At 37.9% G+C, this 57671-nt stretch carries 49 protein-coding genes, 1 other RNA gene and 3 pseudogenes (1 of these 53 running past the window's edge); 33 read left to right on the forward strand and 20 right to left on the reverse strand.

Features of this window, described 5'->3' with window-relative positions:
- Positions 1-942: pseudogene (locus ACFILA_RS06645) on the reverse strand (hemagglutinin repeat-containing protein); the annotation flags it as partial.
- Between the two features lie 30 nt (positions 943-972).
- Here ACFILA_RS06645 and ACFILA_RS06650 point away from each other — a divergent pair.
- The gene (locus tag ACFILA_RS06650) at positions 973-1107 is read left to right on the forward strand and encodes a hypothetical protein (RefSeq protein WP_375660863.1); all 135 of its coding nucleotides are present in this window, start codon (positions 973-975) and stop codon (positions 1105-1107) included.
- 410 nt (positions 1108-1517) lie between these two features.
- Here ACFILA_RS06650 and ACFILA_RS06655 read toward each other — a convergent pair whose 3' ends face one another.
- The 3 genes from ACFILA_RS06655 to ACFILA_RS06665 form a co-directional block, all read right to left on the reverse strand.
- Positions 1518-2399, reverse strand: coding sequence for an outer membrane protein (locus ACFILA_RS06655; RefSeq protein ID WP_375657905.1), 882 nt, complete (start codon positions 2397-2399; stop codon positions 1518-1520).
- A 182-nt stretch (positions 2400-2581) separates the two neighbouring features.
- A complete protein-coding gene (locus tag ACFILA_RS06660) occupies positions 2582-2806 on the reverse strand; it encodes an outer membrane protein (RefSeq protein ID WP_375660864.1) in 225 nt (74 codons plus the stop codon).
- Positions 2758-2958: a hypothetical protein gene (locus ACFILA_RS06665; RefSeq protein ID WP_375660865.1), complete on the reverse strand. Its 201-nt coding sequence runs from the start codon at positions 2956-2958 to the stop codon at positions 2758-2760. Before ACFILA_RS06665 ends, ACFILA_RS06660 begins: the two co-directional genes overlap by 49 nt.
- A 348-nt stretch (positions 2959-3306) precedes the next feature.
- Between ACFILA_RS06665 and ACFILA_RS06670 the strand changes: the two genes are divergently transcribed.
- Positions 3307-3477 (forward strand): hypothetical protein, encoded by a 171-nt coding sequence (locus tag ACFILA_RS06670; protein WP_375660866.1) that lies wholly within the window; start codon positions 3307-3309, stop codon positions 3475-3477.
- 292 nt (positions 3478-3769) lie between these two features.
- Here ACFILA_RS06670 and ACFILA_RS06675 read toward each other — a convergent pair whose 3' ends face one another.
- The 3 genes from ACFILA_RS06675 to ACFILA_RS06685 form a co-directional block, all read right to left on the reverse strand.
- A complete protein-coding gene (locus ACFILA_RS06675) occupies positions 3770-4606 on the reverse strand; it encodes a porin (RefSeq protein WP_375652515.1) in 837 nt (278 codons plus the stop codon).
- Positions 4607-4942: 336 nt separating this feature from the next.
- Positions 4943-5776, reverse strand: coding sequence for an outer membrane protein (locus ACFILA_RS06680; RefSeq protein WP_375660867.1), 834 nt, complete (start codon positions 5774-5776; stop codon positions 4943-4945).
- A 1017-nt stretch (positions 5777-6793) separates the two neighbouring features.
- Complete coding sequence (locus ACFILA_RS06685; RefSeq protein ID WP_375660868.1) at positions 6794-7123, reverse strand: hypothetical protein; 330 nt, start codon at positions 7121-7123, stop codon at positions 6794-6796.
- 411 nt (positions 7124-7534) lie between these two features.
- On the opposite strand from ACFILA_RS06685, the pseudogene ACFILA_RS06690 reads away from it, so the two are divergent.
- Positions 7535-7969 (forward strand): annotated as a pseudogene (locus ACFILA_RS06690) (integrase); the annotation flags it as partial.
- A 250-nt stretch (positions 7970-8219) separates the two neighbouring features.
- On the opposite strand, the gene ACFILA_RS06695 reads toward ACFILA_RS06690, so the two are convergent.
- From ACFILA_RS06695 to gshB, 11 genes are all read right to left on the reverse strand, one after another.
- Entirely contained in the window at positions 8220-8840 is a 621-nt protein-coding gene (locus ACFILA_RS06695; RefSeq protein ID WP_273790559.1) for a ribonuclease D, read from the reverse strand.
- Positions 8833-10227, reverse strand: coding sequence for a M20/M25/M40 family metallo-hydrolase (locus ACFILA_RS06700; protein WP_273790560.1), 1395 nt, complete (start codon positions 10225-10227; stop codon positions 8833-8835). The genes ACFILA_RS06695 and ACFILA_RS06700 overlap by 8 nt, the downstream gene beginning before the upstream one ends.
- Before the next feature lie 84 nt (positions 10228-10311).
- On the reverse strand, positions 10312-11187 hold the full coding sequence (mutM, locus tag ACFILA_RS06705; protein WP_375660869.1) for a bifunctional DNA-formamidopyrimidine glycosylase/DNA-(apurinic or apyrimidinic site) lyase: 876 nt from the start codon (positions 11185-11187) through the stop codon (positions 10312-10314).
- 275 nt (positions 11188-11462) lie between these two features.
- On the reverse strand, positions 11463-12710 hold the full coding sequence (locus ACFILA_RS06710) for an aminopeptidase (protein ID WP_375660870.1): 1248 nt from the start codon (positions 12708-12710) through the stop codon (positions 11463-11465).
- Between the two features lie 177 nt (positions 12711-12887).
- Entirely contained in the window at positions 12888-13721 is an 834-nt protein-coding gene (locus tag ACFILA_RS06715; RefSeq protein WP_375660871.1) for a cell wall hydrolase, read from the reverse strand.
- 549 nt (positions 13722-14270) lie between these two features.
- Complete coding sequence (gene phoU, locus ACFILA_RS06720; RefSeq protein ID WP_273790564.1) at positions 14271-14993, reverse strand: phosphate signaling complex protein PhoU; 723 nt, start codon at positions 14991-14993, stop codon at positions 14271-14273.
- 21 nt (positions 14994-15014) lie between these two features.
- The gene (pstB, locus tag ACFILA_RS06725; protein WP_273790565.1) at positions 15015-15773 is read right to left on the reverse strand and encodes a phosphate ABC transporter ATP-binding protein PstB; all 759 of its coding nucleotides are present in this window, start codon (positions 15771-15773) and stop codon (positions 15015-15017) included.
- Positions 15774-15824: 51 nt separating this feature from the next.
- Complete coding sequence (gene pstA, locus ACFILA_RS06730; protein WP_375631059.1) at positions 15825-17114, reverse strand: phosphate ABC transporter permease PstA; 1290 nt, start codon at positions 17112-17114, stop codon at positions 15825-15827.
- The gene (gene pstC / locus ACFILA_RS06735) at positions 17111-18571 is read right to left on the reverse strand and encodes a phosphate ABC transporter permease subunit PstC (protein ID WP_375637606.1); all 1461 of its coding nucleotides are present in this window, start codon (positions 18569-18571) and stop codon (positions 17111-17113) included. The genes pstA and pstC overlap by 4 nt, the downstream gene beginning before the upstream one ends.
- Before the next feature lie 75 nt (positions 18572-18646).
- Entirely contained in the window at positions 18647-19693 is a 1047-nt protein-coding gene (locus ACFILA_RS06740) for a substrate-binding domain-containing protein (protein WP_375631060.1), read from the reverse strand.
- A gap of 132 nt (positions 19694-19825) precedes the next feature.
- Entirely contained in the window at positions 19826-20773 is a 948-nt protein-coding gene (gene gshB, locus ACFILA_RS06745; RefSeq protein ID WP_273790569.1) for a glutathione synthase, read from the reverse strand.
- A gap of 87 nt (positions 20774-20860) precedes the next feature.
- Here gshB and ACFILA_RS06750 point away from each other — a divergent pair, with 87 nt between their 5' ends.
- Positions 20861-21655 carry a molybdopterin-synthase adenylyltransferase MoeB gene (locus ACFILA_RS06750; RefSeq protein WP_375660872.1) on the forward strand — a complete coding sequence of 265 codons (795 nt, stop codon included), beginning with the start codon at positions 20861-20863 and terminating at the stop codon, positions 21653-21655.
- Between the two features lie 494 nt (positions 21656-22149).
- Here ACFILA_RS06750 and ACFILA_RS06755 read toward each other — a convergent pair whose 3' ends face one another.
- Both ACFILA_RS06755 and ACFILA_RS06760 read right to left on the reverse strand, forming a co-directional pair.
- A complete protein-coding gene (locus ACFILA_RS06755) occupies positions 22150-22389 on the reverse strand; it encodes a hypothetical protein (protein WP_375660873.1) in 240 nt (79 codons plus the stop codon).
- An 88-nt stretch (positions 22390-22477) separates the two neighbouring features.
- Positions 22478-23041 (reverse strand): c-type cytochrome, encoded by a 564-nt coding sequence (locus ACFILA_RS06760; protein WP_375632302.1) that lies wholly within the window; start codon positions 23039-23041, stop codon positions 22478-22480.
- Between the two features lie 104 nt (positions 23042-23145).
- Between ACFILA_RS06760 and ACFILA_RS06765 the strand changes: the two genes are divergently transcribed.
- From ACFILA_RS06765 to ACFILA_RS06905, 29 genes and pseudogenes are all read left to right on the forward strand, one after another.
- Positions 23146-23877: a 3-deoxy-manno-octulosonate cytidylyltransferase gene (locus ACFILA_RS06765; RefSeq protein ID WP_375657910.1), complete on the forward strand. Its 732-nt coding sequence runs from the start codon at positions 23146-23148 to the stop codon at positions 23875-23877.
- Entirely contained in the window at positions 23874-24737 is an 864-nt protein-coding gene (locus tag ACFILA_RS06770; protein ID WP_273790573.1) for a prephenate dehydratase, read from the forward strand. The genes ACFILA_RS06765 and ACFILA_RS06770 overlap by 4 nt, the downstream gene beginning before the upstream one ends.
- Before the next feature lie 538 nt (positions 24738-25275).
- Entirely contained in the window at positions 25276-25683 is a 408-nt protein-coding gene (locus ACFILA_RS06775) for a hypothetical protein (protein ID WP_273790574.1), read from the forward strand.
- Positions 25684-27237: 1554 nt separating this feature from the next.
- Positions 27238-27335, forward strand: an RNA gene (gene ffs / locus ACFILA_RS06780) — signal recognition particle sRNA small type.
- A gap of 223 nt (positions 27336-27558) precedes the next feature.
- Positions 27559-29499: a DNA polymerase III subunit gamma/tau gene (locus tag ACFILA_RS06785; RefSeq protein WP_375643397.1), complete on the forward strand. Its 1941-nt coding sequence runs from the start codon at positions 27559-27561 to the stop codon at positions 29497-29499.
- A 14-nt stretch (positions 29500-29513) separates the two neighbouring features.
- Complete coding sequence (locus ACFILA_RS06790) at positions 29514-29837, forward strand: YbaB/EbfC family nucleoid-associated protein (RefSeq protein WP_273790576.1); 324 nt, start codon at positions 29514-29516, stop codon at positions 29835-29837.
- Positions 29838-29867: 30 nt separating this feature from the next.
- A complete protein-coding gene (gene recR / locus ACFILA_RS06795) occupies positions 29868-30473 on the forward strand; it encodes a recombination mediator RecR (RefSeq protein WP_273790577.1) in 606 nt (201 codons plus the stop codon).
- 49 nt (positions 30474-30522) lie between these two features.
- Positions 30523-31551, forward strand: a complete 1029-nt coding sequence (locus ACFILA_RS06800) for a YeiH family protein (RefSeq protein WP_273790578.1) — start codon at positions 30523-30525, stop codon at positions 31549-31551.
- A gap of 713 nt (positions 31552-32264) precedes the next feature.
- Complete coding sequence (gene tsaB / locus ACFILA_RS06805; RefSeq protein ID WP_375660874.1) at positions 32265-32951, forward strand: tRNA (adenosine(37)-N6)-threonylcarbamoyltransferase complex dimerization subunit type 1 TsaB; 687 nt, start codon at positions 32265-32267, stop codon at positions 32949-32951.
- Positions 32951-33442 carry a ribosomal protein S18-alanine N-acetyltransferase gene (gene rimI / locus ACFILA_RS06810; protein ID WP_273790580.1) on the forward strand — a complete coding sequence of 164 codons (492 nt, stop codon included), beginning with the start codon at positions 32951-32953 and terminating at the stop codon, positions 33440-33442. Before tsaB ends, rimI begins: the two co-directional genes overlap by 1 nt.
- Before the next feature lie 31 nt (positions 33443-33473).
- Positions 33474-34850 (forward strand): tRNA (N6-isopentenyl adenosine(37)-C2)-methylthiotransferase MiaB, encoded by a 1377-nt coding sequence (gene miaB / locus ACFILA_RS06815; RefSeq protein WP_375631070.1) that lies wholly within the window; start codon positions 33474-33476, stop codon positions 34848-34850.
- A gap of 159 nt (positions 34851-35009) precedes the next feature.
- Positions 35010-36134, forward strand: coding sequence for a PhoH family protein (locus tag ACFILA_RS06820; protein ID WP_375660880.1), 1125 nt, complete (start codon positions 35010-35012; stop codon positions 36132-36134).
- A complete protein-coding gene (ybeY, locus tag ACFILA_RS06825) occupies positions 36131-36598 on the forward strand; it encodes an rRNA maturation RNase YbeY (RefSeq protein WP_375631071.1) in 468 nt (155 codons plus the stop codon). The genes ACFILA_RS06820 and ybeY overlap by 4 nt, the downstream gene beginning before the upstream one ends.
- A 108-nt stretch (positions 36599-36706) precedes the next feature.
- A complete protein-coding gene (locus ACFILA_RS06830) occupies positions 36707-37732 on the forward strand; it encodes a hemolysin family protein (RefSeq protein WP_273790583.1) in 1026 nt (341 codons plus the stop codon).
- Entirely contained in the window at positions 37695-39329 is a 1635-nt protein-coding gene (gene lnt, locus ACFILA_RS06835) for an apolipoprotein N-acyltransferase (RefSeq protein WP_273790584.1), read from the forward strand. The genes ACFILA_RS06830 and lnt overlap by 38 nt, the downstream gene beginning before the upstream one ends.
- Before the next feature lie 148 nt (positions 39330-39477).
- Positions 39478-39891, forward strand: coding sequence for a helix-turn-helix domain-containing protein (locus tag ACFILA_RS06840; protein WP_273790585.1), 414 nt, complete (start codon positions 39478-39480; stop codon positions 39889-39891).
- Positions 39892-40021: 130 nt separating this feature from the next.
- Complete coding sequence (metK, locus tag ACFILA_RS06845; RefSeq protein WP_273790586.1) at positions 40022-41290, forward strand: methionine adenosyltransferase; 1269 nt, start codon at positions 40022-40024, stop codon at positions 41288-41290.
- Positions 41287-41988 carry a tRNA (guanine(46)-N(7))-methyltransferase TrmB gene (locus tag ACFILA_RS06850; protein WP_375631073.1) on the forward strand — a complete coding sequence of 234 codons (702 nt, stop codon included), beginning with the start codon at positions 41287-41289 and terminating at the stop codon, positions 41986-41988. The genes metK and ACFILA_RS06850 overlap by 4 nt, the downstream gene beginning before the upstream one ends.
- A gap of 127 nt (positions 41989-42115) precedes the next feature.
- Positions 42116-42766, forward strand: a complete 651-nt coding sequence (gene rimP, locus ACFILA_RS06855; protein WP_273790647.1) for a ribosome maturation factor RimP — start codon at positions 42116-42118, stop codon at positions 42764-42766.
- A 47-nt stretch (positions 42767-42813) separates the two neighbouring features.
- The gene (gene nusA, locus ACFILA_RS06860) at positions 42814-44445 is read left to right on the forward strand and encodes a transcription termination factor NusA (protein ID WP_375631074.1); all 1632 of its coding nucleotides are present in this window, start codon (positions 42814-42816) and stop codon (positions 44443-44445) included.
- A complete protein-coding gene (locus ACFILA_RS06865) occupies positions 44446-45081 on the forward strand; it encodes an RNA-binding protein (protein ID WP_273790589.1) in 636 nt (211 codons plus the stop codon).
- On the forward strand, positions 45078-47597 hold the full coding sequence (gene infB / locus ACFILA_RS06870) for a translation initiation factor IF-2 (RefSeq protein WP_273790590.1): 2520 nt from the start codon (positions 45078-45080) through the stop codon (positions 47595-47597). The genes ACFILA_RS06865 and infB overlap by 4 nt, the downstream gene beginning before the upstream one ends.
- Positions 47598-47720: 123 nt before the next feature.
- The gene (rbfA, locus tag ACFILA_RS06875) at positions 47721-48128 is read left to right on the forward strand and encodes a 30S ribosome-binding factor RbfA (RefSeq protein ID WP_273790591.1); all 408 of its coding nucleotides are present in this window, start codon (positions 47721-47723) and stop codon (positions 48126-48128) included.
- 4 nt (positions 48129-48132) lie between these two features.
- Positions 48133-49095 (forward strand): tRNA pseudouridine(55) synthase TruB, encoded by a 963-nt coding sequence (truB, locus tag ACFILA_RS06880; RefSeq protein WP_375660875.1) that lies wholly within the window; start codon positions 48133-48135, stop codon positions 49093-49095.
- 302 nt (positions 49096-49397) lie between these two features.
- Positions 49398-50565: pseudogene (locus ACFILA_RS06885) on the forward strand (tyrosine-type recombinase/integrase).
- A gap of 207 nt (positions 50566-50772) precedes the next feature.
- Complete coding sequence (locus tag ACFILA_RS06890; protein ID WP_375660876.1) at positions 50773-50973, forward strand: helix-turn-helix transcriptional regulator; 201 nt, start codon at positions 50773-50775, stop codon at positions 50971-50973.
- Positions 50974-51072: 99 nt separating this feature from the next.
- Entirely contained in the window at positions 51073-51963 is an 891-nt protein-coding gene (locus ACFILA_RS06895) for a toprim domain-containing protein (protein WP_375660877.1), read from the forward strand.
- 5 nt (positions 51964-51968) lie between these two features.
- Positions 51969-53549 (forward strand): YfjI family protein, encoded by a 1581-nt coding sequence (locus tag ACFILA_RS06900; RefSeq protein ID WP_375660878.1) that lies wholly within the window; start codon positions 51969-51971, stop codon positions 53547-53549.
- A 578-nt stretch (positions 53550-54127) separates the two neighbouring features.
- Positions 54128-57671: the 5' portion of a DEAD/DEAH box helicase gene (locus tag ACFILA_RS06905; RefSeq protein ID WP_375660879.1), read on the forward strand. It continues 1433 nt past the right edge of the window; only the first 3544 of its 4977 coding nucleotides appear in the window; the start codon lies at positions 54128-54130; the stop codon falls past the right edge of the window.

Consider the following 57671-nt stretch of genomic DNA (forward strand, 5'->3'; position numbering starts at 1 on the left):
CTTGGCTTCTCCTTGTGCGTCTAACACGATGTTGCCCGTCGCCCCAAGGATAGAGGAGACCGTTGTGGTATGCGATTGAGATGTATCGGACGATTTCTCATGCAAAAAGCCACTTGATGACGATTGTGCTTGCTGATCCAAGTGTTCTTGGGCGCCTTTGATAGTAATCTTTCCCCCAGAGTGAATGGTAATATCCGCTTGTTTCTGTTCTCCTGGTGCTTTCTCTCCTGACGTTTCCTCTGCCTTACCGGCTACGAGCATCGAGGCTACAACTTCCGTGTTGTTTCCGGAATCAATGGCAATGCCTTCACCCCCTGTTATGCTTGACCCCACAACTTGGCGCACATCCATCTTGTTATGCTCAGATTTGCTGCTACTAAACACCCCACCCTCTTTGTGATACGACATCTCATAATGTAAGCTATCCTCTGCATTATTGATGAGAATATCGTTGCTGGCTTTCAGCCCCACCTTGCCATCAGCCGAAATGGAACTGCCTGTGATGCTAAGATCATGCGGTTTGCCATCCTGCCCTGCAATGACCGTGGTATCACCTCCCGATTTTATCGAAGAGCCAACCGCATGAGAGGCTTGCATATCCACTTTCGTGTTTTTGGCGCGAAGATGATACTCCATCTCATCGTTTCTCACCCCTATTGTTATCTCCCCTTGGGCACCAAGACCAACATTGCCCTTGGCATCTATATCGGAAGCAGCAATATGGATATCTTTTCCAGAGAGAACAGTGGTCTCTTTTCCAGAACTTAAATGAGAGCCATTGTGTAAAGCAACATGAGATGTTTCACTCCCATTCTGATTGTCCATGCTGTTGCGTGTAGCATCAATCGAAACATTCCTCTCAGCTTGTAAGGAAAGATTATCCGTTGCTTGAACATCAGAGCCTAGAATATTCAAATCTTTTCCAGAGAGAAGTGGGCTTGATGTACTTTGAAAAATATTTATTTAAAACAAATGTGTGAATACACAACAACAAGTGTATTCCGTTTAGGGCGTTCTGTTTTGCATGAGGAGTATGATCCCATTAAGAAATGCAATAAACAAAAACGTAAAGCTAAATTAAAAGAAGATGATAAAGTTGGAAACTAGTTTTTCTCTTTGTAAATTTATATTCTTCCCCAATGAGGCTGTATTCCCGTTTCAGAACTTACTCTAACAGATATATGTAGTATGCTCGCTCTAATCTAGTATATAAAAGTAGACTAAAGTTCGTCACTGGTTATGATATTGTCTTATTTCTGAGATTAATTAAATACTTTTCACTTAAGTGTAAAATGATAGCCGTAATATAAGATTTTATGTAATAAGTAGTTATAAAATCACTGCATACTACTAATTCGCCTTTTATAATATAAAACTTTTTTAAGCCTTATAATACAAAATGATACCAATAAAAAATAAAAGAGATTAAGAGAAATAAAATAGAGAGCTAATAAAATAAAGGCCCCGTTAAACGAGGCCTTAGTATTTTTTGTGCTAATAATTTCATTTTTACGAAATTAGAATTTGTAAGCGACACCTACACGGAAGTCATTGGTTTTGTAGTTGAATTCACGTGTATCGTTGGCGAATTTCTTTTTACCAAAATCGGAGTAACGGTATTCTGCACGTAAAAGAACGTTGTCGGTCATTGCAAAGTCAACACCGCCGCCAATAGTGAAACCAACCATTGTCTTCGTGTCATCAGCCCAAGTACCACCAGTCAAATCTACATTTTTCTTAATTGATGGGTTTTCAACCACATCAGCTTTCTGTTCAACTTTAACTCTCTCTCCTTTTCCTGTAACTGATTGAATACCCTGTACCTGCGCATAGGCAATACCACCAGCAACATAAGGCATAATACGGTCAACAGCAGCAAAACCGATACGAACGCGTGTAGCACCAGACCATTTTTCTTTGTAACTGTGCTTTTCCGTTACCTTGTCACCTATTTCAAACCGTTGCTGATCTTTTAATTCAACCTTAGCTTTTTCAAGGGCATTATTAAAAAATGCCACATCTTCTTTAGTAAGAGTCAATTCACGGGCTGTTTTTGATTCTTCACGGTCTGCCCAAACTGCATCGGTTTCAACACCGAGAATGAGACCATTTCCAAGGTCTACGTTAGATCCGGCATAAATCCCACCCATGAAACCAGAAGGACTAGGTGTGTTATCTTTTTTGACAAGTTCTTTATCTTCTCCTGGAATAGTTACTTTAGTTTTACTCGAAAAGTTACCAACTTGACCACCAAGATAAAAGCCTGTCCAAGAAAACGAAGGGGCTGCTGCGATAACTGCTGGGGCTGTTTCACGAGGGATCACCACGTCAGCAGCTTGTGCTGCAGAAGCTGAAATTAAAGCGGCAATAGAAGTTGCTATTAAAGATTTTGTATTCATAATTTTGCTCCTAAATTAACTACAAAACGACCTTACAAGATTATAAATAGAAAAGCTGTAGTAAAAATGTCACAGTCGTACAAATAAAAGCCCAGAAAACAGCGCTTTTGTAAAAGTCAATATCTTTTGGAAATTTAATTTTTTATTAATACTTTTTATTCATAATTGCACTTTTGATGAAATTAGAACTTGTAAGCGATACCTACGTGAAAGTCATTGGTTGTGTAACCTAGTTTAAGGTAATACTTTTTATATTCCTTCTTACCAAAGTCTGAGTAACGGTACTCCGCACGAAGCAGAACATGATCTGTCATCGCGAAATCTATACCACCACCAAGGGTGAAACCCTCCATCGTTTTTATTTTATCAAATACTGTAGCAGAAACTTCTTTACTTGGCTTACCCATTTGCCAATTTTGTTTGTTCCTGAAACTTTACCAACACCCTGTATTTGCGCATAAGCAATACCATCAGCCACATAAGGCATAATACTGTCAGCGACGGAAAAACCAACACGAACCCGTGTTGCACCAGACCATTTTCTTTGAAACCAATGCAATACACTGCTGTGTCAACCTTTTGAAACTTTTCATTTTCATCCAATGTGACACCAGCATCTTTAAATTCATCATTAAAATCATCAAATTCATCAATCGCAAGAATCCCTGAGACCGTCTTCGTCTCTCCTCAGTCTGCCCAGACTGCATCGGTTTCAACACCTAGGACATTTCAAAGATATACGTTGGAACCTAAAATAAATACCACCTATGAAACCTGAAGGCTTAGGTAGTGCATCTTTATCTGAAGTTTTTTTCTTTTGTCTCTAAATCAAATACATAAACTTTGACTTGAAAAGTTGCCAACTTGACCACCAAGATAAAAACCTGTCTAAGAAAACGAAAGAGCTATGATAACTGTTGGAGCTTTTTTACGAGGAATGACAATATCAGCAGCTTGTGCCGCAGAAGCTGTAGTCATAGCGATAATAAAAGTTGTTACTGAAGATTTTATATTCGTAAACTTTGCTCCTCATTTATTTACGAGCACAGTATTATACGACTACAAAAAAACGCTGTAGTAAAATGATACAATCATAGGAAACGAAAGCTGACGCAAGATAAAGTCATTTCATAACTTCACGTTTCACAAGAAATTGTAAGTTATGAATACGTATAATTCATTGATTTTACCGCGTAATTATTGCCTGTCGTTTATAAAAATCTTTTTAAGGAAATCTGAATAATATCTTTTACACCGCCAATAAATATGGAGTGTGTAATAATATAACAATAGAAAAATAACAGAGGCTCCGTCTTTAACAGAGCCTCATGACAATTTATTTTATCTTCATCATTTCGTTGTTGACGAAATTAGAATTTGTATGCAACACCTACACGGAAATCATTGGTTTTGTAAGCTATTTTATCCCCGTCCTTTACAAATGCTTTTTTACCAAAGTCTGAGTAACGGTATTCTGCACGCAACAGAACATTGTCTGTCATTGCAAAGTCAATACCACCACCTACAGTGAAACCAACCATCGTTTTCGTTTCATCAAACACTTTAGCAGAAGCGATTTCGGCACCATCAGCTCCTTCCGCCTTAAGAGAATCGACTATCTGGAGCTGCGTATAAGCAATACCACCAGCAACATAAGGCATAATGCGATCAACGGCTGCAAAACCAACACGAACGCGTGTTGCACCAGACCATTTTTCTTTTATAGAGGTGCTATCTACACGTTTGTCAGTCGCCGCGATACCAGTAATAGTTTTTCCTGTAGCAGGTGTAGCTTTCGCTGCTATAAGCTCATCTTTGAAAGCATCAAGGCCAATTGCTCCAATGACTGCTGAATGCGCTTTTGAATCTTCGCGGTCAGCCCAGACGGCATCAGTTTCAACACCTAGAATGAGGCCATTTCCAAGATCCACGTTAGAACCTACATAAATACCCCCCATGAAACCGGAAGGCTTAGGTGTCCAGTCTTTATCTGTAATTTTCTTTTTTGTTTCTGAATCATATTCATCAACTTTACCTGAAAAGTTACCAACTTGACCACCGATATAAAAGCCTGTCCAAGAAAATGAAGGGGCTGCTGCGATGACTGCTGGGGCTGTTTCATGAGGGATGACAACATCAGCAGCTTGTGCTGCAGAAGCTGCCGCTATAGCGATAACAGAAGTTGTTACTAAAGATTTTATATTCATAAACTTTGCTCCTAATTTATTTATGAGCACAGTGCTACAAGATTACAGAAAGAAAAGCTGTAGTAAAAATGATACAGTCACAGAAAATGGAGGGCACATCCCAGACAAAATTGCTTCATAGCTTGATTTTGTACGAGAAGCCTAAAGATTATATATAAATAACTTATTGATTTTTAAATGTAATTTTTGTTTGTTGTCTATGAATTTTTTTAAGAAAATCTGAATAATATCTTTTCACATCCACAATAAATTATGTATTGTGTGATAATATAGCAACAAAGAATAACAGAGGCTCGGTCAAAGACAGAGCCTCTTCGTTATTTAACTTACCATCTATTAAAATTTGTAAGCAACACCAACTCGGAAATCATTGGTTTTGTAAGATGTCTCATATTTATCATTTGAGAATTTCTTTTTACCAAAATCTGAGTAACGATATTCCGCACGGACAATAACGTTATTGGTCATTGCTAAATCAACACCAGCACCAAGCGTGTAACCAACAAGGGTCTTTGTTTCATCAGACAGAGTACCAGAAGCTATTACTTTATCTGAATCTTTCCCTGTTATTGAAATCAATGCACTATCTTGAAGCTGTGTATAGGCGATACCACCAGCAACATAAGGCATAATGCGTTCAGCTGCAAAACCAATACGTACACGTGTCGCACCAGCCCACTTTTCTTTAAAAGTGAAACTGTGGGTTCGTTTATCACCAGGTACAAGCGCATCTTTACCAATATTAATTCCAGATTCTGTTAATATCTTCTTAATATAATTTATGTGATCTGGAAGAATAACATATGTTTTTCCTGTCTTCGTGTCATCTTTATTAGACCACATGATATCTGTATCAACACCTAAAATAAGGCCATTGCCGAGATCAACGTTGGAACCTGCGTAAAGACCACCCATGAAACCAGATAGTTTAGGCAAAAGATCATCAGGTGCTGGAATCTTTTTTCCGTTACTGAGAATATCCATTTTCGTCTTACCCGAAAAACCACCAATCTGCCCCCCAACATAAAAACCTGTCCAAGAAAAAGTTGGAGCAACAATAACGGGAGCAACAGGTGTTGGACTGGGGGGAACAATAACATCTGCTGCTTGAGCTGCTGAAGCTGAAACAAAAGCGAAAGCAGAAGCTGTTATTAACCATTTCATATTCATATTTTCTCTCCATAGCTGAATATTTATTTGAACACATCATTTCATATAGAGCCCCATCTTCAGATATCTGTAGCAAAAATGATACACTTATAAAAAAAACAAAAAGCCAATCAAAGTACCCTTAATTGCTTGATCTGTAATAAATGAGAATTAAACTATGCCCATGCACAAATGATCTCTTTTCCTCACGTTTTCTCTCCTTTATCATTTTGATAAAAAAACTGCGCCACAGTACCCTCCGTGTAAAGCGTGTGCTATTGGAATGAAAATATAATATATTGATTTATAATGAAAAAATATCTTTTATATTAATTCGTCTGCAATATTGAAGATGTTCTTATCTTAAGCCTTTTTATATTAAAGCCCCCCCAGCACCTCACAAACGAGCAAGTGTGTGAATCAATAAAACTATTTAAAAGCTAAAATGCTTCCTATTAATACTCTCAATATTGTAATAGTGAAGACCGTTACAATATTGAGAGCAGCTAAATGTAACTGTTCCATTTAAATTCATACAAACAACGTTTTTAGCTTCATCCTTCGTATAACCAAATGTGAATAGCTCTTTGATTATTTTTTCATCACTGTAAAGAATGCTTGTACCCGACAGAACAAGATCTCCACTACCCTATGAACTGCAACAAGATTACATGCAATTTCATTACATTTGCTCTTTGTTTTTAATTTAGGCATTTATTCCTTTTTGACATACTTACCATTTTTTTCTTCTCTCAACCTTATAGTAAAGTCTTTTTCAGAGCTTCAGCCTTATTTGTAGGCTATCATTTCATACTCCTTTACAAGACGAAATTGAAAAAAATACCTAAAGACAGACAACCGGTATGATAAACATTAAAACTTATATAGAAATCTCCTTAAAGCTGAAAAAATGAGAAATCTTTCTTAAAGTTTTCAAACCACCCCTTGCTTTAAAAATCATGAATTTGACAGAAAAAATATCCCTCTTTTTCAACTTCAAAGCATATATTATACTTCTTGATGTTGTTTTTTCACTTTTTAAAAACTCATTGGACCTCGTGCAAATGGGTTTGGCCGTCCTCTTTTCCCTGGTCTTCTTTTAGGATAATGATCTCTTTTTTTACCAGAATGTAACACAGGTACTAACTTAGCTGCTGTTATGCATTCGCTGTTATTTGTGCAAGAAAGTTCTATCTGAAAAACTTCAGATAATAACTTGCGAAGCTGTTCAGCAGAAAAAAGACCTATTGGAGGAACAGCCGAAGATGCTCTCTGTATAAGGTTTTGAGACGCTAAAAAACTTGCACCTTGAGCCATAGAGATTGAAGCAAAAGTAGCAAAAGCTGTAATAAAATATTTTATATTCATAAATTTAACCTCATCAAATATTCATAATGGATTTTATCTAGTACCTTCATTGCAAATTTCTAGAGAAAAATAATATGTTTATAGATAAAAAGTGAAAATCCTTAAAAATAAAGCTTTGGAGCATTTTGCTTTTAAAATAAAAGCAAATTGCCCTGCTCTGCCAACATAGAAATTACTTATTGAGTAATAAATAAAGGCACGAAGTATCGTCTGAAAATAATAAACTATACGAACTTCATATAATATACTGATTTATAATGATAATTTAGCGTTATTCATATTGACTGAGAACCCTAAACATCATAAGATTCTCTCATTCAAAATCTTTTTCATGTTGAATCAATTAAAACCATTTGTTTGCACGTTATAAGTTGGAAGAGCTGTGTGGATAAAAAACACTAAAAAACTAAAATGTCTCTTATGAACCGTGCCAAGGGCTACACAACATTGGGAATTGGCAAAGTGGTGTGATGGTAGCAGCTTGTTACTCCGTAAGCGTAAAAATGGGAGTGCTCAATGAATTTTATATCATATTTTTGGGGGCTTTATCGTTATACCATTCATAAGCGCCGCCGTAAAATGGATTTGGGTGCCGGTTTCTTTAAAAAAGCACATGAATTAGCAACACAAATATATTCCGTTTAGGGCGTTCTGTTTTACACGAAGAACGTAAATCCATTAAAAACATGAGGCAATGCGTAATCTCTATTATTTAACAGACATTGCTTTAAATACTTGTGAAAGTCGTAAAGCCGAATTAAAAATGATGGTAAAGATGAGATTTGGTTTTTACATTTACACATTCATATTCTCCCCCAATTAGGCTGTATACCGGTTGCAGAGATTTAAGTCTTCCAACCTACCGTATGTTTTCAGCCTCTCCTCAAAATTGCTTTGTTTCAAATAAAAGCTGTTACAAAAATAAAAAATATGAATTCGCAAAAGTACTTTTATTACCTAAACTTCAAATGAAATAGCACTTAAGAATTTATTATAATTCTTATCAGAAAAGATGAGAGGATAAAATGTCCATAATGTACAAGCATTTTGTCCTCTCACATCAATAATTAACTCCATTAAAAAGCTAATTTTAAAGTTAGCTATGCGCAAAAATATCAACTTCCGCCCATCCTAAAAGATCAAGCCTAGCTCTCATAGGCAAAAATTGAAAGCATGCCTTGGCAACATTTTCTCGCTCTTCACGTCTTAAACGTTCTTCAAATATAACCTTTAAACGATGCAAATATAACACATCCGACGCAGCATATTCAATTTGCGCCTGTGATAACGTTTCTGCCGCCCAATCCGAAGATTGTTGCTGTTTAGAAATATTCACATTCAGCAATTCATTACAAATTTCTTTCAAGCCATGACGATCCGTGTAAGTACGCGTGAGTTTCGAAGCAATCTTTGTACAAAAAATAGCCTCTGGCATAACACCAAATGTATGTGCTAAAATAGCAAGATCAAAACGCCCAAAATGGAATATTTTTACGACTGCTTTATCTTTAAGAAGCTTGACCAAATTAGGTGCATTCTTTTGTCCTTTAGCAATCTGTATAATATCAGCAGTACCATCTCCAGAAGAAAGCTGAACAACGCATAAACGATCACGATGGGGTTGTAATCCTAAAGTTTCGGTATCAATCGCAACAGCATCAGTTTGATAATTATCTAAGTTTGGTAAATCACCTTGATGAACACGAATCTCAGCCATTTACCCTCCTATTTGCTAAAGCTGCAAGAATACGCGCCCAAGACCGCTGCCCCTTATGAAATGATTTTAAATTATACTTTTCATTAGGCGAATGAATACGGTCATCAGCCAGTCCAAAACCAACCAAAAGAGTTTCCATGCCAAGAATTGACCGAAAATCTGCTACAATTGGGATCGAGCCCCCCATGGCTGTCAAGACAGCAGGCACTTCCCACTCTTGTGATAAGGCATCCTTCGCCTCCTTGATAAAAGATGAATCATCAGAAATCTGAAGTGCCGGAGAAGAACCGTGATTCTTAAACTCAACCTTACAATCAGCAGGAATTGAGCTACGTACATAATCACGCAACGCTTGGCGTATTTTCTCTGGATCTTGCTTATGCACCAAACGACACGATACTTTTGCACTCGCTTGAGAAGCAATAACCGTTTTCATCCCTTCCCCTTCATAGCCGCCACTAATACCATTAATTTCCATGGTAGGACGTGCCCATACAAGCTCTAAAATGCTCCGCCCTTTTTCACCAGCTGGAACGGAAAGTCCTATAGGACCAAGAAAATTTTCAGCAGTACAATTAAGCGCATTCCATGATTGTAAAATATGTGGAGGTGTTTCTTCTACTCCATCATAAAAGCCAGGAAGTGTTGCCCTATTATTTTCATCGTGAAGTCCTGCTAAGATTTTCGTTAAAATACGAATGGGGTTAGCTGCTACTCCTCCAAAATAACCAGAATGCAAATCACGATTAGCTGCTGTGATAATAATCTCTTCTGCCATAATTCCCCGAAGAGAAAGAGCAATAGATGGAGTATTCGCATCCCACATTGACGTGTCACAAACCAATGCATAATCTGCCTTAAGTTCATCTGTATTTGCTTTTAAAAAAGGAATAAGGGAAGGAGAAGCACTCTCTTCCTCGCCTTCACATAAAATAGTAACTTTAATAGGAAGCTGCCCTGTTTCTTTCTTAAATGCACGACATGCTTCAATAAAAGTCATCAACTGACCTTTGTCATCTGAAGCTCCACGAGCACAAATAACTTTCTCTCCATCTCTCTCTTTTAAAGAAGGTGTAAATGGATCATCCTCCCATAAACTCAATGGATCAACAGGTTGAACATCATAATGTCCGTAAAACAACACATGCAAACAATCATCTGAAGGTCCAGGATGATGCCCAACAACCATTGGATGCCCCGGTGTATCACGGCGTGAAGCCTCAAAACCGATGCTTTTTAAATCCTCTACTAACCAATCAGCTGCTTTACGACATGCATCCTTGTAAGCCGAGTCTGTAGAAATCGATTGAAAACGTAAAAGAGAAAAAAGGCGTTCAAGGCTCTTCTCTATATTTCCATCAAGATGTGTTAGTACTTTATTCAGCATAAAAAAAACCTTTCAAGCCTTGTGTAATTATATTATAGATACGATGACTTTAAGCCTCTTGTAAGATTTTGCAAGACGCCTTATTCATTTTTGACATTGTGAGCAGTAAAAACTTGAACGTCCAGCCTGTAAAATGCGCATAATAGGCGCTCCACATTCCAAACATTGCTTGCCTTCTCGTCCATAAACTGAAAAAGCATGCTGAAAATAACCAAGTGAACCATCTATATGCATATAATCACGTAAAGAAGAACCACCAGACAAAATGGCTTCAGAAATCACATTGCGTATATTTTGTGCTAAAGAATCTGCAAATTCACGTGCCCGTGCCGTTTGTGATGCCAATGTAAATGCACCACGTTGTGGAGACAAACGACTCCGCCAAAGTGCTTCGCAAACATAAATATTCCCAAGACCTGCAACAATAGACTGATCAAGTAAAACACCCTTGAGAGACATTTTTTTATTAACAAAAGCCTTTTGTAAATAACGACCAGAAAACGAATTACTCATAGGTTCAAGACCTAGCTTATTTAAAAGTGGATGTTCATAAAGCTTATCCGTATCGACTAAAAGCATAAACCCAAAGCGACGCACATCATTATAAATAAGACGATAAACGTCACCATCCCTTGTTTGAATATCCATGACAAAATGATCATGCTTAACCAATTTACTTGTCGTTGAAAAAACTGTTCTTAAAAGATCATTCTCTATACGCCATGAACCAGACATTCCTAAATGGCTTAAAATCGTTTCATTCTGAGAAAGATGAAATAATAAATATTTTGCACGCCGACCAAGTTCTATAATTGTTCTGCCAATAAGGCGCTCAGAAAAAGCCTCAGGAAAAGGAAAGCGCAAATCTCTACGATTAAGTTTGACAGATACTATCTTTGCATCAGTTACAACGGACTCAAGTCCACGACGAACTGTCTCTACTTCAGGAAGCTCAGGCATTACTCTTCTTTAATAATTATACACTTTCCAATCGTATCTCTGATAAATTGACTTCTTCCCACCCCCCTCAAAGAACGAAGACTTCCTCTACATCTACTAAACAAATTCTTGATGAGTGGATTTTACTTGGATTCCTACTCATGTGAATCATTTAACTAAAGGCTTTATGGACAAACCCTGCCTTGAATATATACCACACACTCTAAAATACTTAACGTATCAATGAGGCTTACATCCCACCCCACCTCAAATGACCGTGTTTTATGGTAACAAAATTAAGCCCATTCACCCTTACGAAATACAGGAACTCTTACACCATCTTGGGTAATGCCATCTATGTCAATTTCGCCAGAACCAATCATCCAGTCAATATGAATGACACTTTTATTCCCACCACGTGCTGCAATCTCTTCTGACGTCAATGATGCCCCATCTAAAAAGCATTTGGAATAACACTGACCTAAAGCAATATGACATGCAGCATTTTCATCAAATAAGGTATTATAAAAAAGGAGGCCACTCTTAGAAATTGGTGAAGAATGGGGCACAAGGGCAACTTCGCCCAACCGGCTTGCACCCTCATCACTTTGCAAAACCTGCTGTAAAACTTCTTGGCCTGTTGATGCACGAGCCTCAACAATACGCCCTGCGTCAAAACGTACTTCAATATTATCAACCAGAGTTCCTTGATAGGAAAGGGGCTTTGTTGAGCGAACGAAACCTTCAACCTTATGAGCATGAGGAGTCGTGAAAACTTCTTCTGTCGGAATATTCGGATTGCAAATAACACCATTTTGAGCAACAGATGCACCGCCATGCCATTCATGATCATCTGCCAAACCAACCGTCAAATCAGTCCCTGGCCCTGTAAAGTGTAAGGCAGAAAAACGCTGCTCATTAAGCCAAGATGACCGTTTTTTCAAATGTGCATTATGGACAGTCCATGCCTGTACCGGATCTTCTTCTGTAACACGTGAAGCAGAAAAAATTGCATCAGCTAATTTTTTAATCGCCTCATTAAGTGGTAAAGAAGGAAACATTGCCTCAGCCCATCCTGCTGTTGGATAAGCAACAATCGACCAATTCATAGCAAAATTTGATATTTGCTTGAGTGCCGGCTGATAAGCTATTGAAGTGGCTTTATTTAAACGTGAAACCTTATCAAAATCCTGATTAGAAAGGAGCAAAGGATTATCCCCAACAATCGCTAAACGCGCTGCCCCATTTTCAAAAGCCTTCGCCATTCCCTCATAAAGCCAAGAAGGAGCACAATCAAAACTAGCTGTATGGGCATTTTCAAACCGTGTAAGCGATAATATATCATCACTAAAAATTGGTGTAATGACACCAGCACCAACCTTATAAGCATGATATGCAATACGCCGAACAAAAGGTAACGCTGAAACTGGAGCAGTTAAAACAAGATCCTGCCCCTCTTGTAAATTCAACCCCACTTTCACTGTAATTTCTGCAAGACGATTAAGCATTTCAGGCAAAATTGTCTCATGAATATCAAAGTACATTACCAATACCCTTCTTTAAATAGAATGCGTTCTTTATGTCGTCATATTATAAATTGTTTTTCAGATCCTTTGAGTTCGCTTTCTCTATGTATATTTATGCGTATCATTATCGCTAAAATTCACTTAATTCATAAACCGCAATGGGTATATCATCCTTCTTTGGTCATGAAAAACTTACTAGTTCCTGTGTCGTTTTTCTAACATTGCAACAATTGCATTTAACTGATCGGATGAAGGTAAAGCCATAATCGTTTTATTTTCCTCTTTCCTAGCTAGATGTTGAGGTGCATAGGCAGGGATAGGAACTTTATCAAGCTGTACCATAGCAAAAGGCGCTGGATGTGACGTCTTGGATTGTGCTACTTCTGTCGAATGAGATGTACTTTTCTCTGCCTTTACTCCCCTACTCTCTAAGCCTTCATCTATAAAGCTTGGCGCATGACCAGAACGTTCTTGAGCAAAAGCATAAGCAACATCATAAGGGCGATTATTTGTAGGAACTTGAAGTGCCCCATCACGTGATCGTTTTTCATAAAAAGCATTTCCCCCTGCAACCTGAACATAATGCATGTTTTTATACGGAAAAGACAAACCAGCGGTATGAAAAAACTTAGCGTGTTTAACTTTCTTATCTCGTTCACCCCGTAAAACGGCATCAGCTGCCTCTCTTACACGAGCAACAGATGCTTTCTCCGTCATAGGACGCGTTAAAACACCAGGAGCAAATTGCCTATATTGACCAACAACACCACAAATCGTCTTAGGATAGGCGGTTGAATTAACACGATTCATAACAACCGTCCCAACGGCAATCATTCCTTCACGGCTTGTGCGATTTGATTCAAAATACATCGCTCGCATAAGACATTGACGCTCTGTCAATGGATACGTAACCGTTTTTGTCTTATTATTATTTATTTTTCCAGTATCTAAATGATTTGAAGCACACCCCACAACAACTAACGGCGCTACACAACAGGTAACAAATACATTCCAACGATTTTTTTTCATCTTATGCAACACATTCCTATAATCTCTGAGCTATTCAAGTCTTGAAATGAGCTTTAAATGTATCTCTCAATAAAGTACATAGCTAATTGTTACCACTCAGCAAAATTTTAATACAAGAGGTAATCAATAAAGTATCTATGCAAAATAAAAAATAAAAAACTCTTAATTTACAGATCAATATTGTTATTATTCATGGTTCAATATAGGCTATAATAACCCATACGTTTCAATTATAGTAAAATAACGCTATCCATTTCTTCTACATACGAAAAATAATACAGATACCCCCTTTAATATAAAATTTTAACAAAATGATCTGAAAGGAAATTCCCCTAGAAAACTCCCCTCCGGCCACAATACGAGTGATGATATCATCTAATATACAAATATGTCAAACCAAGAGTTAGCAATCTGCCACGCTTCTCAGAAAAAACTCTTTGTTGCTTCTTTGTGCTTTTCCATAAGACGGTTATCTTATTCTTTCTATAGCTGCACTGTAAGAAAATACTCACATATCTACAAACTTATTTTATACATATAAGAAAAATTTTAATCTATTTTCTTCTCACCTACTCCAACTTTATAAGTAAGGTCATCGCGAGGACGATCAGAGGACATATGGTAACCCGTTATGATATAATGCAGCATTTCAGCAATATTAGTAACATGATCACCAATTCGTTCAATATTCTTTAAACAAAACAGTAAGTGCGTACAAACCGTAATATTGCGCATATCTTCCATCATATACGTCAAAAGTTCACGAAAAAGAGAAGTATACAAAGCATCAATCTTCTCATCACGCTCACGCACCGCGTCAACACGCTCTAATAGGCGACTCGTATAAGCATTTAAGACTTCTTTTAATTGATTGAGTGCTAAAGCTGTAATTGTTTCAAGCCCATGATAAACAGAAGCAGATTGTCGTATTTCTGAAAGTGCAACCGTCCTTTTAGCAATGTTTTTGGCCATATCCCCAATCCGCTCAAGATCAGAAGAAATACGAATGGCTCCAATAATTTCACGCAAATCGACAGCCATCGGTTGGCGTTTGCAAATAATAGCAACCGCTTTTTCATCAATGTCACGTTCTGCTTCATCTAAAAATACATCATCGGCAATCACTGTCGTTGCAAGTTGAAGATCACTACACACAACCGATGCGACAGAACGTTCAATCATCCTTTCTGCATGGCTCCCCATTTCTATAATCCTTGCTCTTAAATATTTTAGTTCTGCATCATAAGAACGGACAGTATGGTTCATAGACATATCTTACACTCCTCAATTCACCTATCCAAAACGCCCCGTAATATAATCTTGTGTCCGTTGCTCTTTTGGTGAGGTAAAGATCATTTCAGTCGCACCAACTTCTACCAAATGCCCTAAATGAAACATAGCCGTATATTGAGAAACACGTGCAGCCTGTTGCATAGAATGCGTTACGATAACAATTGTATAATTTTGCCGTAATGCATCGATAAGCTCTTCAATCCGTGCTGTCGCAATAGGATCAAGAGCTGAACAAGGCTCATCCATCAAAATAACTTCAGGACTAACCGCAATAGCACGTGCAATACACAAACGCTGTTGTTGTCCCCCTGATAAACTTGTTCCAAGATCATGAAGACGGTCTTTTACTTCTTCAAACAAACCTGCCTGCCTCAAACTCTTTTCAACTACATCATGCAATTCAGAGCGCGTTTTTACTAAACCATGAATGCGTGGACCATACGCAACATTCTCAAATATAGATTTTGGAAAAGGACTGGGCTTTTGAAAAACCATTCCAACACGAGCGCGCAATTCTACAACATCAATCCGTGTGTCATAAATATTCTCCCCATCTAAGGTAATAAGACCGGTTGTTTTAGCGCCTTCAATCGTATCATTCATACGGTTAAAACAACGCAAAAAAGTCGACTTTCCGCATCCTGATGGACCAATCAAAGCAGTTACTTGATGTTCAGGAATATCAAGTGTAATACCGTGGAGTGCTTCTTTGTCTCCATAAGAAACCTTCACATCCTCACCACGCATTTTAATCTTCATTACAAAAATTCACCTTACAAAAATCTTATCAAAGTTGTTATTTTATTAAAATTACTGGCGGCGTTCAAATCGTCGTCGTAAAAAAACCGCAGAAATATTCATGATCGCAAGAAAAATCATCAATACAATAATAGCACCTGATGTCTTTTCAACAAAAGCACGCTCTGCTTCCCCCGCCCACATAAAAATTTGAACAGGCAAAGCCGTTGCTGGATCCATGGGGGTCGTAGGAATATTAACAACAAAAGCAACCATTCCAATCAAAAGCAAAGGAGCTGTTTCACCCAAAGCCTGAGCAATTCCAATAATTGTGCCTGTCAAAATGCCAGGCGCTGCTAAAGGAACAACATGATGAAAAATCATTTGTGTTTTTGATGCTCCCAGTCCTAAAGCTGCTGCACGAATAGAGAGAGGAACAGCACGCAGAGCAGAACGTGTTGCAATAATGATCGTGGGAAGAGTCATGAGCGCTAAAACAAGACCACCAACAAAGGAGGCTGAACGTGGTAATCCTAAAAAATTAACAAAAAAAGAGAGTCCTAAAAGACCAAACACAATCGAAGGAACAGCTGCAAGATTATTGATATTAACCTCTATAAAATCTGTAAATTTATTTTTGCGTGCATATTCTTCCAAATAAAGAGCCGTTGCTATGCCTATTGGAAGTGAAACTAATAAAACGATGCCTATCATATAAAGAGAACCAATAATCGCAACACCTAATCCCGCAGTCTCAGGACGACTTGAAGCGCCAAATGTAAAAAAACCAATATTAAATGTTTTATGAAGCGTACCATCATGCGCTAAACGTTTTATCCATTCCACTTGTCGATTAGAAACTTTACGGTTTTTTTCTGCTACACGCAGATCAATCTGTCCCTTATAAGCAGAATCAATATCCGCAGATGCCAAAACTTTAACTTTTTGCATTGTGCCAATCAATTTTGGATTCTTTGTCACCATTTCACGTAGTTGAACGCGGACACCATTTGAAAACATACGGTTAACGTCCCGAAGAGAGGCTCGATCATTTTGATTGATATTAAGTTTCTTTGCTAAAGCATTGCGTACAAGAAGTGGATAATTCGCCGTCATGAGAACTTGTGGTTTTGTTTTACGTTGACCACTTGGATCGATGATCTTTTCATCCAAATAAATCGACAATGTCATTTCACTTTGAAAAAAAGCTGTATAACCCTGACTAATGATAGACCATAAAAGCGCAAATAAAAAAAACAAACCAATAAAAATGGCAATCAAACCATAGGCACGAAAACGACGTTCAGCCCAATATCGACGCTTGAGACTAATATTGCGACGAGGAAAAAAATCTTCATTCATTCATATTGTTCCCGATATTTACGCACAATATAAAGAGCCAGAATATTCATCAAAAGTGTCATAACAAAAAGCGTCATCCCTAAGGCAAAAGCCACCAGAGTTTGTGGAGAATTAAACTCAAAATCACCGGTCAATTGATTAACAATCTTAACAGTCATCGTAGTCATTGCTTCGAAAGGATTGAGTGTTAAGTTTGCTGCAACACCTGCCGCCAAAACCACAATCATTGTTTCTCCAATTGCACGCGATGCCGTCAACAATATAGCCCCCATAATCCCTGGAAGCGCTGCTGGTATAACAACTTTTTTAATTGTTTCAGATTGTGTTGCGCCTAAACCATAAGAACCTTCACGTAAAATGCGTGGAACAGCCGTAATAACATCATCCGATAAAGAGGAAACAAAAGGTATCAACATAATTCCCATCACAACTCCAGCGGTCAAAACACTTTGTGCCATAATAAAACCAACCCCACCTGAGAGAGAAACAGAAAGATCACGTAAAAATGGTCCTACAACCTTCAAAGCAAAAAAACCATAAACAATGGTTGGGATGCCAGCAAGAACTTCCAATAATGGTTTTACAATTGCTCGCAATCGCGCAGAAGCATACTCAGCCATATAAAGAGCTGAAAATAGTCCTATAGGTACAGCAAAAAGCATGGCAACAAATGCAATATAAAGCGTACCAGCAAGAAGCGGTATTAAACCAAATTGTCCTACTTCATCGCCTGAACCGCTCGCGGAAAAACGTGGATCCCAAACTGTTCCTAAAAAGAAATTTGAAAAGGATACAGACTGAAAAAAGCTTACTGTCTGAAAAAGCATAGAAAGCGCAATGGCTATTGTTGTCAAGACTGCAACAATAGATGCACAAATCAATCCAATAATAATAAAAGATTCAACCTTATTACGCGCACGTTGATGAGGCGCAATTTGCATCATTCCACAGATAAAACCAAAGGACGCAATAGCAAAAAGGAAAACATAACCTATAAATTTAAGCTTTTCAGAAGAAAATACCCACGACTGTGCTATTTTGAACACATCATCTGATGCTTCATCGGGTAAAATCCATCCCTTCGCGAGTAATTGTGCCTGCACTTCCTTATAGGAAGCGGTAGAAAGATTCCCCTCAAAGCGATGAATCTTTTTGACGAGACTTCGAAGTGTCTCCCAAAGTAGATCGTGATTTACAGGCTCTGTTACATGCGCACTATACGCCTCAAGCTCTCGAGAGGCATTATATTCTAAATAAATTGTACTCCCAGCATCCCAAACAATTAAAAAAATAAAAGCTGGAATAACAGTAATCAAAAATGTCCACCAGCCATAATAATACGCACGAGAATGCATTTTATGTTGTCTGTATTCAAGAATGCGTGCTCGCATATAAGAAATACAAAAACCACAAAATCCAAAAATCAATAATAACAAAATAATAAAGGAAATGCGCATTTTATCTTTCAGTTTTTATAAAAAAATAGCATCCAAATTCCCTATCCCAGAAATCCAACAAATTTTCCCTGCAAGTTATTTCAATGTCATTACTCGACCAGCAGAAAAATCAGAACGCTGTGCTTGACGCTCCTTTTCAGGAGAAACAATCAAACCATATTCAGCCAAAGGACCCTCTGGACCAATCATTTGATCAGAAAGAAAAAAGTCAACATACTCTCGCAAACCTGAAATAATACCTAAATGTGCTTTCTTAATATAGAAAAAAAGCGGACGAGAAACCGGATATTGTCCACTAGAAATCGTCTCAACTGTTGGCGCAAAACCGTTAATATCGGCAACTTTTAGTTTATCAGCATTATTTTGATAAAAAGACAAACCAAAAATACCAACCCCTGTTTTATTAGAAGTTAGACGCGCAAATGTTTCAGAATAATCACCATCAATATCAACCGCTTTTCCATCCTTACGTACCGCAATACAAGCAGTGTGTATCTCCTTATCATCCATTCCTAAAGACTTCATCACTTCAACTGCCCCACTCTCTTTACACCCCTTAGTAAGTAATTTTTCCTCAAAAACTTCACGTGTCCCATGCTTCTCCCCAGGAATATACGCTGCTATCGTCCAATCAGGAAGAGCACTATTGACTGCACTCCATTTCAAAACATTATTCGGTTGCAACTTTCCGTCTATAATAATTCGAGCAGCAAGGGCTTTATAAACATCTACTGGCTGTAATTTCCAATCAGGTCCCTTAATATCAGTTGCAAAAACAATGCCATCATACCCAATACGTATTTCCTCAACATCTTTTACACCAGCATCAAAACAAGACTGTAATTCACTCGGTTTCATTGCTCGCGAAGCATTAACAATATCAACAGTGTTCTCCCCAATACCACGGCAGAATTCCTTAATACCAGCTCCTGTTCCACCCGATTCGATAACAGGAACCTTAAAATGAGGATAAATTTCTCCAAATGTTTCAGCAACAATCTTTTGATAAGGTAAAACTGTAGATGAACCAGTAATCTGTATTTGATCGCGCGCATTGCCTCCATTTGCTGACAGCAGTAGCGCAAAAAACAATCCCACTCCAATTGATAATACTCTGTTCATCTATAAGCTCCCTAAAAATTGAGGATAAAGCCTCTTAATTTATATCATACGGTCATTCTAGTTCACATTTGCAACATAACAAATATAAAAAACAACATGGATCATTTTTTAAAACCATGTTTTTGTCCTCTGTCAAATAAATTCATTTGAACGCTTGAACTCAATAACATCCCAAAACAAATGAGCAACATCTGTACCGCAGAAGCGTTTAATTTCACGAATTCCCGTAGGAGACGTCACATTAATTTCTGTTATATAATCTCCAATCACATCAATCCCCACAAAAAGAAGACCTCGTTCCTTTAAAGCTGGACCAATGCGTTCACAAATCTCATAATCACGTTTTGTTAACTCAACATTTTCCGCGCGGCCTCCAACATGCATATTAGAGCGCACATCTGTTTCTGTCGGAATTCGATTAATAGCTCCAACAGGTGTACCATCAAGCAAAATAATCCTTTTATCTCCTTTTCGTACTGCCTCTAAATAGCGCTGAACAATAAAAGGTTCGTGATAAATTTCTGCAAACATTTCCAACAATGATGCTAAATTGCGATCATCTTGTTTTAAATAAAAAATACCAGCGCCCCCATTTCCATAAAGTGGTTTAACAATAATATCGCCAAATGTCTCTCTAAAAGCTGTTATTTCTTCAATATCTTTGGTAATTAATGTTTCTGGCATCAGATCAGAAAATTCAGTCACAAAAATTTTTTCTGGACTGTTGCGTACCCATGCCGGATCATTCACAACGAGTGTTTTAGGATGAATACGTTCTAACAAATGAGTCGTTGTGATATAATTGAGATCAAAAGGTGGATCTTGGCGTAAAAGAACCACATCCATATCTGTTAATTCCGTGCGAACAGGCTTTTCTAATTGATAGTGGCTTCCCTCTTTATCATGTACAATCAATGGCTCTAGTCGTGCAATCACACAACCATCATACAGAGATAAACGATCTGGTGTATAATGGAAGAGAGAGTGTCCACGTTCTTGTGCTGCTAAAGCGAGTGCAAATGTCGTATCTCCTTGAATCCGAACTGTTGAAATATGATCCATCTGAATGGCAATTTTCATAAATAAATCCTCCCTATCCTAAAAGCAGACTGGTCTAAGCATCATAAACTTAGTAAACAATAAAAGAACTATGACAAGAGAAAATTTATGACAAAAGAAACAGATACAAAATTAAACAACAAAGAAATCGAACGCTATGCACGCCACATCATTTTGCCTGAGATTGGTGGTGTAGGACAACAAAAGCTAAAAAAAGCACGTGTTCTTGTTGTGGGTGCTGGTGGTCTTGGTGCTCCTGTCTTAACCTATTTGGCTGCCGTAGGTGTAGGAACCCTTGGAATTGTCGATAACGACATCGTTTCACTTTCCAATTTACAACGCCAAGTTATTCATAAAACAAATGCAATAAACAAAAGCAAAACAGACAGTGCTGAAACCACTATAAAAGCAATAAATCCCCATGTTGTAGTTGAAAAACACACCCTACGCTTAGATAAAAGTAATGTGGATAAACTGCTTAATGCTTACCACATCATTGTTGATGGAAGTGATAATTTTACGACGCGCTATCTTCTTGCTGATCACGCTGCCCAATGCAAAAAACCCTTAATAAGTGGTGCTGTAGAACGTTTTAATGGCTCATTAACCGTCCTTATGCCGTATAAAGACAATAATCCTCACTATCGCGATTTATTTCCCACCCCTCCAGCTCACGGGACTATCCCAACATGCGCTGAAACTGGAATAATCGGTGTTTTACCTGGCGTTATTGGGACCCTACAAGCAATGGAAGTTATTAAAATGATCACAAACATCGGAGAGCCATTAGTAGGAAAGATTCTTCTCTATAATGGATTATTAGCGCAATTTAATATTATTACTTATAAACGCTCAAATTATAAAGAAAATGCCGTAGCTCTTAAGAATCTTGGAGAATCATGATTATGTTCTCTCTTCCACTAATTTTTAGCACTCTCGCAATATATATTGAAATACTAATATTTTATCGCAAGTCATCAAAACATTGTAACCAATGAAACCTATTAAATTTATCACAAATATGGAAAACCTTTTGTGAAAAAATAATTCTCTATAATGGATTATCAGCATAATTTCATGTCATCGTCTATAAATGGACAGAGACTCGTGGGAACGTAGCTGCTATCAGTATTCTTGTGTAAAAAATTTTCAACGTAGATAAAAATACAATCAGCAGAACTCTATTCAACTATTTTACTATTCACACATGAAAATTGTTTCACATGAAAGTGCTTACTTCAAACCATAACCTATAAATAAATAATCTAAGTCATATTTTAGTGATTGATAATATAGAAGGTCAATGATCTGTACCTACACCTCTAACCTCAAGAGAAAACGTCTATTCATCAAGCATCATAAAATGCAGCTTAGGATCATTGCACGTATAAGAACAATCAATTGTCTCTGATACATGGAAATTGATGTAAAAGTACATGGGGATTGATGTGCATAGAAGGATTAAGATAAACCTCATGGAGAGCTTTAATTACATAATTATCGCATTCAGAAGCAGAAAGTTGCGGCTCATGAATTGATAATCCTTCAGCAATAATTTCACAGACAAGTATATGTAGAAAAAGTGAAGCAAACAAATCTTGAAAACCAATCTGCAGATGACAGCGTAAAGAGTGCATTTTTATAAAAGAGCTCTTTTTATAAAACCGTGAAACTAAAATTACAAAAAGTCAGACTTCTTTCTAAAATTAACATCTATGGTATAAGTTAATTTGGCTCGTTCGCTTTATTATTATCCATTGGTAAAGGAACAGGATGATCGGATAAACTGCGTAAATAAAGCAAAAGATCGGCACGATCTTGATCATTTTTAATTCCACGAAAAGACATAATGGTCCCAGGAAAAGCTTCACGTGGAGAATGTAAATAACGATCTAACGTTACAAAATCCCATTTTTGATCAGAATGAGCACGTAATGCCCGTGAATAAGCAAAACCTGCTGCTGATGCCAAAGGGCGGTTAACAATCTCCCAGAGGACTGGACCAACACGCCCTGCTTCATTGCGTCCAGATGTGTGGCATATGGCACATTGGCGAAAAACTTTACGGCCATTTTCAAAATTGCCTTGTTGAAGGCGGCTATTTAGTGATAGGGAAACATCAGGTGCTTTTTGTTTTTCTTGAAATATATCATTCTTGGCAACTGTATGATGATATTGGACTGATGTAGGATGATCGTAAATTATATTGCTGAGTGTGGAAATCCCCACAACAGCGACCAGCACACATAAACAAGCACAAATAAAATAAATAAATCTCCGGCGATTCATAAAAACTCAAATGTTCACGGTTTCATTACCATTTTTAGTCTAAGCTTTTTCTTTATAACACACAACATCATAAATGCATCACAGATGACATTTGGAATCTTACAATGGCTCTTAAACCAATTATTCTTATTCCTGCCCGTATAGGCTCAACCCGTCTTCCTCAAAAAGCTCTCGCTGAAATTGGCGGAAAACCGATGATTGTTCATGTCGCAGAACAAGCCAAAAAAGCTGGAATAGGACGTACAATCGTTGCAACAGATCATAATGATATCGCTAAAGCTGTTGCAGATTATGGACATGAATATATCATAACACGAGGTGATCATAAGTCTGGATCTGATCGTATTTATGAAGCTTTAATGCGCATTGATCCGGAACAACGTTATAATGCCATTTTAAATGTACAAGGTGACTTACCAACAATAATGCCTCGTGAAATCATTCGTGCGCTACGCCCTTTAGAAAATAGCTTTACTGATATTGCAACCTTGGGTGCCAAAATCATTGAAGAAAATGAAACAAGAGATCCCAATGTTGTCAAAATCATTGGTACACCGCTTTCTCAAAATCGCCTTCGTGCTCTTTATTTTACGCGCGCCACAGCACCCTATGGAGACGGTCCTCTTTATCACCATATTGGAATATACGCCTATAGGCGCGAAGCACTTGAGAAATTTGTATCATTCAAACCCTCACCACTTGAGAAACGTGAAAAACTTGAACAATTACGTGCATTAGAAAACAACATGCGTATTGATGTGGAAATAGTCGATACAATTCCCTTAGGTGTAGACACACAACATGATCTCGATAGAGTTTGTGAGATTTTAGCATGAAAATACTAAAAAAAACCAATAAAATTTCTTTCCAAGGAGAATACGGCGCTAATTCCCATATTGCTTGCTCCAATATGTTCCCCAATATGGATGCTGTTCCCTCTGCTACTTTCGAAGACGCCCTTAATTTAGTGGAAAGCGGGAAAGCTGATCTTGCTATGATCCCTATTGAAAATACCCTTGCGGGACGCGTTGCAGACATTCATCATCTTTTACCACAGTCATCTCTTTATATTATTGATGAATATTTTTTACCTATCCATTTTCAACTCATGGTTTTGCCCGGCGTTACACATGACGAAATTAAAACCGTCCACAGCCATACGCATGCCCTTGCACAATGCCGAAAAATCATACGAAACAACGGTTGGAAACCTGTTGTTTCTGCTGACACCGCTGGAGCTGCAAAATTTATTAAAAAAAATGCTAAACGTTCACAGGCTGCCTTAGCACCTTTAATCGCAGCAGAACTCTATGGACTTGATATTCTTGAAAGAGATGTTGAAGATAACCCTCATAATATTACCCGTTTTGTCATCCTTTCACGCTCCAAACGACATGTCCCCAAACCTCAAAATGGCGAAAAAATCATCACCAGTCTTCTTTTTCGAGTGCGCAATGTCCCCGCTGCTCTCTATAAAGCTATGGGAGGATTTGCAACGAATGGTATCAATATGACAAAATTAGAAAGCTATCAAATTGGTGGAAATTTCAATGCAACACAATTCTTTGTTGATATTGAAGGGCATCCTGAAGACCCGATGATGAAACTTGCCTTAGAAGAATTATCTTTCTTTTCTGCAGAACTGCGTATTATCGGTACTTATCCAGCACAAAACGATCGAACATCGTATATATAAAAGCAATTAGGCTGCTATCATTCTTTGCTGATATCAAAGAGCATCGTAAAAATTTCATAATGCAACGTATCTTGAAAGAGCTCGGTTTTTTTCTACTCAACACCCTTCATAAAAACTGAAGAAGAAAAAACGACTCATAAAAGAATATATAAATTATTTCCATAATATTTTTTCACAAATTATATCATGATAAAAAGCACTTCAACTTGTATAAAAACCAGTGTAAAAAAACACAGTAACTACAAATAAAAACGCTTGTACCATCTATTTCCCTTTATATCTTCAAAGAGAGCTTCTTGAGAAAAGTCATTTCCTCTGACAATATTCCAATAAAGATAACGAACTTCTAAATTAGCTCTCAAAATAATTCAAATTATTATACATGATAGAGCATTCAAATTTCTTAGACTGATATCAGTCTGAACATGGTTTAAAACTAGAAAATGCAACTTAGCCCTGATTTTAGCGTTAAGTTTGAGCTTTTATCTTTATAAAAATTGATTTATGATTCACCTCACTTTAGAAAAAGGAGAGGATAATGAAAAAAATCTTCATGCAAGGATTATTAGCCGCAAATATTCTCGCCTACTCTAGTGGTGCGTTTGCTGGCTTTGGTGAGAAAAAATGGAATTTTGGGCTGGATGAAAGTGTTGTGATCATACCATCCGATACAATCCATCAAGGAGCTGAATACTCTTGTAGTATCTTTGAACCAAAGAAAGTATCCTTTACTTTATCGTACTCTACCCCTTCTGATTTAAACAAATTGAGAATTGCTGTTGATGATGAAAAGAAAATAACCCATGATAAAGAAAAGAAGATCTTTATCCTAAAAAATATAAAATCTCTTCATATAAGTTTTCCTTCGTCAGGACATTATATTTTTAAAAATATTACGAAGAAAAAAGTTGTTGGAACAAATTGTGACACAGGAGATTATGATTAACAATATTTCTATAACATCTAAATTTTAGTAGATTTATTTTTTTTCAGTTATTTTTTTCAAAATACAGCATAATGAGCCATTAAAACTTATCGCTGAAGAGGTGTTTTTATCCTAATATGGCAAACCTTAAGTTGCTCATAAGGTTAGATATTAAGGAACTTTTACGAAAACTAAAAGACTAAATTTAAATTGTTCTGTATTTTCTACTATCAGAGCTATTTTTTTTAATAAGAATATGCTTCTCTCTTCGCAACTGCTTCATTTTAAGTAATATAAAGCACATCGTACCCAAATCACTTAGATAAACGGAAAAGTAAAATTTTCTCTACAGATGCATTCCTCACTGCACTTTAAGTCATACTCATTCAGCTTTTTATAAAAATTATCTCGCTTTTCCCTCCTTATTAAAGAATATATTATTTGAAACTATAAAATCTCGCTTACTATCGATAAGAACCATTTTTATGCTTATAAAATCAGTATCCCCTTATTTCTATAGCGTTGAATGTTGCATCTTCTCTTGTATGAGTACAGCCCCTTAAAAAATATATGAAATCTTTTCTCAAATAATGAAACTTCATATATTGACCCACCTTGTGATGAACATCAATGTTTTTTAATTAAAAGAACAAGCACGCAAAAAAAGAGCGATAACATCTATTCAGTATTTATATATTTATATTATGTTAAAAGAGGTGGTGCTCTTATAAGATATTTAAGATACTGGCTTATCATTATACGACTTTGATTTTCTTACACTGAATTAAAACCACGAATAAAGTAAGATCCTCCCATCTTAAATCTCATATTGAATCCATTAAAATCGTTTCCTCGAAAGTTACAAATGGGATTGGTGTGTGAGTAAAAACGATTAAAAAAAGGAATAAAAATGCTTCTTATAAAGCCTCTCAAGTACAAGGGATCGCAACATTGGGAGTTGTTAAATAGCATGAGGGCTAAAATTTATACTTTGTATTAAGCATAAAGAGGGTAGTGCAACAATAGATTTATAACTCAAGGGAAGCATGTATACTATTTATGAGTGGCGTTTGAAATATAGTTAAGAGTATTGAGCAATAGCTCTTTAAAAAGCCTATGAATGTACAACATTAAGTTGTTCTGTTTGGGATGTTCTGTTTTGTGTGAGATGAGAAACACCATTAAAGCAATATTTTATAATTCTTTAAATAGCACTCTTCCCCCCTGACTTTCGAATGTTAGCCAATTACATGATCTATCTGCTTTATTTGCTTCTTTGACTGTTGTAAATTTTTGATGATTCAATTTCGTAGTTTTAGAACAGATGTATCTATCCTAAAACTCTTACATGTTTCAGCGAATGAGAATAATTATACATTCAGACTATCTTAAGCGAAAAAATATTTTCATACCAAATAAATATGAAGAGCTACTGCTATAAAAACTGGTAAATCCACAATCTCTTTGTTGTTTATATGTCAATAAATTAAACGCAAAGGAAAATTCTTCGTCGTTCTTAGGATATTTTTCGTTTCTGATCTTGATTTTTCATTCCAAATCGACAATATGAGCTTGGGAGGTTGGTGGTGGACGAACTACTCGCCAACTGGGTCAGGTCTGGAAAGAAGCAGCCCCAACGAGTTCTGGTACGGGTCATCGTTCCAACCTCCTATTTTGCTGAAGAAATTATTGTTTATGCTGTCTTTTAGCGAGGTATTTTTAATCTTCAGAGCAGCATTTGTATGCAGCAAATAAAGGGGTTTTGTTATTTTTAAACAAATTGTCCCATAAATAATTTTATTAAGAAAAAATCCTTTTATATGAGACTACAGTATTGATCTATGCTTTTGTATTATCAAAATGTACGCATAAAGAACTTCGAAGTTGGAAATACTCATGGAAAATTTACCGGTAGAAACAGCCTATCGTGTTCTTGCTCGTAAATATCGACCAAAAAACTTCTCTGACCTCATTGGTCAGGAAGCTATGGTGCGTACTCTCACCAACGCCTTTGAAAAAGGTCGTATTGCACAAGCGTGGATGTTAACAGGGATTCGTGGCGTAGGTAAAACCACAACAGCACGTATTTTGGCACGTGCGCTTAATTATAAAACAAAAGATATTGATCAACCAACAACCGTATTGGACTCTCTTGGAGAACATTGCACACAAATTATCGAAGGACGCCATATTGATGTTATAGAAATGGATGCCGCTTCTCATACGGGCATTGATGATATTCGTGAAATTATTGAACAAATACGCTATCGTCCTGTTTCTGCACGCTATAAGGTTTATATTATAGATGAAGTACATATGCTCTCAACACAAGCCTTTAATGGTTTATTGAAAACTCTTGAAGAACCACCGTCCCATGTGAAATTTATTTTTGCCACAACAGAAATTCGCAAAGTTCCTATTACAATTCTTTCGCGTTGCCAACGTTTTGATTTGCGACGTATTGAATCAAAAGCTTTGAGTGCACATTTGCGTCAAATTGCGAAATATGAAAAGGTGGAAGTAGAAGATCAAGCACTCTCTATGATTGCCCGTGCTGCAGAAGGATCAGCACGTGATGCATTATCCATTTTTGATCAAGCAATCGCCCATAGCAATGGCAATGTTAATGCTATTGCGGTGCGTACAATGTTAGGATTAGCGGATCAAGCACGTATCATTGATCTTTTTGAATTTATTATGAAGGGCGATGTTGTCAATGCGTTACATGAATTACGCAGTCAATATGAAGCAGGTGCTGATCCTCTTACTATATTGACAGAACTAGCCGATTTTAATCATCTGGTCACACGTTTACGTTTTACACCAGAAATAGTGGAAGATTTCTCTCTAACTGAAGAACAACGTTTAAGAAGTTTAGACTTTTCAAAAAAACTTTCCGTTCCTATTTTATCCCGAAACTGGCAAATGTTACTCAAAGGTTTACAGGAAGTTAATCAAACTGCACGTCCTCTTCAAGCCGCTGAAATGCTTTTAATTCGTCTTGCTCACACGGCTGACTTACCAACTCTTGATGAGGCTTTAAAAAAGCTTACGCAAGAAAAAACGCCTCTCACACTGGTTAAAAACTCTTCTCATCAAGAATCTACAAATGCAAATAATATAACAAAAGAAACAATGGTCGGAGCCCATGCTTCCTCGAGCGTTTCAAATACATTACCCGATCAATCAGATTTAAAAAGCTCTTTGAAAAACCAATTAGATCATTCCTTACAACCGGAAAATTTAGTTAAAAATCAAAACCATGACAAAATCAACGCCCAAGAAGTAACAGAAATTCTAGAAACTTCTCCATCTACTGATCTTTCTGAAAAGATTGTAAATTTATCGCATTCTGTCACGCAAACAACAGAAAAGATTACTGAACCTAAAACTCTCGTGATTAATTCTTTGCACGATATTGTTCAATTAGCCGAACAGCATAATGACACTCCTTTCAAACTCCTTATTAAAGAATTTGTTCATCCTGTTTCTTTTGAAGCTGGGCATATTACCTTAAGACTTTCTGAAAATACCCCACAATTTCTTGCTCATGATATAGAAAAAAAGATATCTCAATGGACAGAAAAACGCTGGACAATAACTTTTGTTAATGAAGGAGGTGGCCCAACCTTACAGGAGGAAAGTATAGCGATTCAAAAGACTCTTTTTTCTAATGCAGAAACAGATCCTGATATTGCGAAAATCCTCAATCATTTCCCAGAAGCAAAAATTGTCGATATTCGACTCAATAAAGAAGAAAATGATCTTGATTTACTCTCCAATACCTTTAAAAATGCTGATATTTTTAAAAATAAAAATGATATCAATGATGAATAAGGATACCTATTCCTATGCGTGAAATGATGAGCATGATGAAAAAAGCCAAAGAAATGCAAGAAAAAATGCAGAAGATTCAGGAGGAAATAGCTAATCTGCAAGCTGTGGGCACTGCAGGGGGTGGTCTCGTCAATATCACTTTAAATGGCAAAAATATTATAACAGCAATTCAAATTGATCCTTCATTACTCAAACCTGAAGAAGCTGAAATTCTTGAAGATCTCATTATGGCAGCTTATAATGAAGCAAGAACAAAAATCGAAATCGCAATAGAAGAAAGAACCAAAAGTATAACGGCAGGGCTACCACTCCCATCAGGTTTCAAGCTTCCATTTTAATGAAACGGATTTTTTCCGTGGGACAAAAATATGTCTAAATACATTGCAGGACCTGAGATTGAACGTCTCATTCAGATTTTATCACGGTTACCAGGTCTTGGTCCACGTTCAGCGCGTCGTGCTGCACTGCATCTTATCAAAAAAAAGGAGACTTTGCTGGAGCCTTTAGGAGCGGCTATACAAGCAGCTATCGAAAAAGTCGGCATTTGTTCTGTTTGTGGAAATGTCGATACCATTGATCCTTGTTCAATTTGTACAGATTTGCGCCGCGATGATACAACAATCATCGTTGTTGAGGATATTGCTGATCTGTGGGCCCTTGAGCGCGCAAAAACTTTAGCCGCACGTTATCATGTGTTGGGTGGACGACTCTCCCCCTTAGATGGAATAGGTCCTGACGAACTCAACATTGCCACCTTAATACAGCGTGTTGTACAAAACCCTATTACGGAGATTATTCTTGCTGTCAATGCGACTGTCGAAGGTCAAACAACTGCTCACTATATCACTGATCAGCTTTCTAATTTTCCAGTTAAAATTACGCGACTTGCTCATGGTGTTCCTGTAGGAGGTGAGCTTGATTATCTTGATGATGGAACTTTAGCAGCAGCTGTACAAGCAAGAACAAATCTTTAAAACTTTTTCTTCTTAACCTTTAGCTCTTTAATGACGGGGGAATATTAAAATGATAAAGAAAAATCTCTCACTTTTAAACGACTTTGGTCCTGGTATTTTAGTATGTTTACTCATATCAGCCTTAGCTTATGGCTTAGAAGTTGTAGAAAAACAGTTTTTCACGGAAGCGTGGCTTGAAAGCCTTGTTTTGGCAATTCTTCTAGGATCAATTATCCGTAGTTGTTTTTCTTTGCCAACATATTTTCAAAAAGGTATCACCTTTTGTGCAAAAACACTTCTCGAAATTGCTATCGTTCTTCTAGGAGCAAGCATTAGCATTAACGCAGTCCTTTCAGCTGGTTGGAATTTGCTTGCTAGTATCATATTCGTGATATTCGTAACGATTATCCTGAGCTTTGCCATCGGCCGACTTTTCGGGCTTTCTACACATTTGGCAATGCTGGTCGCTTGTGGGAATGCTATTTGTGGCAATTCAGCTATTGTCGCCGTTGCACCTGTTATAAAAGCAAAACATGACGATGTAGCCGCGTCAATTGCCTTCACTGCTCTTTTAGGAATTCTTATTATTTTATTTCTACCCTTTTTACATCCATCTCTGAATTTGTCATTTAGCCAATATGGTGTGCTTGCTGGCATGGTTGTGTATGCTGTACCACAGGTTTTAGCAGCAACAGCACCTATCTCTTTTCTAAGTGTTCAAATTGCAACAATTGTCAAATTAGTACGGGTTCTCATGTTAGGCCCTGTTATTTTTACTCTATCAATCATTTATCGCCGATCAGCAGAAACACGCTTGCGTTTACATACCCTCGTCCCATGGTTTATCATTGGCTTTATTATCATGATGCTTGTTCGCTCAAGTGGTCTTATCCCTGAAAAGGCTATCAATCCCATCAAATTTATTGCCCAGTTGTTTACTGTTATCTCAATGGCTGCACTAGGATTAGGTGTTGATATCCGATCACTAAAAAAAGCAGGATGGCGCGTCATTTTGGCTTCAACCTGCTCCATAATTATTCTCGGTATTTGTAGCCTTATTATGATACAATTGAATGATTTAAATCATATAACATTTTAAAATGTGCATTGATTATTATTTTTTCAACGTAGTATGCAATCAACCCAAAGTCCTCATTATTATTAAAATCAGTTCTTTCATAAACCAGAAAAAGTTCTAAAATATTGCTCATTATTCTATACAAAAAATTGAAAGAGCTGATATTTAAGTGAAAACTGTCAATTTTGCTTTTCAGTCCATAATGATTTGCAACGGGGTAGTATCAAAATACGTAACTCATACAAAACAATACCATTTCTTTCATCTGCTCTCATTACGCTGAGGTTTTTATACAAAGACTGATAAAATATATTCTTATTTGGAAAAAATGTGAGGTCATGACTTTTCCTCTTTTAAATTACTTTTACTTACTATGTGATACAAGTGGCATCAACGTACTATTTGATAGCTTAAAAGTTGTGACAACCCTTACATTTAAATGATTCGTGAAAGGATTTTTGATTCATACGCTAACTCCGCTTGTAATATACAAGCTAATAAATTTAATTGTTTCACCATAAGTAAATTTAAAATAAGAGAATCTTACAATACTCAAGGTACTCATTCAAAAAGTGAAACAATAAGGATTAAATTAACATCTCGTTCTATCTCATAAAAAGATATTGTTGCTTATTGGCACTAGTAACTTTCTTACAAATGAAATATACGATAATGAAAAGATTAAAAATACAGCAGGACTTTTATTTATCGTTTTATTCAACTAAAATATTTTTATGCTTATCCTTGCTATAGATACTGCTTCAATTTATTGTGCTGTTGCGCTTATTCGTCATAAATCTGTTATTGCGCGTATCAATGAACGCATGAACAAAGGACATGCCGAAAAAATTATTGGGCAGATTACACAAATAATGAAACAAGCCAATATGACGCTTGATCAAGTTGAGCGTATTGCTGTCAATATTGGACCTGGATCATTTACTGGTGTACGTGTCGGTGTTGCAACAGCACGCGCTTTGGCATTAGCACTTGAAATACCAGCTGTTGGAGTGAGTGCTCTTGAAGCGTTAGCAGCACAAGTCATAAACAGTAAAAGTACAGTATCGGCAATTACTGTTGTCATTAAAGCAGGGAGAGGAATGTTCTACCATCAAAATTTTCATAATGATCTCACACCTTTGGGAGAGCCGGGATTAAAAACAATTGAAAATATCCTCGAAGATTTGCCAAAAAAAACCCGACTGACTGGCCCAGCTGCTGATGTCGTTATGGAGCATATTAAAAACCATAAAATACACGAAAAAATTGTCCTAGAAAAAATCCCCTGCGAAGCGGCCGATATTGTAAACTATGCTTATCTTGCTGCAAACAAACAATCAAAAAATTCGCCTCGCCCACTCTATCTACGCAGCGCTGATGCAAAACAACAAACCAATTTTGCTTTGCCACAAAAAAAATAATGCCCAAATTTTCATTGACAAAAAAGATTTTTGGAATTGCTCCGCTACAAGTTAATGATAGTGCTTCTCTTCATCAAATTCATCAACATTGTTTTACCCCTTCTTGGGAAAAACAAGCTTTTGATAATTTCTTAACAGATCACTCTATCTTCGGATACAAAGTTTTTCTCATTGATCGCTCTGATCAAATTTTAGGCTTTTGCCTATGCCGTCTCATCCTTGATGAAGCAGAAATCATCACAATTGCTGTTCATCCTCATTATCGTCAACAAGGAATTGGTACCTTTCTTATCGATCGTACAGTTCACCATCTTCACGACAAGGGCGCTATAAAATTATTCTTGGAAGTAGAAGCCACAAATCTTTCTGCTTTGAACCTTTATCAACGCTTTGAATTTCAAAAAATTTCTGAACGTCTTGCCTACTACGCGTCAAAAAATGGTCGTGGTGATGCAATTATCATGCAAAAAACTTTTAAGCAAATAGATTGAGATTTGTGTAAAAAACATTTACACATGCGCTATGAATAAAGTAAATCCTAAAAATACGCCTCCTGTTGCTCCTAAAAAGGTTTTTATCAAAACCTATGGATGTCAAATGAATGTTTATGATAGCCAACGGATGACTGATAGCCTCAGTTCGCAAGGCTATGTGACAACACAAATTCCCAATGATGCCGATCTTATTCTTGTTAATACCTGTCATATTCGTGAAAAAGCAGCAGAAAAACTTTATTCTGATCTTGGTCGTTTGCGCGTTATGCGTCAAGAGCGCACACCTGATAAACCCCTGATGGTTGGTGTAACAGGTTGTGTTGCACAAGCTGAGGGAAGTGAAATCTTGCGCCGTGCTCCAACAGTGGATCTTGTTATTGGTCCGCAAATGTATCATCGCTTGCCAGAATTGTTAGAAAAAGCAAAACAAGGAAAAAAAATTATCGAAACAGACTATGCTGTTGAAGATAAATTTGCTCATTTGCCGCCCCATAATAAACATGCGGTAAGAAAACGAGGTGTTAGCGCATTTTTAACAGTACAGGAAGGTTGCGATAAATTTTGCACTTTTTGTGTTGTTCCTTACACACGCGGTGCTGAAATATCACGGTCTGTCGAGCAAATTACCGAGGAAGCCCGCCAACTCATCGAAGCGGGTGTCAAAGAAATTACGCTGCTTGGACAAAATGTCAATGGTTGGCATGGACAAAGTGCTGATGGCAAAACTTGGCGTCTTGGCGATCTTCTTTATCATCTTGCAAAACTCAATGGTTTAAAGCGTTTGCGTTACACAACCAGCCACCCACGTGATATGGATGATAGCCTTATTGCCGCGCATCGAGATCTTGATATGTTAATGCCTTACCTCCATCTTCCTGTTCAATCAGGTTCAGATCGCATCTTAAAAGCCATGAACAGACAACACAAAAGCTCTCATTATCTTCATCTTATCGAAAAAATTCGAAACGCACGGCCAGATATTGCCTTTTCAGGCGATTTTATTGTAGGGTTTCCAGGAGAAACAGATGAAGACTTTGAAGAAACCATTAAACTTATTCAACAAGTACAGTACAGTTCAGCTTATTCTTTTAAATATTCCCCCCGTCCTGGAACAGTGGGAGCCACAATGAAAAATCATGTTGATGAATCTGTAAAAGATTCCCGACTTCAACATTTACAAGCCCTTCTCCTTGAGCAACAAAATGCGTTTTTGCGTTCTAAAATTGATCAGAAAACGAACGTTCTCATCGAAAAACCTGGACGTCACTCAGGGCAAATGGTAGGGCGTTCCCCTTGGCTTTTACCTGTTGTTGTCGATACAGAAGCCTCTACAGGTAGCGTGATAGAAATTCATATTAAAAATGCAAGCTCAAACAGTTTTGTTGGTGAAGTGACAAATAGATAAACATGCCTCTAACACCTTGTTCAAAAATAAATATTTTGGAAAACTCTTTTATTTTAAAAGAAAATGATTACATCTAAAGCGTGCACTTTTTGTAAAAATTGTCTTTTATAAAGTTTACTTAACAAAATGTGCAATATTTATGTAGATATGGAGAATAGGCTGAAAGCTTCAACCGAAAAAATAAAGCGTATTAAAGAAAAAGTAAATATGTCCCTTGAAAAGGCTGATACCTTGAAACAAACAAGCGCTTCAGATCTGAGCCAAGTTGTTTTGATTTTCGAAAATAATAAATATGCAAAAGCAGTTTTTGGTAAATTTGACGAAAATCTCGCTTATATCGAAAAAAAACTCGAACTTAGTATTCATCCGCGTGGTAATGAAGTCTTAATCCGTGGAAATATTTCTGTTATAAAACGTGCGCAATATGTATTGCAGCAGCTTTATGAACGTGCCAAAACACATCAAGAGCTCACTTTATCAGATATAAAAGGAGCGATTGCTATGGCAAATATACCAAAGAAGCAGAAAGAAGACACAATAACACACAAATCTGCAACGAAACGTATACCAGCACGGTTGAGTACCCATAAAAAAATAATTCATGCAAGAACTCCAACACAAGACGCTTACATAAGCGCTATGGAGCATACTGAACTTGTGTTTGGTGTAGGACCAGCAGGAACAGGAAAAACGTATCTTGCTGTTGCTCATGCTGCAATGCTTCTAGAACGTGGTATCATTGAGCGAATTATTCTCTCACGTCCAGCTGTTGAAGCTGGAGAACATCTTGGTTTTCTTCCCGGTGATCTCAAAGAAAAAGTCGACCCATATTTACGACCACTTTATGATGCTCTTTATGATATGATGCCCGCTGAAAAAATAGAACGCATTTTAGCTTCTGGTGTCATAGAAATTGCTCCTCTCGCCTTTATGCGCGGACGAACACTTGCCCATGCTGCTGTTATTCTTGATGAGGCACAAAATACTACCCCCATGCAAATGAAGATGTTCCTCACACGTCTTGGAGAAGGAACGCGTATGATTGTTACCGGTGACGTAAGCCAAATTGATTTGCCTACAGGGCAAAAATCAGGTCTCATTGAAGCAATTCGCATTCTTTCAAATGTAGAAAATATTGCAATTGTGCATTTTGATGAAAAAGATGTTGTACGCCACCCACTTGTTGCTGCTATCGTTCGTGCTTATGATCGTGATTCCGAAATACAAAATAAAAAAAAATCATTCGCATGCGATGCATTAAAAAATGAATTTGATTCGTCATGATTATTATTGATATAATGATTAAAAGCGCAGGGTGGAATGATGAGAAAATGCTTTATAATATCACTGAAAAAGCATTAATGGCAACTATGCATCATGTTTCATTGGAAAATGTTGTAAGCGAGATTAGCCTGCTTTTTACGGATGATGAACATATGGCACAAATCAATGCACAATGGCGCAACAAAAACAAATCCACTAATGTATTATCCTTTCCTGCTTTTCCACTTAAAGCTGGAAATCAACCTGGTCCCATGCTCGGTGATATTATTATTGCCCGAGAAACTGTTGTTTTCGAAGCAGAGAACGAAGGAAAAACATTTCAAGATCATTTAACGCATATGATTGTTCATGGTATCTTACATCTGCTTGGTTATGACCATGAAACTGATGATGAAGCATATAAAATGGAAAAGCTCGAAAGAGAAATTCTTCAAAAGCTTTCCATAAAAGATCCTTACGCATAATTGTCTATCAATGATAAAATTTAACTTTTAAAATCAATATTACCAGCATACCATTTAAAGCCTCTTATTTATCTGTTATAAAAAGAAAGTCTAAAAGATTTCAAAACCATGGCAAACAAAATAAATGCACAAAATAATAGTCAAGCATCTTCTAATAATGAAAAAGACCCCTCTCAACAGACGAATCATACAGAGAAATATTCCCTGATGAATCATTTATTTTCATTCTTACGGGGTCGTAATTGTGCATCTACGTCACTGCGCGATGATCTTACCGTTGCACTCACGACTAACAATGAAAAAGATACCGCCCTCTTCTCACCTGAAGAACGTACTATGCTGCATAACATTTTACGCTTACGTGAAGCACGCGTGGATGATGTTATGATACCTCGTTCTGAAATCGAAGCATTAGAAATAAACACCTCTCTTGGAGAAACCCTTCAATGTTTTGCAAAAATTGGTCATTCTCGTATACCCGTTTATGCTGAAACTTTAGATGATCCGCGCGGCATGATCCATATCCGCGATATTCTTAACTACATCACTCGCTTTATTATCAACCCAACAAAAACCGAACAAAAATCCGATTTGCTTCAATTAAACCATACAGACTTGCATACTCCAATCGGTGAATTGGATTTGATCCGAACAGTTCTCTTTGTTCCCAGTTCTATGCTTGCGAGCAAATTATTAACACGGATGCAAACTACACGAACTCAAATGGCTTTAGTTATTGATGAACATGGAGGAACAGATGGTCTCGTTTCAATGGAAGATATTGTTGAGTTAGTCGTTGGGGATATCGAAGATGAACATGATAATGTCGACAATGCTATCGTACGTGAACCAAATAATAAATGGCTCGTTGATGCAAGAACTGAACTAGAAGATGTGGAGAAAGCTCTTGGTCCTGATTTTATCGTAGGGGAATATGGTGATGAAGTTGATACTATTGGTGGTTTGATCGTCTCCATTCTTGATCGCATTCCTGCTAAAGGTGAAATTGTCGAAGCTGTACCTGGCTATAGATTTCGTATTTTAGAAGCTGATAAACGCCGGATTAAACGATTGCGCATTTTTCGCATTCCCAAAAATGAGAATCTTGAGAACAATGCCATCCCTAAAGAATAGTCCAGCGTTTTTAAACAATTTCATCGTTTTTTTGTTCTCTGTTACAGGCTGGAAGCGCCAAGCATGGATATTTCTGTGTGGTGCTCTTACTTCTTTTGCACTTCCACCCTTTTATTTAACACCTCTTTGCTTTTTAACTTTCCCTCTCTTTATTGTTTTACTTGACTCAATACGGGCCACCAAAAACAATAAAAAACATTTTTTTACTTACGCTTTAAGCTGTGGAACATTTGGTTTTAGTTATTTTATTTGCGGCCTTTGGTGGCTATGCAATGCTTTGTTAACAGATCCAGATTCTTTTGGTTGGGCAGTCCCATTAGCCATTTTATTCCCTCCACTCTACCTTTCTCTTTATTGGTTTTTTTCTGGTTTCATTGTCGGTTTATTATGGACAAAAGGAATAGCACGCTTTTTTGTTTTAGCCTTTGCATTAGGATTATCCGAGTGGTTGCGTGCGTTTTTATTCACAGGATTTCCATGGAATTCTCTTGGCTATACAGCCATGCCAACCCCAATGTTCATGCAATCTGATGCAATCGTAGGACTTTACGGAATGAATATTCTTGCTGTATTAGCCTACAGTTTGCCAACTGTTTTATTAACGAATGAAAAAAAGAAAGTGGCACTTTCTCTTTGCTTATCACTTATATTCATTCACTGTGGTTTTGGGTTTTATCGTCTTCATACTATAGAAAACACAGCTGAAGATCAAAAAAGTGCTTATTGGGTGCGTATTGTTCAACCGTCCATCCAACAAAATATAAAATTGCGTGATAATACACGAGAAGCTATGTTGGAAGCGCATATGAAGCTAAGTGCAACACCAACAACCGATCAAAATTCAGAACCCGATTTTATCATATGGCCGGAAGCTTCCGTTCCTTACCTTCTTTATGATAACTCATCTATCACAATGCGCATTGCCTCTCTTTTAAAACCTAAACAATGGGCTATTATCGGAGCAATACGCGCCAGCAATGATCTACCTCATTCCCAAACACAATATTTTAATACAATTGCAGTCATTAATGCTCAAGGTAATATTTTAAATACCTCCGATAAACTTCATTTGGTTCCTTTTGGTGAGTATCTTCCTTATCAGAATTTATTGAAAAAAATTGGATTGCGTACCCTTGCCGATAATATTGGTGGATATAGTACTGCAAGTGTGCGCAAAATTGTTACAATGCCAAACGGATTTTCTTATCTACCCTTAATTTGTTATGAAGCAATATTTCCCCATGAAATGACTTTTCAAGGCTCCCCGCCTCAAGCAATTATTAATATTACAAATGATGCATGGTTTGGTGTAACACCTGGACCCTATCAACATCTTCAACAAGCACAGCTTCGTGCCGTTGAACTGGGAATCCCCCTCATACGGGCAGCTAATAATGGCATATCAGCTGTTATTGATTCTTATGGACGAATCGTTGTAGCTCTTCGACAAAATGCTGTGGGCATTATTGATTCACAAGTTCCATCATCCATTACCCCTATAGGAAGCAATGAATACAGAACTTTCTCTACTTTTATCTTATTCATCCTTATGCTATTGTGTCGTGTTGGTTTTGGTTCTACAAAACAGCTTAAATGATTCAAGTGCCCTTTGTACGGCATTATGTTGCGTGTACCAGTAGTATTGGGAAAAAATATTACATATTGTTTTAATTATATGATAAATCAGCTTCGCATAAATATGATGTTGGTTTAGAAGAAAAGTGCTGGAAATAAAGAGTTGCATTATGACCGAAACTAGAAAAAAACCTGACCCTATAGATATCTATGTTGGAACTCGTATCCGTTTACGTCGTAATATTTTAGGACTCACTCAAGAGAAACTAGGTGAAAAATTAGGAATTACTTTTCAGCAAATCCAAAAATATGAAAAAGGAACAAACCGTATTGGTGCCAGTCGTCTTCAAGCGATAGCAGAAATTATGGATGTTCCTGTTTCTTACTTTTTTGATAAAGGTATTACCTCCCAACAAGTAGAGGGTTTTGCCGAAAGTGATCACAATTTTATAGACTTTTGTTCTAGCAGCGAAGGGATTCAGCTCATGCGCGCTTTTACAAATATATCTGATGCTAAAGTGCGTCGAAAAATTATTGATTTGGCAAAAGCACTTTCTGAGGAAGATGTGACAAATAAGTTATAAATTAAAATTATATCTTTTCTCTTTTATTCATATAAATTTGCATTGACGATTTGCTACAGAATTAGCAAATGGTAGCGACTTTAGTAAGCAATTAATTAAATCGTTGGTTTTCTTTTTTGAAGGAGTTCCTATGCCGCATCAAGATTATCTTTTTACGAGCGAATCGGTATCGGAAGGACATCCTGATAAAATTTGTGATCGTATTTCCGATGAAATCGTTGATATGATCTATAAAGAAGCTGAAAAGACTGGTACTGATCCATGGTTAGTACGCGTTGCCTGTGAAACTCTCGTCAGTGTCAACCGTGTTGTTATCGCTGGTGAAGTACGTGTTCCCGATACGCTATTAAAAAAAGATAAAAATAAAGAATTCATCTACGATGAAACTAGCTTTCCACTCATTAATCCTACACGTTTTCGTACAGCAGCGCGCCGTGCTATTCGTACCATTGGCTATGAACAAGCAGGATTCCATTGGAAAACTGTTAAAATTGATGTTCTTTTGCGCCCCCAATCAGCTGATATAGCAAGAGGGGTTGATAATGCTACGGATCGGCATGGTGAAGAAGGAGCAGGTGATCAAGGCATCATGTTTGGATATGCTTGCCGTGAAACACCTGATCTCATGCCTGCACCAATTTATTATGCGCATAAAATTCTCAAACTTCTTGCCGCAGCCCGACATAAAGGAGAGGGAGAAACTGGAAAATTAGGACCAGATGCTAAAAGCCAAATAACCATACGCTATAAAAATGGAAAACCAATAGAGGTCACATCCATCGTTCTTTCAACGCAGCACCTTGATGAAAGCTGGGATTCCAATAAAGTACGTACAGTGGTTGAGCCTTACATTCGCCAAGCTTTACATGACATTCCCATTGCAGCTCAATGCAGTTGGTATATTAACCCAACAGGAAAATTTGTTATTGGAGGACCTCAAAGCGATGCCGGATTAACGGGACGCAAAATTATTGTGGATACTTACGGAGGTGCAGCACCCCATGGAGGCGGTGCTTTTTCAGGAAAAGATACAACAAAAGTTGATCGTTCTGCTGCCTATGCGGCACGCTATCTGGCTAAGAATATTGTTGCTGCTCATTTAGCAGAGAGATGCACCATTCAACTCTCCTATGCAATTGGTATTGCACAACCTTTATCTATTTATCTTAATCTTCATGGAACAGGAAAAGTCGATGAAAAAGTTATTGAAGCAGCCATCCGCAAAATAATGGACCTTTCACCTACCGGCATTCGAAAACATCTTGACCTCAATAAACCTATTTATGCAAAAACAGCTGCCTATGGTCACTTTGGTCGTAAACCAAAAAACGATGGTTCGTTTTCATGGGAAAAAACTGATCTCGTGAAAACGCTTCAAACAATGATCCAAATCCCATGATTAAACATAATATACGTAAGAGTGAAGCATTTTTTGGACGCCGACAAGGAAAACAACTTCGAAACAGTCAGCTTACACGTATAAAAATGCTTCTCCCCAATTTTAATATTGATTTAAATGTTCCTCCTCCTTCAAACCTTACATCCTTATTTTCAAGCAAAGTAAGAGAAATTCGACTTGAAATCGGCTTTGGTGGAGGTGAACATTTACTTCATGAAATGGAATATTTTCCAAAAACTGGTTTTATCGGCGTCGAGCCCTTTATCAATGGCATGGCAAAAATATTGTTGTCTCTTGAACAGCATCAAAACCATCAAAATCGTCTTCGCCTCTATAATGATGATGCTACACGCCTCCTTGATTGGCTCCCTGATAACTCGCTTGATGGAATAGACCTCTTCTATCCCGATCCTTGGCCGAAAAAGAAACACTGGAAACGACGTTTCATCAACATAAAAAATCTTAACCGTTTTGCTCGTGTTCTTAAAATAGGGAAATTTTTTCGCTTTGCTAGCGATATAGACAGTTATGTAAACTGGACTTTGTACCATTGTGCACAACATGATCACTTTGAATGGAAAGCAGAAAGCCCTCAAGACTGGAAACTCCCTTATCCACTATGGAGTGGAACCCGCTATGAAGCAAAAGCTTTACGCGAAGGACGAACGCCTGCCTATCTTACCTTTATCAAGAAATAAATGATCAAGCGCTTTTCTCATAAACAACTTGAAAAATTTTGAATTTAAGAGTATCAATAGTTAAATTCTTGGTCTTATGATGAAGAGTGGGCCGTTGGACCCGCTCTTTTTTAATATCATAAAACTGATGAAAACAACTTGGATAAAATGTATGAACGAAGCTGAAAAAATAAGCAATCTTGACGAACCGCGCTTGTTTGAAGAAGAGGGTATCGAAGCACAGGTTGCTGCTCTTGTCATACCACTACTTAAACCTTTAGGTTTTCGTTTGGTTCGTGTAAAACTCCTTGGTCAAAATGGTTTAACACTTCAAATTATGGTTGAACGTGCCGATGGTTCTATGACCATAGAAGATTGTGAAACTGTTAGTCGAACTGTTTCCCCACTCCTTGATGTCCAAAATGTTATTGAACGCAAATATCATTTAGAAATCTCATCACCTGGAATTGATCGTCCATTGGTAAGAAAATCTGATTTTTTTCATTGGCAAGGGCATCTTGCAAAAATTGAAACAAAAATAATAATTGATGGGCGCCGAAAATTTCGCGGGACACTTACAAATATCACGCAAGATGGATTTATTTTAAACACCGATAAAGCTGCTTATGGAGAAGCCATGTATACCCCTATTTCCTTTTGTGATATCATAAATGCACATTTAGTGCTTACCGATGAGCTTATTCGCGATGCATTGAAACAAAATAAAGATTTAAGTCAACAATTCATTGCCGAAGAGAACGCTAACGACTCTATACAGACGCTCAATTTCAAAAAATAATATCACAGGGGAATACCCATCGTGTGGCACAAAGAAGGAGAAAATTGATGGCTACAAGCGCTAACAGGCTTGAGATTCTGCAAATTGCAGATGCTGTTGCACGTGAAAAGTCAATCGACCGTGAAATTGTCATTTCTGCGATGGCTGATGCTATTCAAAAAGCAGCACGTTCTCGTTATGGTCAAGAAACCAATATCCGTGCTGAAATCAATTCTAAAACAGGTGAAATTAAATTACAGCGCCTGCTTAAAATCGTTGATGTCGTTGAAGACTATACAACGGAAATTACTTTGTCTGATGCTCTCAAACATCAAGCAGAAGCAAAAATTGGTGATTTTTTTGCTGATCTTTTACCTCCTATGGATTTTGGACGTATCGCAGCACAATCTGCTAAACAGGTTATTGTACAAAAAGTACGCGACGCAGAGCGTGATCAGCAATATGAGGAATTCAAAAATAAAGTTGGTGAAATTATTTCTGGTACAGTTAAGCGTGTGGAATATGGTAACGTCATCGTTGATCTAGGGCGCGGTGAAGCTATTGTGCGCCGTGATGAATTAATTCCTCGTGAATCATTCCGCTATGGAGATCGCATTCGTGCTTTTGTCAATGATGTACACCGTGAAACGCGTGGGCCGCAAATCTTCCTTTCACGCACACATCCCCAATTTATGGTAAAACTTTTCACTATGGAAGTGCCAGAAATTTATGATGGTATTATAGAAATCAAATCTGTAGCTCGTGATCCAGGTTCACGGGCTAAAATCGCCGTTGTTTCACGCGATGGTTCCATTGATCCTGTTGGAGCATGCGTTGGAATGCGAGGAAGTCGTGTACAAGCTGTTGTTGCTGAATTACAAGGCGAAAAAATTGATATTATTCCTTGGTCGCCTGATGCGGCAACATTTGTCGTTAATGCACTGCAACCTGCTGAAGTTTCTAAAATTATCCTTGATGAAGATGCTGAACGGATTGAAGTTATTGTGCCAGATGATCAACTTAGCCTTGCTATTGGACGACGTGGGCAAAATGTTCGCTTGGCTTCACAGCTAACAGGATGGAACATTGATATTTTAACGGAAAAGGAAGAATCTGAAAATCGTCAAAAAGAATTTACTGAACGGAGTAAATTGTTTATGGAAGCCTTAGAGGTTGACGAAATGATCGGACAGGTTATGGCATCAGAGGGTTTTTCTTCTATTGAAGAAATCGCCTATATTGATCTTGAAGAAATCGCTTCTATTGATGGTTTTGACCATGATACCGCCGCTGAAATCCAAAGTCGTGCCCGCGAATATCTTGATCATCAAGAAAAAGAACTTGATGAAAAACGCAAGAAGCTCGGAGTTTCTGACGAATTGCGAACACTTCCTGGAATGACAAGTGCTATGTTGGTTGCTGTAGGTGAGGATGGTGTAAAAACAATAGAAGACTTTGCTGGCTATGCCGTTGATGATTTAGCTGGTTGGAGAGAACGCAAAGAAGGTCAAACACAGAATTTTTCTGGTATTTTAACCCCTTTTGACATTACACGCGCAGATGCAGAAGCTATGGTTTTAGCCGCACGTGTACAAGCAGGCTGGATAGACCAAGCTGATCTTGTTACAGAAAATCCTGTAGAAGATGAAAATTCTACAGAAAATGAAAAAATAGATGATTTGGATGTGGATACACTTTAAATGAATGAACGGACTTGCATTGTGACCCGAAAAAATGCTTCAGCACAAACGCTGATCCGTTTTGTTATTGGTCCCAATAACCAAATTGTTCCTGATCTTAAAGCGAATTTACCAGGGCGTGGCGTTTGGATTTCCGCCCATCACGCTGTTATTGAGAAAGCAATAAAACAGAAAGCTTTTCATAGAAATTTTAAAACAGATGTTGAGGTTGCACCAAATCTTGTGCATGTTATTGATACGCTTTTACTAAAAGCCGCTCTTTCAAGCCTTTCCATGGCACGAAAAGCGGGAGCAATTGTTATGGGAGCAACAAAGGTTGACGCTGCTATCCGCTCTGGTAAAGTTATTCTTGTACTTCATGCTAAAGAAACAACAGAAGATGGGAAACGAAAAATTGCACAGGCCATCCATTCAATACAACAACAAACAAATCGGACTATAAAAACCATATCTTTATTTACAAGTGATGAAATGCGAGTGGCTTTTGGCTCTAATCCTGTAATGCACGCGGCCTTACTGGACACAAAGGCTGCTGAAGGATTTCTCAAAACGACATGTAAATTGATCAGCTATCGTGACGACAAGCATAGTAAGTCTAGTGAGATGACGGCACAAGCCGTGAAGGAAGTACAATGAGTGAAAATAACAACGACAAAACAACCGTCAAGAAGACACTAACTCTCAAGAGGTCTGTCTTGGAAACGAGCACGGTTAAACAAAATTTTAGTCATGGCCGTACGAAGGCTGTCGTTGTCGAAACCAAACGGCGTAAAATTACGCGACCTGATGAAAAAGCTGAAACCCTACAGCCCATTACAAAGCCGCATGTGGCCCCCCAGCGTTCTAAACCGCGTTTTGAGGGAAAAAAGCCTCAAGAATCTGTGGCCAAAAGCAATCTTTCATCAACTGAAATGGAAGCGAGACTTCGCGCGTTAGAAGAAGCACATATCCAAGAAAGAATAACGCGAGAACAAGCCGAAGAAGAAGCAAGACGCGCTAAAGAGCGTGAAGAAATTTTACAGCAAGAAAGTAAAGAAAAAGAAATACATCTCCAACAAGAAGAAGAAATATCACCAGTACAGACTCCACCTGTTCCCCCTCTCATTGAACAGACAGATATTCCTATTGCGCCTAAAAACACAACCGTGATTGAAAAACGCAAAATAGATGACAATAAAGAGGAAGAACGGCATAGTCGACGTGCTAATCCTGCTAAATCAGAAATACGTGTACCAAAAGTTGTCAAAGGAGCTGATGAGCGGCGACGCGGAAAGCTAACTCTGAATAGTGCACTGGATGAAGAAGGAAACGCACGTGGGCGCTCAATGGCTGCAATGCGGCGTAGACAGGAAAAGTTTAAGCGTGCACAAAATCAAGAACCAAGAGAAAAAATTTCTCGCGAAGTTGTTCTTCCTGAAACGATTACCATTCAAGAGCTCGCACAACGTATGACGGAGCGTTCTGTTGATGTGATTAAATTCTTGATGAAACAAGGACAAATGATGAAACCTGGCGATGTTATTGATGCAGATGTTGCCGAACTCATCGCTGTTGAATTTGGCCATACTGTTAAACGTGTTTTAGAATCTGACGTAGAAGAAGGTATCTTTAATATAAAAGATAATCCTCAAAACATGCAGCAGCGTCCCCCTGTTGTAACCATTATGGGCCATGTTGACCACGGAAAAACTTCTCTTTTGGATGCTATTCGTAAAGCAAATGTTGTTTCTGGCGAAGCAGGAGGTATTACGCAGCATATTGGTGCCTATCAAGTAGAACAAAACGGTCAAAAAATTACCTTTATTGATACACCTGGTCATGCTGCATTTACGGCTATGCGTGCACGTGGAGCTCGTGTTACTGATATTGCTGTTCTCGTTGTAGCCGCTGATGATAGTGTTATGCCCCAAACGATTGAATCAATCAATCATGCGAAAGTCGCTGGTGTACCTATCATTGTTGCTATCAACAAAATTGATAAACCAGCTGCGAATGCACAAAAAGTACGTACAGAACTTCTACAACATGAAGTGTTTGTTGAAACTATGGGCGGTGAAACTTTGGACGTTGAAGTTTCTGCTAAAACTGGTCAAAATCTTGATAAACTTCTCGAAGCTATCCTTCTTCAGGCTGAAATGCTTGATCTGAAAGCAGATCCTCAACGAACTGCAGAGGGCGTTATCATTGAAGCCAAATTGGATCGCGGACGTGGATCTGTTGCAACAGTTCTTGTTCAAAAAGGTACATTACACCCTTCTGATATTATAGTTGCCGGAAATGAATGGGGTCGTGTGCGTGCTTTGATTGACGACCATGGCCGCCATGTCAAAGAAGCCGTTCCCTCTACACCGATTGAAATTTTAGGCATGCAAGGAACACCACAAGCCGGAGACCGTTTTGCTGTTGTCACACATGAAGCAAAAGCACGTGAAATTTCTGAATATCGTCAACGATTAGCACGTGATAAAGCTGTTGCGCGGCAAACTGGTTCGCGTGGTTCTCTTGAACAGATGATGACAAAATTGCAAACGACTGGTGTTAAGGAGTTTTCTCTTATTATAAAAGGGGATGTGCAAGGATCAATTGAAGCAATTGCTTCAGCATTGGAAAAACTCGGAAATGATGAGGTTCGTGCGCGTATTGTACATTCTGGTGCTGGCGGAATTACCGAAAGTGATATTTCTCTTGCGGAAGCTTCTAACTCTGCTGTAATTGGCTTTAATGTTCGAGCCAATAAGCAGGCACGTGATTTTGCTAAAACACAAGGAATTGAAATTCGTTATTATAACATCATTTATGATCTTGTTGACGATATCAAGGCTGCCATGTCTGGATTACTCTCACCAGAACAGCGTGAAACTTTCCTTGGTAATGCTGAAATTCTAGAAGTCTTTAACATTACAAAAATTGGAAAAGTTGCAGGATGTCGTGTTACAGAAGGTAAAATAGAACGAGGAGCCGGTGTTCGCCTTATCCGCGATAATATCGTTATTCACGAAGGAAAGCTGAAAACACTCAAACGTTTTAAAGATGAAGTCAGTGAAGTGCAAAGTGGTCAAGAATGTGGAATAGCCTTTGAAAATTATGACGACATGCGCGCAGGAGACATCATTGAGACCTTCCGTATCGAACATATTAATCGTACATTATAAAATAATCCAATAACCTTATTCTGTTATAAAATGAGAAAAAGTTATTAGATTTTATACACAATATCTTTTTTTCCTTATCTAAATGGTCAAAAAAAGAGATCTTGTAGCAAGGATAAAACTTTGATGAAAAATGCAGGGCCATCACAACGGCAACTTAGAGTAGCAGAGCAAGTACGTCATGCAGTAGCGCATATATTACAGCGTGATATTTTGCTTGATGATATCTTAAAAGATATTGTTATTTCTGTCTCTGAAGTACGCATGTCACCAGATTTAAAAATTGCTACTTGCTTTGTATCACCTCTCAGCACTCTTAAAAATGCTTCTCATACCGATGTTGTTGATACCCTCAATAAACATAGTCGTTTTCTCCGTGGAGAAATCAGTCATGCGTTGCGACAAATGAAATATATGCCAGAACTGCGTTTCCGACTTGATAATAGTTTTGATAATTTTTCAAAAATTGATGCTCTCCTTCGCTCGCCTGAGGTTGCACGCGATCTTCACCATAGTGATATAGATGAGGATTAAAGATATGGCGCGGCAACACAAGAAAAAAGGGCGTCCTGTTTCTGGCTGGGTCATATTTGATAAACCAAAAGGAATGAAATCAACAGAAGCTGTCTCACAAATCAAATGGCTCTTTCATGCTCAAAAGGCAGGACATGCGGGTACACTTGATCCTCTTGCTTCTGGTCTCCTTCCTATTGCATTGGGCGAAGCAACCAAAACCGTCCCTTACGTGATGCAAGGCAAAAAAACTTACCGTTTTCATATTGCTTGGGGGCAAGAGCGCTCAACAGATGATCTAGAAGGAGAAATAACGAAAACTTCTCTCAAACGTCCAACACAAGAAGAAATACTTGCTCTTCTTCCTCAATATACAGGTGTTATTTTGCAAACACCTCCACAATTTTCAGCAATCAAAATTGCCGGAAATCGTGCCTATGATTTAGCGCGTGAAGGGGAAGTTGTTGAAATTCCGCCCCGTGAAGTGGAAATAGAAACTTTCAAGTTATTAGAAATGCCTACTAAAGAGCATTCTGTCTTTGAAATAACCTGCGGAAAAGGAACTTATGTGCGCTCTTTAGCACGCGATATGGGACGTGATCTCGGTTGCTATGGGCATATTGCTGATTTAAGACGTATTGCCGTCGCACCTTTTGATGAAGAAGATCTCATTACATGGGAGGAACTAAAAGCGGCCATTCCGCCAAATAAAAACACTACAGATGAAAATAATCGTTCTTTTGAAAAAAACTTCTCAACACTCGATGGGCTCTTAATTGACACAAGTGCCGCATTAGATTGCCTCCCTCACTATATCCTTAATGAAACTCAAGCACAGAGAATTATCAAGGGTCATTCTATCCTCTTGAATCATCACAAAGTACCTCTTAATGAAGAGGAAATTTGTGTCCTCTATAAGGAACAACTTCTTGCTATTGGCATTCTCGACAAAGGTCTATTTAAACCAAAGCGGATTTTCACAATTTAATCGATTCTTTTCCACAACCACCTTTTGCGAAAAGATATTTTTCTCTATCAATTAAGAAAAATATGGTGCTTTTCATTGTCTATATTTACCGTATTCATATCAAAATTTAAGTCAGTGCTATAAGCTAGCAACACATTGATTTATATAGATAATTCACTGTTTTACATGTTGAATTAAAGACCCGAATATAGTAAGGTTTTCTCATTCTAAACCCTCTCAGATTGAATCAATTAATATCACTTGCTTGCACGTCAAAAGCGGGGCTGGTGTGTGGGTAAAAACTGTAGAAGAAAGGAGTAAAAATGGTCCTTATGAACCGTCTTAATGCAAGGGCTGTCGCAACATTGGGGGCTGGCAAATATAATGATGGTGCCGGCTTGTTACTTCATAAGCGTAAAGATGGAGGTGCTCAATGGCTTTATCGTTATACCATTCATGGTCGACGTCGTGAAATGGGCTTGGGGGCGTTGCGAAATGTTTCTTTAAAAAAAGCCCGTGAATTGGCAAATCAATGGCGTTCTGTTTTGCATGAAGGGCATGACCCCATTAAAGAACGCGATAAACAAAAGCGTGAGGCAATGCGTAATCTTCATTATTTAAAAAACATTGCTTTAGATGCTTTTGAAAGCCGTAAAGCTGAATTAAAAAGAGATGGTAAAGCTTGTGATTGGTTTTTACCATTACGCCTTCATATTCTCCCTAAATTAAGCTGTCTGCCCGTTTCAGAGATTACACAAACAGAGATACGCAATACCCTTGCTCCTATCTGGCATACAAAAGCTGCAACAGCAGAGAAAGCACTAAATCGTCTTAATCTTTGTCTCAAACATGCGGCTGCATTAGGGTTAGATGTTGATTTACAAGCAACAGAAAAAGCACGCGCGCTCTTAGGTAAACAACGTCATAAAACCACTAATAGACCTGCAATGGATTGGAAAGATGTCCCCGCCTTTTATCAGTTACTCTGTAAAACACAAAACATAACACAACTGGCTTTGCGCTTGCTTATCCTGACAGGCGTTCGTACCAACCCTTTGCGTCATATTCGTGAAGATCAGATTGAAGATGATATATGGACTATTCCTGCTGAGAATATGAAAGGTTTGCGTGACGCTACAACAGAATTTCGCGTACCTCTATCATCTGAAGCGCTAAAAGTGATTAAACAAGCCCGTTGTATTTCCAAAAGTAATTTCATTCTGTCTTTTTCCGGTCGTGCTCCCCTTGCTGAGAATTGTATGGCAAAATATATGAGACATAATAAACTTGAAGCCTGCCCGCATGGTTTTCGTTCTAGTTTACGCAATTGGCTCGCTGAAACAACCGATGCCCCCTATGAAGGTCGCTGAAACCATTCTAAGTCATACGGTAGGTGGTAAAGTAGAGCGTGCCTATCGTCGCACTGACTATCTAGAGCAGCGCCGCGTTTATATGGATAAATGGGCGGCATATGTCACGGGTCAATCTTAAGATATGGGGTGCATAACCCCATGATCTGTGGATAACTTTAGCTCTCTTCTCTCTCATTCTTTCTCAATAAGAGTCATAAATTATCACATAAAAAATTGTATGATAATATATTGTTTTCTATAAATAAAACATCTTTCTAAATGAACCAAAATGTGGTTAATAAATGGTTATGATTTGTTGCCATTTTTTGATAGAAAGGATTTTAGTATGACAGAAAATGATATTCTTTTAACAGACCGTGAAAGTGCAAAATTGCTTCATATGAGTGTCTCAACTTTCCGCCGTCATGTAACCAATGGCTCTCTCCCAAAACCTTTAAAATTTGGCTTTTTATCCCGTTGCTTACAATCGGATCTCTTAAATGTCATCGAGCAAGCAAAACAGCAACGTCAAAGTGACGCGGCATAAAAAAAAACCTTGTCACATAAGGACGGACAAGGCTTTCTCAAACTCATCACCCTAGAGATAGCACAATCCGTCCTATGACGCAACGTTATAGGATTTAAAATGATGTGTTCTTTTAAGAATGCGCAAGGTATCACACGTGCCTTGCGTGGTACTTGGCATGGGCGTTATGGAACAGCCCGTTGCCCTGCTCATGATGATAGGCTGCCTAGCTTATCCCTTGCCAATGGACATGATGGGCGTTTATTGCTCTATTGTTATGCTGGCTGCTCTTTTAGAGAGATCATACAAGCACTCATTAGAATTGGCTTGCTTGGAAAACAAGCCTTTTTTGATAAAGCTTATGATCAGACGCTCTCTTTCTCAAAACAGTTTTGTGCTGATCTCAAACGAGCAAAACAGAAAGCAGAGAGAGCAAAAGCAATTTGGCAACAATGCCAACCAATCAAAAATACTTTAGCAGAAACCTATTTACGTATGCGGGGTATTACATGTGATTTGCCTGCTGATTTACGCTTTCACGACAACTGTCCGCACCCATTAGGGATTACACTGCCCGCGTTGGTGGCTCTTGTTAAGGGTGCTGGCTCCTTTGCTATTCATAGAACCTTTTTACAAGCCAATGGCTGCAAAACAGACCAGAAACCAGCAAAAGCCATGTTGGGATCTGTAATGGGCGGTGCTGTGCATTTAAGTCAAGCCAATCCAAAACATCTGGTTATTTGTGAAGGCATTGAAACGGGGCTGTCTCTGCTGTCTGGGTTGTTATCAGAGCCCGTTAATTTATGGGCGTCTCTTTCAACCAGTGGCATGATGCGTGTGAATTTACCCCATACAAAAGGACATCTGACAATTGCAATGGACGGCGATGATGCGGGTCGTAAAGCAGGTTTTACCCTAGCTGCACGTGCTTATAGCCAAGGCTTTGAGGTCTTTATCATGCAAGCCCCTAACGCTTTAGATTTCAATGATTTTCTCTATTATTCAAGGTAAGTAATATGACAAAAGATAATCAAAATATTTTAGAGAGTAATACCCCTGTCAATGATAACGATAATGCTTGTTTAAAAGCCATTCCTTATGAACAAGCCTTGCAACAAAACGGTTGGGGGGAATTAAAACCACTTGAATATACTCTCTTACCCGTCGAGCCTTTTCATGCTGCGCAAATGCCTTTAACTTTAAGTCGCTATGTTTATGACGTTTCAGAGCGTCAACAAGCTCCAATGGATTTTATTGTTGTCTCTGCTTTATGCGGTTTGGCGGCTGTCATTGGTAATGGCGTGCGGGTTGCTCCAAAACAATATGATGATTGGACGATTGTCCCTAATCTCTGGGGCGCTCTTATTGGTCAATCATCAACATATAAAACACCAGCCATGAAAGCCGCTTTAGCGCCCATTACTTGCCTTCAAAAGCAATGGTATAAAGAGTGGTTAAAACAGAAAGAAAAACAAGAAATTGAAGAGAGATTTGAAACTTTAGACAAACGAGAAAAGGAAAAACAAGCCCATAAAGCGATCAAAAAAGGAGATCTTGAAACAGCCCGTGCTCTTTTGTCTGAAGCCCCTTCTAAAGATAATACACATGATGATGATGTCTCTCGTTTTATTGTCAATGATGTGACGGTTGAAAAGCTTGGGGAACTCTTAAAAGAAAACCCCCGTGGTCTCTTAATGGTTCGTGATGAGTTATCTGGTTTTTTAACCAATCTAGAAAGAAAGGAATATCAAACAGACCGTGCTTTTTATCTCACAGCTTTTAATGGAGATGATCAATTTACCTATGACCGTATCGAGCGGGGAACCATTTTTATCCCCCATGTAACGTTATCAATAATTGGAGGCATTCAACCTTCACGAATTATTCCCATCATTCAAGCCATGCACCATGGAATAAACGATGACGGTTTATTGCAACGGTTTCAAATGATTGTGTGGCCCGATGAAAATCAAGAATGGAAATTGATTGATAGACCGCCCAATCAAGAGGGCTGGCAAAAGTATGAAGGTGTTTTTCGCTCTTTTCGTGATAAACGATTAGGTTCTCCAGAACACCCGCTGATCATGCGTTTTATGCCAAAAGCACAAGAGAAATTTTATGAATGGTTAGAAAACCTTCATAGAGAAGCAAAAGGGGGTCGTTTCTCCGAAAGCTTACAATCGCATGTTTTAAAAATGCCAAAGACCATAGCAAGCCTTGCGTTAATTTTTGAACTTCTTGATAGTGGTGGTTTTGAAATTGGTCTCTATGCCATTACAACAGCATTGCGTTGGGAAAAATATCTATTAAGTCATGCAAAACGTCTTTATGCGGCGCATGATACATTAACAGCAGAGCGTGCAAAATTAATTGTTGAACGCTGTGATCATTTACCCGATATTTTTATAGCAAGGGATGTTTATAAACGTGATTGGAAATGTTTAACAGACAATCAAACCGTTAAGCAAGCTTTAGAGCTTTTATGTCGTTGTAACTATATTCGTGAAATCTCTGGAGACAATAACTCCCAAGGCGGTCGACCTACCATACGTTATGAATGGCACCCCTTAGTGAAAAGTCATAAGACATCACACTGAGGCAATTTGGAAATCTTATAAAACATTAAACAATATAACAGTGAACCTTTAAAGCACTCCCCATCATTAGTTTTTGGGGGTTATGGGGGTTCTTTTTACCCCCCTTTATATATATTTTTTAGTCAAAATAAAAGTTATTATATTTCAAGTGGTTAATATTTTACAGATCTAAAAAAACAACCTATATCGACATTACAACCTATAAATTCAACCAATAACATATGTTTTGTAGGTGTTTTGGGGGTTTTAAAAACAGACAAAACCTATCTATAAAATAATTCATAAAACTTATCAAAATACTCATTCTGATGTTTTAAAGTCCATGGTGCATTTGTCTTGATTAACAGGTCAATTAACACATCAAATAAACAGCAAATTTCACTATTTTGCTGATCTTATCCCATGTCATGGGCTGTGGATAAACAGCATTAAAAAAAACTTTTGAAAAAAATTTATCCGCTTTTTAGCATTTTCCGAATTTTTCACACTATTCATTCAAAATGGATTTAATAAGCTTCATTTTGATTCTTTTGAAGAGAATTAATCAATAGAATATATTGTCATGGAGTTTATTCTTTATGCTTCGCCCTCATCATTCTGATCATGAACATGTCTCTTTACGCTCTCTCTTAGAATATTATCGTCAACAAGCAAAATCACCTCGTGAATTGGGAACATTGTTTGAAAATCTTGTCATAGCTTATCTTATGCATGACCCTCTCCATTTTGGACGATATGAAACGGTTGAGAGCTATTATGAATGGGCAACAGAGCGTGAAGGTTGGAATAAAAATGATATCGGCATTGATCTGGTGGCAAAGCTTCGCAATCAAGAGGGATATGTGGCTATTCAATGTAAGTTTTATAAAGCTGACCATCAGATCAGTAAAAAAGATATTGATAGCTTTATCGCTGCCTCTGGAAAAGACATCTTTAAATATCGTCTTCTCGTTGATACCACAGAAGTGGAATTAAGTGACAATGTGAATGCCATGATTAAAGGACAAGCGATACCCGTTTATCGTATTGACCTTCGTCATATGGAAAACAGTCGGATAGATTGGCAAATATTTGCAACAAAACAAGAAGTTCTTCTGAAATCAACAAAAGAGCCTCGTCCCCATCAAGAAGAAGCCATCAAGAAAGTCTGTGAAGGGTTAAAAGAAGCAGATCGTGGCAAGCTGATTATGGCATGTGGAACGGGGAAGACTTTCACAAGCCTTAAGATAGCAGAACACATAGCAGGAAAAGGCAAGCGTGTGTTGTTTCTGGTGCCTTCTCTTGCTTTAGTCTCGCAAACGATCCGTGAATGGACAGCCGATGCACAAGTGCCCTTGCGTTCTTTTGCCGTGTGTTCGGATACAAAAGTAGGCAAGCGTCGTAAAAACCAAGATGATATTGTTGGCATGGAAACATCAGATCTTGTTCTCCCTGCTACAACAGATGCGAAAGCCCTTGCCAAAGAAGCTTGTGAAAACCTAGCAGATGCAATGACGGTCATCTTTTCAACCTATCATTCTATCCAAGTGATTTCGGATGCACAAAATACCCATGGGTTACCTGAATTTGATCTGATCATTTGTGATGAAGCCCATAGAACAACTGGTGTTGTGTTGGGAACAGAAAAGCATGAATCTGAATTTATCAAGGTTCATGACAATAGCATTATTCGAGGAAAAAAACGCCTCTACATGACAGCAACCCCAAAGATCTTTAGTGACAAGCTGAAAAGGAATGCTTTCTTATCCAATAACGTTTTGGTGTCCATGGATAATGAAAAACTCTATGGCAAACAACTTTACACTTACAACTTTTCACGTGCTTTAGAGGATAAGCTGTTATCACCTTGTAAAGTTATCATATTAGTTGTCAACGAAGAAGAAGTAAGTCAATCCATTCAACATCTGATTACCGATAAGAATTATGAACTTATTCTCGATGATAGGACCAAGATTAATGGCTGTTATAGAGCCCTTACCAAAATGGATCTGAAACTTGATCTTGAAGATGACCCCAAGCCCATGCGTAGAGCTTTAGCTTTTTGCAAAGATATTGATACTTCTAAACGCATATGCAAAAGATTCAAAAAAGAAAAAGTGCAAGAATCTTTACGCGCTCTTCATAAAAACTATAAAGATACTCCTCCTCTTAACTGTACCCTTGCCCATATTGATGGAACCTTTAGTGCTAAAGAGCGTACAAAACAACTTGAATGGTTAAAGGAAGATGCGGGGGAAAATACTTGTCGTGTACTTACCAATGTACGCTGTCTTTCTGAAGGTGTTGATGTACCCGCTCTTGATGCTGTTCTATTTTTACACCCGCGCAAAAGTCAAATTGAGATTATTCAAGCAATAGGACGTGTAATGCGTCGAGCAGAGGGTAAAAAAAGAGGCTATATCATTCTACCCGTTGGGATACCCGCTGATATTCCGCCGGAAATAGCCTTAGAAAACAACCAAAAGTATAATGTCATCTGGCAAGTTCTCAATGCTTTACGTGCCCATGATGATAACTTTAATAAAATAATTCACCATATGCACAAAAAACAAGACGTAAGCGATGCTCTTGAAATTGTTGCTGCTTCTCAAGAACTTGCGTTAGAAGATACGACCACGGTTATTGATGATTTACCTATACGCTCAAAATTAGAGTATTCAGGACTTAATATTGGGTTAGCAACTTATGAATCCTCTCACACATGTGAAGAACAAGGAGAACTCCCCCTTTTTTCTAAATGTAAAGATGTCATTAAAGCTGCTATTGTTAATAGATTTTACGACCCTAGCTATTGGAAAAAATGGGCAATAAATGTTGGTGATCTTGCTCAAACTCATATCACACGCTTAACTGAGGTTTTGACGAAATCAGAAACTGAAACACGGCGTGTGTTTAATGATTTTATGACCGAATTACGTAGTAATTTAAATACAACTATCTCCGAACAAAATGCGATTGAAATGCTTGCGCAACATCTTGTGACGCGTCCAGTCTTTAATGCTTTATTTGAGGGGCATCAGTTTGTTCAAGAGAATCCCGTATCTTGTGCTTTACAACGTGTACTCAATGTCCTTGATAAAGTTACCCCTAAAGAAGAATCTCAAGATCTGAACAATATTTCTAGGAGTATACAATTTTACACGCGTGGAATTACCAATCTTGAAGCACAACAAAGTTTAATTGTAGAGCTTTATAATGAATTTTTCCGTTATGCTTTTCCGCGTACAGTAGAAAAATTAGGCATTGTTTATACTCCCATTGAGGTTGTTGATTTTATCATTCATTCTGTTGATGATGTGTTGCGTCATGAATTTGGAAAAAGTCTAGGATCACGTGGTGTTTCTATTCTTGACCCTTTTACGGGTACTGGGACCTTTATCACACGGCTATTACAATCCAATCTCATCAAACCAGAGGATATGGAATATAAATACCGTTATGATATCCACGCAAATGAGATTGTCTTGCTAGCCTATTACATAGCAGCCATTAATATCGAAGCAACCTATCATGGTCTTATGAAAGGAAATTATATCCCTTTCAAGCATATTGGTTTGACTGATACGTTTCGAATGATTGAAAAACAAGATCTTATGGAAGGTATACTCAAAGAAAACAGTGAATATTTGGAACATCAGAAAAATTTGACTATCGAAGTTATCTTCGGCAACCCGCCTTATTCAACTGGTCAAAAAAGTGCTAATGATAATGCGAAGAATACCCCTTATCCGATATTAAATAACCGTATTGGTGAAACTTACGCCGCTCAATCTAAAGCAAGCCTTATGCGAAATCTTTATGATAGTTATATTCGTGCCATTCGCTGGGCAAGTGACCGTATAAAAGATTGTGGTGTGATTGGTTTTGTTACAAATGCAAGTTATATAGATACAAAATCTATGGATGGTTTACGCAAATGCCTAGTTGAAGAATTTTCAAGCCTTTATATTTTTCATTTACGAGGGAATCAAAGAACTTCTGGAGAACTTTCGCAAAAAGAAGGCGGTAAGATTTTTGGTGAAGGCTCTCGAGCCCCTATTGCTATCTCTATTCTCGTAAAAAATCCAAAATCCAAACAACAGGGGAAAATATATTTCCGTGATATTGGAGATTACCTCACAA

The organism is Bartonella sp. CL71SXKL (genome assembly GCF_042194935.1).
GTDB lineage: Bacteria > Pseudomonadota > Alphaproteobacteria > Rhizobiales > Rhizobiaceae > Bartonella.

Excerpts from the sequence above, each read along its gene's own strand:
- lnt (WP_273790584.1), top strand. The coding sequence starts at position 37,695 with ATGAGAATCTTGAGAACAATGCCATCCCTAAAGAATAGTCCAGCGTTT.
- ACFILA_RS06680 (WP_375660867.1), bottom strand. The coding sequence starts at position 5,776 with ATGAATATGAAATGGTTAATAACAGCTTCTGCTTTCGCTTTTGTTTCA.
- ACFILA_RS06650 (WP_375660863.1), top strand. The coding sequence starts at position 973 with ATGTGTGAATACACAACAACAAGTGTATTCCGTTTAGGGCGTTCTGTT.
- mutM (WP_375660869.1), bottom strand. The coding sequence starts at position 11,187 with ATGCCTGAGCTTCCTGAAGTAGAGACAGTTCGTCGTGGACTTGAGTCC.
- truB (WP_375660875.1), top strand. The coding sequence starts at position 48,133 with ATGGCGCGGCAACACAAGAAAAAAGGGCGTCCTGTTTCTGGCTGGGTC.
- tsaB (WP_375660874.1), top strand. The coding sequence starts at position 32,265 with ATGCTTATCCTTGCTATAGATACTGCTTCAATTTATTGTGCTGTTGCG.
- metK (WP_273790586.1), top strand. The coding sequence starts at position 40,022 with ATGCCGCATCAAGATTATCTTTTTACGAGCGAATCGGTATCGGAAGGA.
- ACFILA_RS06775 (WP_273790574.1), top strand. The coding sequence starts at position 25,276 with ATGAAAAAAATCTTCATGCAAGGATTATTAGCCGCAAATATTCTCGCC.
- phoU (WP_273790564.1), bottom strand. The coding sequence starts at position 14,993 with ATGTCTATGAACCATACTGTCCGTTCTTATGATGCAGAACTAAAATAT.
- ACFILA_RS06800 (WP_273790578.1), top strand. The coding sequence starts at position 30,523 with ATGATAAAGAAAAATCTCTCACTTTTAAACGACTTTGGTCCTGGTATT.
- ACFILA_RS06750 (WP_375660872.1), top strand. The coding sequence starts at position 20,861 with ATGACAAAAGAAACAGATACAAAATTAAACAACAAAGAAATCGAACGC.
- pstB (WP_273790565.1), bottom strand. The coding sequence starts at position 15,773 with ATGAAGATTAAAATGCGTGGTGAGGATGTGAAGGTTTCTTATGGAGAC.
- ACFILA_RS06900 (WP_375660878.1), top strand. The coding sequence starts at position 51,969 with ATGACAAAAGATAATCAAAATATTTTAGAGAGTAATACCCCTGTCAAT.
- pstC (WP_375637606.1), bottom strand. The coding sequence starts at position 18,571 with ATGCGCATTTCCTTTATTATTTTGTTATTATTGATTTTTGGATTTTGT.
- ACFILA_RS06685 (WP_375660868.1), bottom strand. The coding sequence starts at position 7,123 with ATGAATATAAAATATTTTATTACAGCTTTTGCTACTTTTGCTTCAATC.
- ACFILA_RS06655 (WP_375657905.1), bottom strand. The coding sequence starts at position 2,399 with ATGAATACAAAATCTTTAATAGCAACTTCTATTGCCGCTTTAATTTCA.
- ACFILA_RS06890 (WP_375660876.1), top strand. The coding sequence starts at position 50,773 with ATGACAGAAAATGATATTCTTTTAACAGACCGTGAAAGTGCAAAATTG.
- pstA (WP_375631059.1), bottom strand. The coding sequence starts at position 17,114 with ATGAATGAAGATTTTTTTCCTCGTCGCAATATTAGTCTCAAGCGTCGA.
- ACFILA_RS06740 (WP_375631060.1), bottom strand. The coding sequence starts at position 19,693 with ATGAACAGAGTATTATCAATTGGAGTGGGATTGTTTTTTGCGCTACTG.
- infB (WP_273790590.1), top strand. The coding sequence starts at position 45,078 with ATGAGTGAAAATAACAACGACAAAACAACCGTCAAGAAGACACTAACT.
- ACFILA_RS06675 (WP_375652515.1), bottom strand. The coding sequence starts at position 4,606 with ATGAATATAAAATCTTTAGTAACAACTTCTGTTATCGCTATAGCGGCA.
- ACFILA_RS06830 (WP_273790583.1), top strand. The coding sequence starts at position 36,707 with ATGGCAAACAAAATAAATGCACAAAATAATAGTCAAGCATCTTCTAAT.
- recR (WP_273790577.1), top strand. The coding sequence starts at position 29,868 with ATGTCTAAATACATTGCAGGACCTGAGATTGAACGTCTCATTCAGATT.
- ACFILA_RS06760 (WP_375632302.1), bottom strand. The coding sequence starts at position 23,041 with ATGAATCGCCGGAGATTTATTTATTTTATTTGTGCTTGTTTATGTGTG.
- nusA (WP_375631074.1), top strand. The coding sequence starts at position 42,814 with ATGGCTACAAGCGCTAACAGGCTTGAGATTCTGCAAATTGCAGATGCT.
- ACFILA_RS06840 (WP_273790585.1), top strand. The coding sequence starts at position 39,478 with ATGACCGAAACTAGAAAAAAACCTGACCCTATAGATATCTATGTTGGA.
- rimI (WP_273790580.1), top strand. The coding sequence starts at position 32,951 with ATGCCCAAATTTTCATTGACAAAAAAGATTTTTGGAATTGCTCCGCTA.
- ACFILA_RS06660 (WP_375660864.1), bottom strand. The coding sequence starts at position 2,806 with ATGGGTAAGCCAAGTAAAGAAGTTTCTGCTACAGTATTTGATAAAATA.
- ACFILA_RS06670 (WP_375660866.1), top strand. The coding sequence starts at position 3,307 with ATGATAACTGTTGGAGCTTTTTTACGAGGAATGACAATATCAGCAGCT.
- ybeY (WP_375631071.1), top strand. The coding sequence starts at position 36,131 with ATGATTATTATTGATATAATGATTAAAAGCGCAGGGTGGAATGATGAG.
- gshB (WP_273790569.1), bottom strand. The coding sequence starts at position 20,773 with ATGAAAATTGCCATTCAGATGGATCATATTTCAACAGTTCGGATTCAA.
- ACFILA_RS06765 (WP_375657910.1), top strand. The coding sequence starts at position 23,146 with ATGGCTCTTAAACCAATTATTCTTATTCCTGCCCGTATAGGCTCAACC.
- ACFILA_RS06865 (WP_273790589.1), top strand. The coding sequence starts at position 44,446 with ATGAATGAACGGACTTGCATTGTGACCCGAAAAAATGCTTCAGCACAA.
- ACFILA_RS06755 (WP_375660873.1), bottom strand. The coding sequence starts at position 22,389 with ATGCACTCTTTACGCTGTCATCTGCAGATTGGTTTTCAAGATTTGTTT.
- rimP (WP_273790647.1), top strand. The coding sequence starts at position 42,116 with ATGAAAACAACTTGGATAAAATGTATGAACGAAGCTGAAAAAATAAGC.
- ACFILA_RS06710 (WP_375660870.1), bottom strand. The coding sequence starts at position 12,710 with ATGTACTTTGATATTCATGAGACAATTTTGCCTGAAATGCTTAATCGT.
- ACFILA_RS06790 (WP_273790576.1), top strand. The coding sequence starts at position 29,514 with ATGCGTGAAATGATGAGCATGATGAAAAAAGCCAAAGAAATGCAAGAA.
- miaB (WP_375631070.1), top strand. The coding sequence starts at position 33,474 with ATGAATAAAGTAAATCCTAAAAATACGCCTCCTGTTGCTCCTAAAAAG.
- ACFILA_RS06895 (WP_375660877.1), top strand. The coding sequence starts at position 51,073 with ATGATGTGTTCTTTTAAGAATGCGCAAGGTATCACACGTGCCTTGCGT.
- rbfA (WP_273790591.1), top strand. The coding sequence starts at position 47,721 with ATGAAAAATGCAGGGCCATCACAACGGCAACTTAGAGTAGCAGAGCAA.
- ACFILA_RS06850 (WP_375631073.1), top strand. The coding sequence starts at position 41,287 with ATGATTAAACATAATATACGTAAGAGTGAAGCATTTTTTGGACGCCGA.
- ACFILA_RS06700 (WP_273790560.1), bottom strand. The coding sequence starts at position 10,227 with ATGCTGAATAAAGTACTAACACATCTTGATGGAAATATAGAGAAGAGC.
- ACFILA_RS06715 (WP_375660871.1), bottom strand. The coding sequence starts at position 13,721 with ATGAAAAAAAATCGTTGGAATGTATTTGTTACCTGTTGTGTAGCGCCG.
- ACFILA_RS06770 (WP_273790573.1), top strand. The coding sequence starts at position 23,874 with ATGAAAATACTAAAAAAAACCAATAAAATTTCTTTCCAAGGAGAATAC.
- ACFILA_RS06695 (WP_273790559.1), bottom strand. The coding sequence starts at position 8,840 with ATGGCTGAGATTCGTGTTCATCAAGGTGATTTACCAAACTTAGATAAT.
- ACFILA_RS06785 (WP_375643397.1), top strand. The coding sequence starts at position 27,559 with ATGGAAAATTTACCGGTAGAAACAGCCTATCGTGTTCTTGCTCGTAAA.